47 protein-coding genes and 1 pseudogene (2 of these 48 cut by a window edge) are annotated in these 57,671 nt (G+C 71.7%); 18 read left to right on the forward strand and 30 right to left on the reverse strand.

Annotated features, from left to right (window positions below):
* Nucleotides 1-6, reverse strand: partial view of a class I adenylate-forming enzyme family protein gene (locus IEY98_RS23420; protein WP_189212768.1) — the beginning only. It extends 1,599 nt beyond the left edge of the window; only the first 6 of its 1,605 coding nucleotides appear in the window; the start codon lies at nt 4-6; its stop codon lies off the left edge, out of view.
* 117 nt (nt 7-123) lie between these two features.
* Here IEY98_RS23420 and IEY98_RS23425 point away from each other — a divergent pair, with 117 nt between their 5' ends.
* Entirely contained in the window at nt 124-1,722 is a 1,599-nt protein-coding gene (locus IEY98_RS23425) for an FAD-dependent oxidoreductase (protein ID WP_189212769.1), read from the forward strand.
* Complete coding sequence (locus tag IEY98_RS23430) at nt 1,722-2,492, forward strand: cyclase family protein (protein WP_189212770.1); 771 nt, start codon at nt 1,722-1,724, stop codon at nt 2,490-2,492. The genes IEY98_RS23425 and IEY98_RS23430 overlap by 1 nt, the downstream gene beginning before the upstream one ends.
* Nucleotide 2,493: 1 nt before the next feature.
* On the opposite strand, the gene IEY98_RS23435 is transcribed toward IEY98_RS23430, so the two are convergent.
* Nucleotides 2,494-2,943: a nuclear transport factor 2 family protein gene (locus tag IEY98_RS23435; RefSeq protein WP_189212771.1), complete on the reverse strand. Its 450-nt coding sequence runs from the start codon at nt 2,941-2,943 to the stop codon at nt 2,494-2,496.
* A gap of 124 nt (nt 2,944-3,067) precedes the next feature.
* Here IEY98_RS23435 and IEY98_RS23440 point away from each other — a divergent pair, with 124 nt between their 5' ends.
* From IEY98_RS23440 to IEY98_RS23465, 6 genes are read left to right on the forward strand one after another with little or no spacing between them, the layout of a single operon-like run.
* Nucleotides 3,068-4,012 carry an aromatase/cyclase gene (locus tag IEY98_RS23440; RefSeq protein ID WP_229787275.1) on the forward strand — a complete coding sequence of 315 codons (945 nt, stop codon included), beginning with the start codon at nt 3,068-3,070 and terminating at the stop codon, nt 4,010-4,012.
* A 28-nt stretch (nt 4,013-4,040) separates the two neighbouring features.
* On the forward strand, nt 4,041-5,303 hold the full coding sequence (locus tag IEY98_RS23445; protein ID WP_189212772.1) for a beta-ketoacyl-[acyl-carrier-protein] synthase family protein: 1,263 nt from the start codon (nt 4,041-4,043) through the stop codon (nt 5,301-5,303).
* A complete protein-coding gene (locus IEY98_RS23450) occupies nt 5,300-6,520 on the forward strand; it encodes a ketosynthase chain-length factor (RefSeq protein ID WP_189212773.1) in 1,221 nt (406 codons plus the stop codon). The genes IEY98_RS23445 and IEY98_RS23450 overlap by 4 nt, the downstream gene beginning before the upstream one ends.
* A complete protein-coding gene (locus tag IEY98_RS23455) occupies nt 6,517-6,774 on the forward strand; it encodes an acyl carrier protein (protein ID WP_189212774.1) in 258 nt (85 codons plus the stop codon). Before IEY98_RS23450 ends, IEY98_RS23455 begins: the two co-directional genes overlap by 4 nt.
* Nucleotides 6,774-8,591, forward strand: coding sequence for an asparagine synthase (glutamine-hydrolyzing) (gene asnB, locus IEY98_RS23460; RefSeq protein WP_189212775.1), 1,818 nt, complete (start codon nt 6,774-6,776; stop codon nt 8,589-8,591). Before IEY98_RS23455 ends, asnB begins: the two co-directional genes overlap by 1 nt.
* Before the next feature lie 16 nt (nt 8,592-8,607).
* Entirely contained in the window at nt 8,608-9,642 is a 1,035-nt protein-coding gene (locus IEY98_RS23465) for a methyltransferase (protein ID WP_189212776.1), read from the forward strand.
* 286 nt (nt 9,643-9,928) lie between these two features.
* Here the strand turns inward: IEY98_RS23465 and IEY98_RS23470 are convergent, their stop codons facing one another.
* Both IEY98_RS23470 and IEY98_RS23475 read right to left on the reverse strand, forming a co-directional pair.
* A complete protein-coding gene (locus IEY98_RS23470; RefSeq protein ID WP_189212777.1) occupies nt 9,929-10,729 on the reverse strand; it encodes an ABC transporter permease in 801 nt (266 codons plus the stop codon).
* Complete coding sequence (locus tag IEY98_RS23475; RefSeq protein ID WP_189212778.1) at nt 10,726-11,673, reverse strand: ATP-binding cassette domain-containing protein; 948 nt, start codon at nt 11,671-11,673, stop codon at nt 10,726-10,728. The genes IEY98_RS23470 and IEY98_RS23475 overlap by 4 nt, the downstream gene beginning before the upstream one ends.
* A gap of 99 nt (nt 11,674-11,772) precedes the next feature.
* Here IEY98_RS23475 and IEY98_RS23480 point away from each other — a divergent pair, with 99 nt between their 5' ends.
* Genes IEY98_RS23480 through IEY98_RS23495 form a run of 4 tightly spaced genes read left to right on the forward strand, consistent with a single transcriptional unit; the run spans nt 11,773 to nt 14,940 of the window.
* Nucleotides 11,773-12,441, forward strand: a complete 669-nt coding sequence (locus IEY98_RS23480) for a cyclase family protein (protein WP_229787278.1) — start codon at nt 11,773-11,775, stop codon at nt 12,439-12,441.
* Nucleotides 12,438-13,154, forward strand: coding sequence for a cyclase family protein (locus IEY98_RS23485; protein ID WP_189212779.1), 717 nt, complete (start codon nt 12,438-12,440; stop codon nt 13,152-13,154). Before IEY98_RS23480 ends, IEY98_RS23485 begins: the two co-directional genes overlap by 4 nt.
* The gene (locus IEY98_RS23490; protein WP_189212780.1) at nt 13,151-14,299 is read left to right on the forward strand and encodes a cytochrome P450 family protein; all 1,149 of its coding nucleotides are present in this window, start codon (nt 13,151-13,153) and stop codon (nt 14,297-14,299) included. Before IEY98_RS23485 ends, IEY98_RS23490 begins: the two co-directional genes overlap by 4 nt.
* Complete coding sequence (locus IEY98_RS23495) at nt 14,296-14,940, forward strand: class I SAM-dependent methyltransferase (protein WP_229787280.1); 645 nt, start codon at nt 14,296-14,298, stop codon at nt 14,938-14,940. The genes IEY98_RS23490 and IEY98_RS23495 overlap by 4 nt, the downstream gene beginning before the upstream one ends.
* A 61-nt stretch (nt 14,941-15,001) precedes the next feature.
* On the opposite strand, the gene IEY98_RS23500 is transcribed toward IEY98_RS23495, so the two are convergent.
* Complete coding sequence (locus tag IEY98_RS23500) at nt 15,002-16,981, reverse strand: KedN5 family methylcobalamin-dependent radical SAM C-methyltransferase (protein ID WP_229787282.1); 1,980 nt, start codon at nt 16,979-16,981, stop codon at nt 15,002-15,004.
* Nucleotides 16,982-17,219: 238 nt separating this feature from the next.
* Between IEY98_RS23500 and dapC the strand changes: the two genes are divergently transcribed.
* On the forward strand, nt 17,220-18,338 hold the full coding sequence (dapC, locus tag IEY98_RS23505; RefSeq protein ID WP_373292433.1) for a succinyldiaminopimelate transaminase: 1,119 nt from the start codon (nt 17,220-17,222) through the stop codon (nt 18,336-18,338).
* A 62-nt stretch (nt 18,339-18,400) separates the two neighbouring features.
* Nucleotides 18,401-18,634 (forward strand): hypothetical protein, encoded by a 234-nt coding sequence (locus IEY98_RS23510; RefSeq protein WP_189212781.1) that lies wholly within the window; start codon nt 18,401-18,403, stop codon nt 18,632-18,634.
* A gap of 51 nt (nt 18,635-18,685) precedes the next feature.
* On the opposite strand, the gene IEY98_RS32830 is transcribed toward IEY98_RS23510, so the two are convergent.
* The 13 genes and pseudogenes from IEY98_RS32830 to IEY98_RS23575 form a co-directional block, all read right to left on the reverse strand.
* A complete protein-coding gene (locus tag IEY98_RS32830) occupies nt 18,686-19,015 on the reverse strand; it encodes a DUF3140 domain-containing protein (protein WP_268244603.1) in 330 nt (109 codons plus the stop codon).
* Between the two features lie 101 nt (nt 19,016-19,116).
* Complete coding sequence (locus IEY98_RS23520) at nt 19,117-20,169, reverse strand: alpha/beta hydrolase (RefSeq protein ID WP_189212783.1); 1,053 nt, start codon at nt 20,167-20,169, stop codon at nt 19,117-19,119.
* Complete coding sequence (locus IEY98_RS23525; protein ID WP_229787284.1) at nt 20,166-21,275, reverse strand: serine hydrolase domain-containing protein; 1,110 nt, start codon at nt 21,273-21,275, stop codon at nt 20,166-20,168. The genes IEY98_RS23520 and IEY98_RS23525 overlap by 4 nt, the downstream gene beginning before the upstream one ends.
* Nucleotides 21,272-22,060, reverse strand: a complete 789-nt coding sequence (locus IEY98_RS23530; protein ID WP_189212784.1) for a WXG100 family type VII secretion target — start codon at nt 22,058-22,060, stop codon at nt 21,272-21,274. The genes IEY98_RS23525 and IEY98_RS23530 overlap by 4 nt, the downstream gene beginning before the upstream one ends.
* Before the next feature lie 626 nt (nt 22,061-22,686).
* Nucleotides 22,687-22,995, reverse strand: a complete 309-nt coding sequence (locus IEY98_RS23535; protein ID WP_189212785.1) for a type VII secretion target — start codon at nt 22,993-22,995, stop codon at nt 22,687-22,689.
* Nucleotides 22,992-23,333 carry a YbaB/EbfC family nucleoid-associated protein gene (locus IEY98_RS23540; RefSeq protein ID WP_189212786.1) on the reverse strand — a complete coding sequence of 114 codons (342 nt, stop codon included), beginning with the start codon at nt 23,331-23,333 and terminating at the stop codon, nt 22,992-22,994. The genes IEY98_RS23535 and IEY98_RS23540 overlap by 4 nt, the downstream gene beginning before the upstream one ends.
* A gap of 19 nt (nt 23,334-23,352) precedes the next feature.
* Nucleotides 23,353-24,123: an ESX secretion-associated protein EspG gene (locus IEY98_RS23545; RefSeq protein WP_229787286.1), complete on the reverse strand. Its 771-nt coding sequence runs from the start codon at nt 24,121-24,123 to the stop codon at nt 23,353-23,355.
* A complete protein-coding gene (locus IEY98_RS23550; RefSeq protein ID WP_189212787.1) occupies nt 24,120-24,437 on the reverse strand; it encodes a hypothetical protein in 318 nt (105 codons plus the stop codon). Before IEY98_RS23550 ends, IEY98_RS23545 begins: the two co-directional genes overlap by 4 nt.
* Nucleotides 24,434-25,714: a PPE domain-containing protein gene (locus IEY98_RS23555; RefSeq protein WP_189212788.1), complete on the reverse strand. Its 1,281-nt coding sequence runs from the start codon at nt 25,712-25,714 to the stop codon at nt 24,434-24,436. The genes IEY98_RS23550 and IEY98_RS23555 overlap by 4 nt, the downstream gene beginning before the upstream one ends.
* 134 nt (nt 25,715-25,848) lie before the next feature.
* On the reverse strand, nt 25,849-27,861 hold the full coding sequence (locus tag IEY98_RS23560; protein ID WP_229787346.1) for an NACHT domain-containing protein: 2,013 nt from the start codon (nt 27,859-27,861) through the stop codon (nt 25,849-25,851).
* Nucleotides 27,862-28,476: 615 nt separating this feature from the next.
* Nucleotides 28,477-28,665, reverse strand: a pseudogene (locus IEY98_RS32835) (helix-turn-helix transcriptional regulator); the annotation flags it as partial.
* 123 nt (nt 28,666-28,788) lie between these two features.
* Nucleotides 28,789-29,952, reverse strand: a complete 1,164-nt coding sequence (locus IEY98_RS23570; RefSeq protein ID WP_189212789.1) for a DUF8814 domain-containing protein — start codon at nt 29,950-29,952, stop codon at nt 28,789-28,791.
* Nucleotides 29,953-30,149: 197 nt separating this feature from the next.
* Nucleotides 30,150-30,479 (reverse strand): hypothetical protein, encoded by a 330-nt coding sequence (locus IEY98_RS23575; protein WP_189212790.1) that lies wholly within the window; start codon nt 30,477-30,479, stop codon nt 30,150-30,152.
* Between the two features lie 74 nt (nt 30,480-30,553).
* On the opposite strand from IEY98_RS23575, the gene IEY98_RS23580 reads away from it, so the two are divergent.
* On the forward strand, nt 30,554-31,486 hold the full coding sequence (locus IEY98_RS23580) for a 1-phosphofructokinase family hexose kinase (protein WP_229787288.1): 933 nt from the start codon (nt 30,554-30,556) through the stop codon (nt 31,484-31,486).
* A 3-nt stretch (nt 31,487-31,489) separates the two neighbouring features.
* On the opposite strand, the gene IEY98_RS23585 is transcribed toward IEY98_RS23580, so the two are convergent.
* A complete protein-coding gene (locus tag IEY98_RS23585; RefSeq protein WP_229787290.1) occupies nt 31,490-33,160 on the reverse strand; it encodes a BCCT family transporter in 1,671 nt (556 codons plus the stop codon).
* A gap of 145 nt (nt 33,161-33,305) precedes the next feature.
* Here IEY98_RS23585 and IEY98_RS23590 point away from each other — a divergent pair, with 145 nt between their 5' ends.
* The gene (locus tag IEY98_RS23590) at nt 33,306-33,635 is read left to right on the forward strand and encodes a PadR family transcriptional regulator (RefSeq protein WP_189212791.1); all 330 of its coding nucleotides are present in this window, start codon (nt 33,306-33,308) and stop codon (nt 33,633-33,635) included.
* Nucleotides 33,632-34,828: a DUF1700 domain-containing protein gene (locus IEY98_RS23595; RefSeq protein WP_189212792.1), complete on the forward strand. Its 1,197-nt coding sequence runs from the start codon at nt 33,632-33,634 to the stop codon at nt 34,826-34,828. Before IEY98_RS23590 ends, IEY98_RS23595 begins: the two co-directional genes overlap by 4 nt.
* A 43-nt stretch (nt 34,829-34,871) precedes the next feature.
* Here IEY98_RS23595 and IEY98_RS23600 read toward each other — a convergent pair whose 3' ends face one another.
* The 7 genes from IEY98_RS23600 to IEY98_RS23630 form a co-directional block, all read right to left on the reverse strand.
* A complete protein-coding gene (locus tag IEY98_RS23600; RefSeq protein ID WP_189212793.1) occupies nt 34,872-35,495 on the reverse strand; it encodes a YidC/Oxa1 family membrane protein insertase in 624 nt (207 codons plus the stop codon).
* Between the two features lie 31 nt (nt 35,496-35,526).
* Nucleotides 35,527-35,790, reverse strand: coding sequence for a DUF6412 domain-containing protein (locus IEY98_RS23605; RefSeq protein ID WP_189212794.1), 264 nt, complete (start codon nt 35,788-35,790; stop codon nt 35,527-35,529).
* A 36-nt stretch (nt 35,791-35,826) separates the two neighbouring features.
* Nucleotides 35,827-37,500, reverse strand: coding sequence for an APC family permease (locus tag IEY98_RS23610; RefSeq protein WP_189212795.1), 1,674 nt, complete (start codon nt 37,498-37,500; stop codon nt 35,827-35,829).
* Between the two features lie 93 nt (nt 37,501-37,593).
* Nucleotides 37,594-39,699 carry a hypothetical protein gene (locus tag IEY98_RS23615; protein ID WP_189212796.1) on the reverse strand — a complete coding sequence of 702 codons (2,106 nt, stop codon included), beginning with the start codon at nt 39,697-39,699 and terminating at the stop codon, nt 37,594-37,596.
* A 156-nt stretch (nt 39,700-39,855) separates the two neighbouring features.
* Nucleotides 39,856-41,517, reverse strand: coding sequence for a P-loop ATPase, Sll1717 family (locus IEY98_RS23620; protein ID WP_189212797.1), 1,662 nt, complete (start codon nt 41,515-41,517; stop codon nt 39,856-39,858).
* Between the two features lie 130 nt (nt 41,518-41,647).
* Nucleotides 41,648-41,968 carry a hypothetical protein gene (locus IEY98_RS23625; RefSeq protein WP_189212798.1) on the reverse strand — a complete coding sequence of 107 codons (321 nt, stop codon included), beginning with the start codon at nt 41,966-41,968 and terminating at the stop codon, nt 41,648-41,650.
* A gap of 10 nt (nt 41,969-41,978) precedes the next feature.
* Nucleotides 41,979-47,447 (reverse strand): DUF3320 domain-containing protein, encoded by a 5,469-nt coding sequence (locus IEY98_RS23630; RefSeq protein ID WP_189212799.1) that lies wholly within the window; start codon nt 47,445-47,447, stop codon nt 41,979-41,981.
* Nucleotides 47,448-48,097: 650 nt separating this feature from the next.
* Here IEY98_RS23630 and IEY98_RS23635 point away from each other — a divergent pair.
* Nucleotides 48,098-48,295, forward strand: coding sequence for a Scr1 family TA system antitoxin-like transcriptional regulator (locus IEY98_RS23635; protein WP_189212800.1), 198 nt, complete (start codon nt 48,098-48,100; stop codon nt 48,293-48,295).
* A 175-nt stretch (nt 48,296-48,470) separates the two neighbouring features.
* Here the strand turns inward: IEY98_RS23635 and IEY98_RS23645 are convergent, their stop codons facing one another.
* The 4 genes in view from IEY98_RS23645 to IEY98_RS23660 are tightly spaced (at most 2 nt apart) and all read right to left on the reverse strand, a layout consistent with a single transcriptional unit that may run on beyond the window.
* A complete protein-coding gene (locus IEY98_RS23645) occupies nt 48,471-49,685 on the reverse strand; it encodes an McrC family protein (protein ID WP_189212801.1) in 1,215 nt (404 codons plus the stop codon).
* Complete coding sequence (locus tag IEY98_RS23650) at nt 49,682-51,823, reverse strand: McrB family protein (protein ID WP_189212802.1); 2,142 nt, start codon at nt 51,821-51,823, stop codon at nt 49,682-49,684. Before IEY98_RS23650 ends, IEY98_RS23645 begins: the two co-directional genes overlap by 4 nt.
* 2 nt (nt 51,824-51,825) lie before the next feature.
* Nucleotides 51,826-55,854 carry an Eco57I restriction-modification methylase domain-containing protein gene (locus IEY98_RS23655; protein ID WP_189212803.1) on the reverse strand — a complete coding sequence of 1,343 codons (4,029 nt, stop codon included), beginning with the start codon at nt 55,852-55,854 and terminating at the stop codon, nt 51,826-51,828.
* Nucleotides 55,851-57,671: the 3' portion of a DUF8741 domain-containing protein gene (locus tag IEY98_RS23660; RefSeq protein ID WP_229787292.1), read on the reverse strand. 996 nt of this gene lie beyond the right edge of the window; only the last 1,821 of its 2,817 coding nucleotides appear in the window; the start codon falls outside the window, past its right edge; it ends in the stop codon at nt 55,851-55,853. The genes IEY98_RS23655 and IEY98_RS23660 overlap by 4 nt, the downstream gene beginning before the upstream one ends.

The raw sequence follows: 57,671 nt of genomic DNA on the forward strand, positions 1-57,671 counted from the left end.
GGTCATGGGCGTCCCTTCCGGTCCGGGTGGTGACGGGCCAGGCTGGCACCGGTCGGTCGACGGGCGGTCGAGCCCCAGTCCGGCTCCAGCCGGAATCGAGCGGGCCCGATGAGCCTGCCCGGCATGGTTGCTGTCCTCGTTGTCGGAGCCGGGCCGGTCGGGCTGACCGTCGCGCACGAGCTGGCCAGGCGCGGTGTCGCCGTCCGGGTGGTGGACCGGGCGGACGGCCCGGCGACGACCAGCAGGGCGACCGCGAACCACGCCCGCACGCTGGAGGTCTACCACCAGATGGGGGTGCTGGACGACATCGTGGCCCGCGGCCACCGGGTCGGGCGGTTCAGCGTGCACCGCGACGGGCGCAGGCTGCTGCGGCTGGGGACCGACTACCGCAGGCTGCCGACCCGGTTCCCGTTCACCCTGCAGGTGGAGCAGGTGGAGGTGGAGCGGGTCCTGCGCGAGCGGCTGCTGGCCCTCGGCGTGCCGGTCGAGTGGTCGACCGGGCTGGAGTCGCTCGACCAGCGCGGCGACCGCGTGCTCGCCCGGCTGCGCCTGCCCGACGGCACGGCCGACGAGCCGGTCGTCCCCTGGCTGGTCGGGGCGGACGGCGGCCGCAGCACCGTGCGCGCCCAGCTGGGCATCCGCCTGGTGGGCGAGTCGTCGCGGACCTGGATGGTCGCCGACGCGGCCATCGACGGCGACATCCCGAGGGACAGCCTGCACCTGCTGGTGACGCCCGAGGGCACGATCCTGCTGGTCCCGCTGCCCACCCCGGGCCGGTGGCGGCTGGTGGACATGACCGGGGCCGAGGGCAGGGACGCCCTCGCCGAGTGGTTCGGCAGGCGGATCTCGCAGGCCCTCGGCGCCGCCGTGCGGGTGGCCGAGCCGACCTGGGCCTCGGAGTTCCTGGTGCGCCAGCGCATGGTCGACCGGATGCGCGAGGGGCGGTGCTTCCTGGCGGGCGACGCCGCCCACGTGCACAGCCCGGCCTCCGGCCAGGGGATGTGCACGGGCGTGCAGGACGGCGTCAACCTGGCGTGGAAGCTCGCCGACGTGATCCGGGGGTACGCCGGGGAGGCCCTGCTCGACACCTACGACGCCGAGCGGGTCGAGATCGGGGCGCGGCTGCTGCGCTCGACCAAGACCGCGACCACGGTGCTGGCGCCCGGCGCCGACATCCCGATACCCAAGCCGCTGCTGCCGGTGGTGATCACCGCGGTGAACACCATCGGGCCGCTCCGGCGGGCGGTGGAGCGCAAGATCCTGCGCGCGATGTCCGGCCTCGCCCTCACCTACGCCGACAGCCCGCTGACCGAGCCCGCCGACGGCCGCGTCCGGCCGGGGGAGCGGGTGGCGTGCGCCGCGGAGACCGAGCGGCGCAGCGAGGGGTGGCAGGCGTTGTGCGCCGAGCTGACCGATCCGCGATGGACGCTGCTGGCCGTGCCCGGACCCGAGCTCGTCCCGGCGCTGCGCGAGGTCGCCCGGCGCTACGCCGCCGCCGTCTCGGTGCGCAGCGTCCTCGACGGCGGCCCGGACCCGCTGCCCGACCCCGACGGTCGCCTGCGCCGCGACCTGGGGCTGGGCGTCGGGGACTACCTGCTGATCCGCCCGGACGGCTATGTGGCAGGCCGGGGCGCGCTGGGCGACGCCGAGCGCGTCGACGCCGCCCTGCGCCGCTTCCACCTGCTGCCCGTCACCGACACCGGAATGGAACTGACCGCCTGATGCGCATCATCGACCTGTCCACCCCGATCGACGCCGAGGTGTGGGAGCCCAACCCCGTCGTGCACAAGGTCATGTCGTGCGCCGAAGGCGGCCGTCACATGGCGGACGGGATGAAGGAGCGGCACGGCATCGACTTCGACCCGTCCGTCCTGCCCGACGGCGAGCTGCTGTCGCTGGACACGATGACCCTCACCACCCACACCGGCACGCACGTCGACGCGCCGTCGCACTACGGCACCAGGGCCGCCTACGGGACACCGCGGCACATCGACCAGATGCCGCTGGAGTGGTTCATCGGCCCCGGCGTCGTCCTGGACATCAGCGACGCGCCCGTGGGCGCGGTGGGCGCCGACGTCCTGCGCCGCGAGTTCGACCGGATCGGCTACCTGCCCCGCCCGCGCGACATCGTGCTGCTGCGCACGGGCGCGGACCTGCTGTCGGGCACGCCCAAGTACTTCACCGACTTCGTGGGCCTCGACGCCGAGGCGACGCACCTGCTGCTGGACCTGGGGGTCCTGGTGATCGGCACGGACGCGTTCAGCCTCGACGCGCCGTTCCCGAACATGCTGGAGCGCTACCGCGCCACCGGCGACCGCTCGGTGCTCTGGCCCGCGCACTTCGTCGGCCGCGAGCGCGAGTACTGCCAGATCGAGCGGCTGGCGAACCTCGACCAGGTGCCGAGCACCGGGTTCACCGTGTCCTGCCTGCCGGTGAAGATCGCCCGGGCGGGCGCGGGCTGGGCCCGCGCCGTCGCCCTGCTCGACGACTGACTCAGCGCAGGTCGTCGCGGGTGACCCTGCGTGACCGCACAAGTAGTGCCACGCCCTCGCGCACCAGGACGTCCCGGCACACGCAGACCAGGTGGAGCCGGGGACCCGTGTCCGGGCGGGTGGCGAAGACCAGCGAGTAGCAGCGCACGTCGAGCGCGCCGTCCGGGCGGGGCTCGACGTCGACCATCCCGTGCCAGTGCCGGTGCGTCTCGCCCGCGTCGGCCGCCGCTGCCGCCGCCCGCGGCGGGATCAGCGCCAGCGCGCCGCGGCCCCGCACCGGCTCGGGCAGGTTGGGCAGCTCCATGGTCCCGTCCACTGTGAACGTCTCGGACCACTCCGGTCCGGCTCCCGTGTCGAACAGGTGCATCTGCCTGGCGTAGAACTGCTGCACGGCGGCATAGGTCTCGTGGAACGGGACGGCGACCGCGTCGGCGGCGAGCTGAGTGCTCATGGTGTGGCTCCCTTCGCTGCGCCGATCATCGCCCGGCGCGGTCGAAGCGGGCTCAAGCGGCGCTCCAGCGCGGCGAGCAGGCTGGGGCGTACCTGTATCCCAAGCCCCCGAACGAGGAGCCCAGGTGCTGACGAACAAGAAGCACGTCACCGAGTCCAGTGTGGTCGTCGCCGCGCCGCTGGAGACCACGCGCGCGGTGGCCATGGACTTCGCGAAGTGGCCGCGGTTCCACGGCCCCGCGGTGTACGCCGAGAGCGTCCCGTCCGACGGCGACGGCGAGCTGATCCGGTTCTGGTCGCTGACCGGCGAGGACTCCGTGCGCACGTGGACGGCCCGGCGCTTCCAGACCGACACCGGCACCGAGTTCCGCCACGAGCCCGCCGCCCCGCCGTTCGAGTCCGTCGGCGGCGGCTTCGACTTCGAGCCCCGCCCGGACGGGACCACGCACGTGCGGATGCGCCACGAGTTCTCGCTGCTGAGCGAGGACGACGACGTCGCGGCCGAGCGGCTGGCCTCGATGCGGCGCGGCGGCGCGGCCTACCTGGAGTCCCTGCGGTACGCCGCGGAGAACCTCGAGGACCTGCACCGGCGCACGATCGCCTTCGACGACTCCGTCTTCATCGCGGGCGACATAGCCGACATCTACGCCTACCTCTACGAGGCCGACAAGTGGCCGGAGCGGATCCCGCACGTGGCGCGGCTGGAGATGACCCAGCCCAGCCCGGAGGTCCAGTTCTTCGACATGGACACCGTCTCCCCCGACGGCTCGCGGCACACGACCCGGTCGGTGCGGATCTGCCTGGAGCCCCGGCTGATCGTCTACAAGCAGACCCAGCCGCCGAGGACCCTGGACGCGCACAGCGGGCACTGGCGCTTCGAGCAGACGCCCGAGGGCGTCATCGCGACCGCGCGGCACGTGGCCACGATCAAGGAATCGATGCTCCACCTGTTCGGCGAGGGCACCACGATGGAGCAGGCCCGCAAGCACCTCCGCCGGGTGCTGAGCGCGAACAGCACGAGCAACCTCCGATTGGCCAAGGAGTACGCCGAGAAGCGCGCGGGCTACTAGACGGCGGGCACACGGGCGAGGTGGCGACATGGACAGGCAGGCCGTGGTGACCGGGTTGGGCGTCGTGGCGCCGGGCGGGATCGGCGCCAAGCAGTTCTGGGAGCTGCTCACCGCCGGACGCACGGCGACCCGGACGATCTCGCTGTTCGACGCCACCGGGTTCCGCTCCAGGGTGGCCGCCGAGTGCGACTTCGACGCGCGCGTCGCCGGGCTGTCCCACCGACAGATCCGGATGTGGGACCGCACCACCCAGTTCGCCGTCGTCGCCGCGCGGGAGGCGCTGGCCGACAGCGGTGTCGCCGACGGCATCGTCCCCGAGCGGACCGGCGTGGCGATCGGGACCGCGTGCGGCATGACGCAGAGCCTCGACCACGAGTACGCCGTCGCCAGCGACGAGGGGCGGGCCTGGCTGGTCGACGACCGCCACGGCTCGCCCTACCTCTACGACTACTTCCTGCCGTCGTCCATGGCCGTCGAGGTCGCCTGGCTGGTCGGGGCGGAGGGGCCGGTGGCGATCGTGCCGACCGGCTGCACCTCCGGCATCGACGCCCTGGTGCACGCGGCCGAGCTGATCAGGGACGGCGTGGTCGACGTGGTGGTGGCGGGCGCGTCGGACGCGCCGATCTCGCCGATCACCGCGGCCTGCTTCGACGCCATCAAGGCGACCACCCCGCGCAACGACGAGCCGGAGACGGCCTCGCGCCCCTTCGACCGCACCCGCAACGGGTTCGCCCTCGCCGAGGGCGCGGCGGTGCTGGTGCTGGAGGAGGGGGAGCGGGCGCGGCGCCGGGGCGCGCACGTGTACGCCGAGCTGGCGGGCGCAGCGGGCCGCTGCAACGCCCACAGCATGACCGGCCTCCGCCCGGACGGCGCCGAGCTGGCCGAGGCGATCACCGCGGCGCTCGCCGCCGCCCGGCTCAATCCGTCCGATGTGGACTACATCAGCGGGCACGGGTCGTCCACGAAGCAGAACGACCTGCACGAGACCGCCGCGTACAAGGCCAGCCTCGGCGAGCACGCCCGCCGCACGCCGATCAGCTCGATCAAGTCGATGGTCGGGCACTCCCTCGGCGCGATCGGCGCGCTGGAGGCCGTCGCGTGCACCCTGGCCATCGAGCACTCGGTCGTGCCGCCCACGGCCAACCTGGTCGAGCCCGACCCCGAGTGCGATCTGGACTACGTGCCGGTGACCGCGCGCGAGCACCGCGTGGACGTCGCGCTCAACGTCGGCAGCGGGTTCGGCGGGTTCCAGAGCGCGATGGTGCTCACCGCGCCGGGACGGGCCCGGTGACCACCGCGCCGGTGGTCACCGGGCTGGGCGTGGTCGCGCCGAACGGCCTCGGCGTCGAGCGGTACTGGGCGGCGACGCTGGCCGGGCGCGCGGGCATCGGCCCGGTCACCCGCTTCGACGCCTCCGGCTACCGGGCCCGGGTCGCGGGCGAGGTCGAGATCGACGCCGCCGCGCTGCTGCCGGGCAGGCTGCTGCCGCAGACCGACCGGATGACCCGGCTGGCGCTGGTCGCGGCCGAGGAGGCGCTGACCGACGCCGGGCTGGACCCCTCGACCATGGACCGCTACGGCTGCGGCGTGCTGACCGCGGCGTCCGGCGGCGGCTTCGAGTTCGGCCAGCGCGAGCTGGAGGCGCTGTGGGGCAAGGACAGCACCCACGTCAGCGCCTACCAGTCCTTCGCCTGGTTCTACCCGGTCAACTCCGGGCAGATCTCCATCCGCCACGGCCTGCGCGGCCCGGGCGGGGCGGTCGTCACCGAGCAGGCGGGCGGGCTCGACGCGATCGCGATGGCCCGCCGCGACATCCGCTGCGGCACGCGGGCCATGGTCAGCGGCGGGGTGGACGGCTCGCTGTGCCCGTGGAGCTGGCTGTGCCAGACCCGCTCCGGGCGGCTGAGCCCGGACGTCGACGCCGACCGCGCGTACCTGCCCTTCGACGCCGACGCGTCCGGCTATGTGCCGGGGGAGGGCGGGGCGCTGCTGGTCATCGAGGACCCCGCGACCGCGGGTGAGCGCCGCTACGGCGAGATCGCGGGCTACGCGGCCACCTTCGACCCGCGCCCCGGCTCCGGCCGCCCGCCCGCGCTGCGCCGCGCCGTGGAGCTGGCGCTGGGCGACGCCGGGATGGACCCGGCCGAGGTGGACGTCGTCTTCGCCGACGCCAGCGGCGTCCCGGACCTGGACGCCCAGGAGGCGGCGGTGCTGGTGGAGCTGTTCGGGCCGCGCGCCGTCCCGGTGACCGCGCCCAAGACGATGACCGGCAGGCTGCTCGGCGGCGGCGCCGCGCTCGACGTGGCCACCGCCCTGCTGGCGCTGCGCGACGGTGTCATCCCGCCCACCGTCCACATCGGCCGACCGAGGTTCGCCGACGTGCTCGACCTGGTCCGCGACGAGCCGCGCCCTGCCCGCATGGACAGCGCGCTGGTGCTCGCCCGCGGCCACGGCGGGTTCAACTCCGCGCTGCTCGTGCGGCGCGGTCGAGGAAGGGACAGCACATGACCGAGATGACCTTGGCGGACCTGACGCGGCTGCTGCGCGAGTGCGCGGGCGTCGACGAGGCCGTCGACCTCGACGGCGACATCATCGACGTGCCGTTCGACGAGCTGGGCTACGACTCGCTGGCGTTGTTCAACACCGTGAGCCGCATCGAGCGCGACCACTCCGTGCGGCTGCCCGACGACCTGGTGGCCGAGGTGACCACGCCGCGCTGGCTGCTCGGCGTGGTCAACGAGCACCTCGGCCAACCCGCCTGATGTGCGGCATCGCCGGGTGGGTCGACTTCGGCCGCGACCTGTCGGCCGAGCGGGGGACCGTCCGGGCCATGACGGAGACGATGGCCTGCCGCGGGCCCGACGACTCGGGCCTGTGGATCGACGGCCCGGTGGCGCTGGGGCACCGCAGGCTCGCCGTCATCGACCCGGAGGGCGGGCGGCAGCCCATGGTCGACGCGGGGGTGGCGATCACCTTCTGCGGCGAGGTCTACAACTTCCGCGAGCTGCGGGCCCGGCTCATCGGGCACGGGCACCGCTTCACCACGCGCAGCGACACCGAGGTGGTGCTGCGGGCGTACCGGCAGTGGGGCGCGGCGATGGCCGCCCGGCTCAACGGGATGTACGCCATGGGGATCTGGGACGCGGGCAGGCGTGAACTGCTGCTCCTGCGCGACCGGATGGGCGTCAAGCCGCTCTACTACTACCCGCTGCCCGACGGCGTCCTGTTCGGCTCGGAGCCGAAGGCGATCCTGGCCAACCCGCGCGCGCGTCGGCGCCTGGACGCCGATGGGCTGTACGAGATCCTGGACATGGTCAAGACCCCGGAGCGGACGGTGTTCACCGGGATGGCCGAGGTGCGGCCGGGCCAGCTCGTCCGGGTCGGCAGGGCGGGGATCAGCAAGGACCGCTATTGGCGACTGACCGCGCGCGAGCACCACGACGACCTGCCGACCACGATCAGCACCGTCCGGGAGATCCTGGCGGACACCGTCGACCGGCAGCTGGTCGCCGACGTGCCGGTGTGCACGCTGCTCTCCGGCGGCCTGGACTCCTCGTCGGTGACCGCGCTGGCCGCCAGGGCGCTCGCCGGTCCGGTGCGCTCGTTCTCCGTGGACTTCGCGGGCGAGCGGTTCGAGGCCGACGCCGTACGCGGCGAGTCCGACGCGCCGTTCGTCCGGGACGTGGTCGACCACGTGGGGGCCGACCACACCGAGGTGCTGCTCGACAGCGACGGCCTGACCGACGAGCGCGTGCGCGCCGCGGTGCTGCGCGCCGCGGACATCCCGCCCGCCTACTGGGGCGACATGTGGCCGTCGCTGTACCTGCTGTTCCGCGCGGTCCGGGAACGGTCGACGGTGGCGCTGTCCGGGGAGGCGGCCGACGAGCTGTTCGGCGGATACCGCTGGTTCCGCAACCCCGCGGCCATCGCCGCGGCCACGTTCCCGTGGCTCACCTCCGGGTCGGCCCGGTACTTCGGGGGCGCGTCGCTGCTGGACCCGGGGCTGGTGGCCGGTCTGGACATCCCGGGCAGGCGGGCGGAGGCGTACCGGGCGGCCCTCGCCGAGGCGCCCGTGCTGCCGGGGGAGAGCGCCGACGAGCGGCGGATGCGGGAGATCACCTATCTCAACCTCACGCGGTTCCTGCAGACGCTGCTGGACCGCAAGGACCGGATGAGCATGGCGACCGGCCTGGAGGTGCGCGTCCCGTTCTGCGACCACCGGCTGGTGGAGTACGTGTTCAACGTGCCGTGGCGGATGAAGTCCTTCGACGGCAGGGAGAAGAGCCTGCTCCGCGCCGCCGTCGCCGACCTGCTGCCGCTGTCGGTGCGGGAGCGGCGGAAGACGCCGTACCCGGCCACCCAGTCCCCGGCCTACGAGCGCGCCCTGTGCGACGAGCTGGGGAAGCTGGTCGTGAACGGGGACGCCCCGGTGCTGCCGCTGCTGGACATGGCCAAGGCGCAGCAGGTGATCGACCGGCCGACGCGCGCCGTCAGCCTGCCGTACGACCGCGGCGGCCTGGAGCTGGCGCTGTGGCTCAACCGCTGGCTGGAGTCCTACCAGGTGACCATCGACCTCTGAGGAAAGGGAACGTTCGATGTCGGATCGGAACCCGGTGGCGCGCGCCCGCGCCATCATGGCCATCAACAACGGCTACTTCCGGTCGAAGGTGCTGCAGAGCGCCGTCGACCTCGGGGTGTTCGACCTGCTGGCGGCCGGGCCCGCCACCGCTGAGGAGATCAGGGACCGGCTGGACCTGCGCCACCGGCTGCTGCGGGAGTACCTGGACGCGATGGTCGACATGGGCCTGCTGGAGCGCGAGGGGGTGCTGTACCGCAACAGCGCCGACGCCGCGGAGTTCCTGGTGTCGACATCGCCGACGTACCTGGGCGGCACGGCGAGCCAGCACGCCCGCCTGCACTACCACGCGTGGGGCAGGCTGGCGGACTCCCTGCGCGACGGCCACGCCAAGTCCGACGTCCGGCCGGAGGGCGGCACGCAGGCGTTCGTCGAGTTCTACGAGGACGCGGAACGGGCCCGCAGGCTGATGCAGCACGTGGACGCCCACAACACGTTCATGGCCGACGAACTGGTCCGCCACTTCGACTGGAGCGGCCACCGGACGTTCACCGACATCGGCGGCGCCCGAGGCAACCTGGCGGCGCGCATCGTCATGGCGAACCCGCACCTGCGCGCGAACGTGGTGGACCTGCCCGCCCTGGAACCCCTTTTCGACGAGCTTATGGCCACCCTGGGCGTCGCCGACAAGGTCACCTTCCACGGCGGCGACTTCTTCGCCCGCCCCCTCCCGGTGACCGATGTCGTCGTCATCGGCCACGTCCTCCCCGACTGGCCGGAGGCCGAACGCACCGACATCGTCAAACGCTGCTACGACGCGGTTCGTCCGGGCGGCACCCTGATCGTCTACGACGCCCTGGTCGACGAGAACCTCAACGACCACGACACCCTCCTCCGCCGCCTCAACAGCACCATGATCCGAGACGACCACCAACCCTTCAGCGTCGAGGAGTGCCACGAACTACTCAAGGAACACGGCTTCCAACCCGAGCGCTGCTTCGTCTCCGACACGATTGCCCACGACCATGTCTTGATCGCCCACAAGCCCGAATAGAAGAAGCAACCGGACCACAACGAACCGCAACACGCCTCACCCGACTGTCCGATGGGGTGGATCCGCATTCGTGGGGAGCGAAGCGGTGCTACCCTCGCTCGGGCGTGGACGGCTCCGCCGCTCCGCCCTTTGTTCACGCCCGCGCCGCTTCGCTTAGGGGCCCCGCGAATGCGGATTCACCCCATCGGACACCAAGAAAGCAAATCGCGAACAAGCCAATCGTGCAGGCATGTTCGCGTTTGGTGGGTGGTCCAGCTGCGCTCGGCTCGTCAGCGTCGCCGACCCGTCAACGCCGCCCAGCCCGTTGGTACATCCACACCGCAATCGGCGCGATCACCACGATCATCACCACCGACGACAGCACCGAAACCTCCACCGGGTGCCGCAGCGGCAGCGCCGCTCCCTCCCCGGGCACGCCCGGGTTCCCCCACAACGTCCGGCAGGCCGCGCTCACGGCGCTCACCGGGTTCCAGTCGGCGATCACGCGCAGCCAGGGGGCCATCCCGTCCGTGGGGACGAACGTGTTCGCCACCATCGTCATCGGGAAGATGAACGGCACCATGTGGTCGGCCGCCTCCTCGCTGCGGAAGGCCAGGCCGAGGAGGACGCCCGCCCACGCCACCGCGTAGCGGAACAGGAACAGCAGGCCGAACCCGGCCGCCGTCGCCGCCAGTCCGTTGTGCGGGCGCCAGCCCACCACCAGCGCGCACGCCGTCACGCCCGCGAAGTTCACCAGCCCGGACACCAGCGAGTACGCCGTGTGCCCCACCGGCACCGCCGAGCGGGCCATGGGCATGGAGCGGAAGCGGTCCATGACCCCGCGCCCGACGTCCCGGGCGACGACGGTCGCCGTGGTGGCGATGCCGGACATCGCGACCATGGCGAACAGGCCGGGCATCAGGAATTCGCGGTAGTCGCCGCCGCCCGGCACCGAGATGGCGCTGCCGAACACGTAGCCGAACATGAGCACCAGCACCGCGGGCAGCAGCAGCTCGCTGGCCAGCTCGCCCGGGTGGCGCAGGAGTTTGCCGATCTCCCGCCGCACCAGGACGCCGCCGTCGCTGACGGTCCAGCGGATCGTGGTCATCGGGTCGCTCCGGCCAGGTCCTCGGTCATCTCCAGGAACACCTCGTCGAGGGTCGGCTTGCGCAGGGCCAGGTTCTCGACCCGAACACCCGCGTCGTCCAGTTCGCGCACGACCGCCGCGAGACCGCCGGGGCCGAGCTGCGCGCTCAGCGACCGCTCCTCGACGTCGACCACGGGCTCCATCCCGGTGGCCGCCCGCATCGCGGTCCGCGCCGCGGGAAGCGCGTCGAGGCTCGCCACCACCACGTCCACGTGTTCCGCGCCGACGCGGGCCTTCAGCTCGTCCGGCGTGCCCGTGGCCACGACGCGGCCCGCGTCGACGACGGCGATGGAGTCGGCGAGGCGGTCGGCCTCGTCCAGGTACTGGGTGGTGAGCACGACCGCCGTCCCGCCCGCCACCAGGTCGCGCACCGCCGCCCACACCTCCGAGCGGCCGCGCGGGTCCAGCCCGGTCGTGGGCTCGTCGAGGAACAGCACCGCGGGCGCGATGAGCAGCCCCGCGGCCAGGTCCAGCCGCCTGCGCATGCCGCCGGAGTACGTGCCCACCTCGCGGTCGGCAGCGTCGGCGAGGTCGAAGCGCTCCAGCAGGTCGTCGGCCCGGCGCCGGGCCTCGCGCGGCGAGAGGTGGTAGAGCCTGCCGAACATCCGCAGGTTCGCCCGGCCGGACATCGCCTCGTCCAGCGCCGCCGCCTGCCCCACCAACCCGAACCGGTACCGCGCCCGGGCGGCGTCGCGGACGACGTCGACGCCGTCGACGAACGCCGTGCCGGAGTCGGGCACCAGCAGGGTCGTGAGCACCCGCACCGCGGTCGTCTTGCCCGCGCCGTTGGGCCCGAGCAGGCCGCAGACGGTCCCCGCGGGCACGGCAAGGTCGAGTCCGCGCAGCGCCGGAGTGCTCCCGAACGATTTGGTGAGCCCTTCGGCGAACACGGCGAGATCTCTCATCATCACGGTCCACCGTTGCTCGAGGACGGTTCGAATCCCGCGGCCGAGACTATCCGGGTGCGGTTCCCGTGCGACACCCGAGAGCGAAGGGAAACCCAGTTGAGTGACAGCAGGCGACTACTCGACCTGAGCCACCCCATCGAACACGACATGATGACCAATCCCTGGATGCAGAAGCCGACCATCAGCGCGTTCCTGACCCGCGAGCAGTCGGCCGCATTCACCACCGACGGCGTCACCTTCCAGATGGAGGTGATCAGCCTGCCGGGCAGCACGGGGACCTATTTGGACTCCCCGTTCCAGTTCCACGTCGACGGCCCCGACGTCAGCGCGGTCCCGCTGGAGCGGCTGTTCGACGTCCCGATCGTCGTCGTGCGCGTGCCGGACACGATCTCCATCGGACGCGAGCCGTTCGTCGCGGCCGGTGAGCTGACCGGCGCCGCGGTGCTGGTGGAGACCGGCCACTCGCGGCACTGGGGCACCGGCGCGTTCTTCCAGAGCTCGCCGTACCTCACCCGCGACGCCGTCGAGTACCTGATCGAGGCGAACCCGGCCGTGGTGGGGATCGACTCGCAGAACATCGACAACGGCGCCGACAAGACGAAACCGGCCCAGCACAACCTGCTCGGCGCCGGGATCCTGATCCTGGAGTGCATGGCGAACCTGGCCGACGTGCCCGACCGCGGCGCCCGGCTGCGCGTGCTGCCGACGCCGATCCGCGAGGCGGGCAGCTTCCCGGTCCGACCGGTGGCGGTGGTGGGCGCATGAGCGCGCTGGCGAGCGAGCCGTCGACCCGGTGCGCGCTGGTCGACCTCAGCCACGACGTGTGGCAGGACATGCTGATCCACCACTGGATGCCGAAGCCGGTCATCCACGACTACATCAGCCGCGAGCAGTCCGCCAAGTTCCTCGAGGGCGGGGTCAGCTTCCAGCAGGTGCACGTCACCATCGCGGGCAGCACGGGGACGATCCTGCAGGTGCCGTTCCAGTTCCACGCCGACGGCCCGGACCTGGCGACCATGCCGCTGGAGAAGCTGGTCGACGTGCCGGTCGTGGTGATCGACGCGGTCGGCATGCCCGAGATCGGCCCCGAGGTCTTCGACGGCCAGGACGACCTCGCGGGCAAGGCGGTGCTGTTCCGCACCGGCCAGGACCGGCTGTGGCAGACCGAGGAGTACTACGAGAACACCTGCTACCTCGCCGGGGCGACGATCAAGCACCTGGCGAAGGCGGGGCCCGCGCTGATCGGCGTCGACTCCAAGAACACCGACTGCGGGACCGACCAGGGCAAGCCCGCCCAGCACGAGCTGCTCGGCGCGGGCATGGGCGTGCTGACGTCGCTGACCAGGCTGGACCAGCTGCCCAAGCGCGGCGCGCTGCTGACCGTGCTGCCCCCGCGCGTGGTGGGCATGAGCAGCTTCCCGGTCCGCGTCGTCGCCGTGGTGCCCGAGGGCGCCGACACCGAGGGGGCGGGCCGATGACCACCACGGCGCTCAAGCCCGCCCCGTTCAACCCGGTCTTCCAGGTCGACCCCTACCCGTCGCTGGCCGCGATCCGCGAGCAGGGCCCCGTCGGCCGCGCCGAGCACCCGGTGTTCGACGAGGTCTGGCTCGTCGTCTCCTACGACATCGTGCGCCAGGTACACAGCGACCCGCGGTGGGTGAAGCCGCCGGAGGACCCGCCCGACGACCGGGTGACCTTCGACTCCGCGCCGCCGGACCACACGCGGCTGCGCAAGCTGGTGCAGAAGGCGTTCACCGCGCGGCGCATCGAGCTGTTCCGCGCCGAGACCCAGCGCATCACCGACGAGATCCTCGACGGGCTCCCGGCGGACGAGCCGGTCGACCTGATCCCGGTGCTCGCCGACGCGATGCCCATCGAGGTCATCCGGCGCATGGCGGGCCTGCCCGAGGAGTTCGCAGCCGAGCTGACCGCGCTGATGGAGGCGTTCCTCGGCGAGGAGGACGCCACCGCCCGCCAGGACGTGTTCGTCCGCGCCGACGAGTACGTGGCCGAGGTGCTGCGCTGCAAGCGGGGCGCGCTTGGCGAGGACCTGATCAGCGACCTGATCGCCGCCCGCGACGGCGAGGACCGGCTCACCGAGGACGAGCTGGGCACCGTGGTGCTGACGCTGCTGGTCAACGGCGCGGCCACCAGCACCAACGTGATCGGCACCGGCCTGCACAGCCTGCTGGCCAACCCCGACCAGCACGCCCTGCTGCTCGCCCGCCCCGACCTGCTGGCGGGTGCGGTGGAGGAGATGCTGCGCTACGAGAACCCCGTCGGCGGCATCGGCTGGGTGTCGGACGAGGACGTCGAGCTGGCGGGCACGGTCATCCCGGCGGGCGAGGTGCTGGCCACCTCGCTGCAGGCGGCCAACCGCGACCCGGCGGTGTTCGCCGACCCGGACCGCTTCGACATCACCCGCCGCCCGAACCCGCACCTGACCTTCTCCCACGGCATCCACCGGTGCCTGGGGGCCGAACTGGCCAGGATGGAGCTGCAGGTCGCGATGGGAACGCTCATGCGCAGGTTCCCGGGCATGCGGGAGGCCGAGCCGCCGACCTGGCGGGTCAGCCACGCCGTGCGCGGGCTCACCCGGCTCCCGATCGTGCTGGCCCCGTGAGCGACCGCACCCGCGCCGCGGCCGGGTACACCAGGAACGTGCTCGCCTGGTACGACCTGTTCGTGCTCGGCGCCGTGTGCCCGCTCGTGTGGCGGTGCCACCGGCGCGAGATGCTGGCCGTCTACGACCGCAACGTCGGCGCCCGCCACCTCGACCTGGGGCCGGGCACCGGCTACTTCCTCGGCCGCTGCCGGTTCCCGGCGAACCCGAGGCTGGTGCTGGTGGACAACAGCGACACGGTGCTGCGCACCGCGTCGCGGCGGGCCGCCCGGCACCGGCCCGTCACCCGCCGCAGGGACGTGCTCGACCCGCTCGACCTCGGCGACGAGGTGTTCGACTCGGTGGGCATGAACTTCCTGCTGCACTGCCTGCCCGGCGGCATGGCGGGCAAGGCGGCGGTGTTCGACCGCGTCCTGCCCTACCTCGCGCCGGGGGCGCGGATCTTCGGCAGCACCGTGCTCGCCCACGGCGTCGACCACGGCCCGCTGGCCCCGCGCGCCCTGGCCTCGCTCAACGGGGACGGGACGATGGACAACCTCGACGACTCGCTCGACGGGCTCGACGCGGAGCTGTCCGCGCGGTTCACCCGCTACGAGCTGACCGTCCGAGGGTCGGTGTGCCTGTTCGAGATCGAGACCTGACGGGAACGGCGCGGACGGGGGCGGCGGGATCCCGCCGCCCCCGTCCGCCGACCCGACCGGGTCACCCGCACCCACCCTGCGGCGCGGCGACCGGGACCATGTCGGCCTCGGCGCGCACCGCCGCGTTCGCCATGACCTCCTCGGTGGTCATGCCCATGTAGTGGATGATCACCTCGTGGTTGGTCGACGTCACCGCGTTCTCCGACCCCGTGCGGTAGTAGAGGTCCACGATCGTCGGGTTGGACGACAGGTCCGGCCTGCGGTCGGCGCGCAGGTCGGCGAGGAGGGCGGGGATGTCGTAGGCCAGCGGCACGCCCGAGCGCACGTAGTACTCACCGCCGCGCACGGAGACCACCGGCAGATCGATCCCGGACCCGTCGCTGTCCATGCCCGGGTGGATGGGGTGGATCAGCAGGTCGAAGCGGAAGATCTCGTCCAGCACCGGGGCCACGTCCCTGGGCAGGGTGGGGTGGATGCTCTCCGCCCACCACCGCCGCAGCAGCTGGCGGGCGCGCGGGTCGGTGAAGAACAGCGCGACGCCGCCGCCGAGGTCGCCGGTGCCGCCGATCGCGCTGGCCATGTCCTCGCGCAGCATCTCGGCCACCGGGTCGTCGCTCTCCTCGATGTAGCCGCCGATGTCCTGCAGCACCCGGGACTGGCTGAACCCGGCCAGCTCGCGCAGGCCGACCCAGATGTGGCGGAAGACGCACATCTCGGCGAGCACCCTGGCCCAGTAGAGGAAGCGCTGCATGCGCTGGTTCTCCTGGAAGGTCACGGTGTTCGTGGCGAGCATGTACTCGAAGTCGTCGGTGTCGCCGCGCACCGAGATGATCCCGTACTCCGCCTTCTTCTCCGAGTAGTCGGTGTTCGGCAGCATCAGCATCGGGTAGCAGGCGATGCGCGATACCCGTTTCGTCAGCCGGTCATAGCCCTCCATGAAGGACTCGACGGTCTCGCCGGGCGCGCCCCAGATCAGCTCGGCGTAGCAGTCCATGCCCTCCTTGCTCAGCCACTCGGTCAGCTCCTCCCACTCGTTGACCTTCATGTTCCTGCGGTTCATGAAGCTGAGGGTGGCGTCGTCGAGGGTCTGCAGGGCCAGGGTGAACGAGCTGTGCATGCCCGCCTGCTTCATCTTGCGCACGATCTCGTAGAACGTCTTCGACTTGTTCTTCGCCCACGACGTCTCGATGGCCCTGGGGTAGCCGTAGGTCTCGCGCAGCTCGATCACGTCGTCGATGAACGCGATGTCCGCGGGCAGCAGGCCGAAGTTCGCGTCACACAGCACGATCGTGTGCACGCGCAGCTTCGCGAAGAGCTCCAGCTCGGCGCGCAGCCGCTCGCGGGAGAACGCGCGCACCTTCTGGCCGGTCGCCCCGCCCCAGTAGCAGAACGCGCACTTGTAGGGGCAACCGCGGTTGGTCTCCATGATGGCCACGTCGTAGCGGAACTGCCCGGCGTCGTCGGTCAGCTCCAGCGCCCCGGTGAGGAACGGCGACGGGATCTCGTCGAGGTTCTCGATGCGCGGGCGCGGCGCGGTCGTGGCGGGCGCGCCCCGGGCGTCCCGGTAGGTCAGGCCGGGGATGTGCGCGAGGTCGGTGCGCGGCACGCCGTCGAGGTAGGCGCGGAGGATGTCCGGGAACACCGGCTCGCCCTCGCCGTCGACGATGACGTCCACATCGGGGAACATCCGGAACACGCGCTCGCCCTGGTGCGCGACGTGCGTGCCGCCGAACACCACCCACCCCTTCGGGTTGAGCTGCTTGAAGGTCTCGGCCAGCGCGCCGAACGCGCGGTAGTTCCAGCCGAGCACCGAGAACGCCATGATGTCCGGGACGCCGCCGGAGAACTGCCGGTTGGCCATCTCGGACAGGGCGAGCCCGCCCCGGTAGTTGTGGATCTGGATGTCCATCGACCGCCGGATGCGCTCGTCGGCGAGCGCGGCGGCCTTCATGTAGCCCTGGGCGAGCGGCATGGACTCCAGTGGGGTGTTCCAGATGCCCTGCTGCACCAGGTGTACGACTGTCTGCTTGCTGTTCGGCACTTTCGCCCTCCATCGGTCCGGGCACCGGGAACCCCGCCGCGGCAAGGCCTACCGGTCGGCGCTTCCCGAGCGGGGCGCCGCTGTCCCGCTTCGCCCCGACGCTAGGGCCGCGCTTTCGAGACGGTCTCAAGGCGGCGTCGTGTCCGCCCGGGCCGCGACGGCTGCTCGACCGGGCCTCGAGACCCGGTCCCTAGCGTCTGCGGTCGCGCACCCTAGTTGGCGGGAAAGGACCGTGGCCGTGATCAGGGACCTACCCGAATTCCCGTGGCACCGGCTCGCGGCGCCCCGGCGGCTGGCCGAGCGGCACCCGGGCGGGATCGTCGACCTGGCGATGGGGACACCCGTCGACGACACGCCCGACGTGGTGCGCGAGGCGCTGGCCTGCGCGGCGAACGCGCCGGGTCACCCGCCGGTCGAGGCGACCCCCCGGCTGCGGGAGGCGGCCGCGGACTGGCTGCGCCGCCGCTTCGGCGTGGCCGCCGACCCCGACGCCGTGCTGCCCACCCTGGGCACCAAGGAGTTCATCGCCTGGCTGCCCGCGATGCTGGGCGCCGGGCCGGGCGACGTGGTCGGCGTCCCGCGCCTGGGGTTCCCCACGTTCCGGGTCGGCGCGCTGCTCGCGGGCGCGACGCCGGTCCCGTTCGCCGATCCGCGCGAACTGGCCGGGGCGCGAATGGTCTGGCTGAACTCGCCGTCCAATCCGGACGGTGTGGTGCTGTCCGCCGCCGTGCTGCGCGCCATCGTGGACTGGGCGCGCGCACACGGTGTGCTCGTGGTGAACGACGAGTGCTACGCGGACTTCGGGTGGGACGGCGATCCCGTCTCCATCCTGCACCCGAGCGTGTGCGGCGACAGCCACGATGGCGTGCTCGCGGTGCGCTCGCTGTCGAAGCGGTCGAACATGACCGGGTACCGCGCTGGCCTGGTGACGGGCGACCGTCGGGTGGTGGCGGAGTTGACGGCCGTCCGTCGCCAGGCCGGGATGGCGGTGCCCGCGCCGGTCGCCGCGGCGATGGCCGCCGCGCTCGGCGACGAGACGCACGTCGTCGCCCAGCGCGTGCGCTACGCCCGTCGCGCGACCGTGCTGCGGTCCGCACTGACGGAGGCGGGTTTCCGGATCGACGGCTCCACGGCGGGGCTGTTCCTCTGGGCCACGCGCGACGAGCCGTGCATGCGGACCGTCGAGCACCTGGCGGCGCTCGGCATCCTGGTCTCGCCCGGCGACATGTACGGCGCGCCCGGGGCCCGTCACGTCCGGGTCGCGCTGACCGCGACGGACGCCCGCGTCGGCGCGGCGGCCGCGCGCCTGGCCGCCCGCTCGGAAAGCGTGCCCGTCCTGGCCGCCGTCGAGCGGTGATCCCCCCACGACCCCCGAGTGGGAACTTCCCCCGGGAATCAACGGAGAAAGGGACGAACACAATGCGAAAGATCCTCGGCGCCGCCGCCTTCGCGGTGGCGGCGGCCTTCTGCTCGGCAGTGCCTGCCGCGGCGGACGACGGCAGTTTCCACGCCCTCTACTACCTCGACCAGGACCACGGCTGGGAGTCGTTCGCGTACTTCCACGGCGAGGACGACTGCAAGGCGGTCGGCGAGGTCGGCCAGGAGTACGAGTGGTGGAACAACTACTACTGCCAGGAGCACCCGGTGGAGTGATCGCCTGAGCGGCCCGGGCGGGGCGCACCACCCGCCCGGGCCGTCCGGGGGCTAGACGGGCTTGAGCGGGTCGTGCCCGATGGACATCAGGCGGTGGCGCCAGGCGTCCTGGCCCGCGGTCGGCTCGAGGTCGTCGCGGCGCTCGCGGTGGACGCGCTCGACCACCTTGCGCATCACGCGCTCGTCCTCGCCGGTCAGGTCGACCCGGCGCTTGGCCAGCACGTGCAGGACCTCCTGGCCCGTGGGGGTGCCTGCCTGGTCGGGGAGGGGCTCGGTGTCCTGGGTCGCCGACGCGGTGCGCAGCCAGTCGGACAGTTCGCGCGAGGTCATGTTCACCACGCGGTGGAACTCGGTCCACAGGTCGTCCTGGGGTGCGGTCACGATGTCCTCCTCTCGCGGCGGTTCCCCGCCGGGTACCCGGCGCGGGCGCGGCCGATGCACGCGGCGAGGGGCGCGCCCGCTGCGGGCGCGCCCCTGCTGCGTCAGGCCTGCTGGAGGCCGGTCATGATGAATCGGACGAAATGGTCCATATCGGCCTGCAGACAGGGTGCCTGGTTGTGCTTGCCGGTGCATCCGGGCGCCCATCCGGCGCCGTCCCCGTAGTCGATGAACTGGTGGGGGATGCCCGCGGCGGTCAGGTAGTCGCTGGTCACCCGCGCGGTCTGGTGGGCGCGGTTCTCCACGGCCGCCTGGATCGGGTCGACCGTGAGGTCGCCGCCGTTGCCGGAGTACAGCGCGATGCCCATTCCGCGCAGGGGAGCGACGTGCTGGGCCGGGCTCTGCGCGTTCCACACCCCGTCCAGCGGCCAGATCGGCGGGCCGAAGATGGCGTCGACGGGCACCGTCGGCGTGCCGTAGGAGGCCAGCAGCGTGGTGCCCACGACGGCGGCGCGCATCTCCTGGCTCAGCAGGTCGAGCCCGCCGGAGAAGCTGCCGACGTGGCTGAACAGGTCCGGCCGGTGCTCGGCGTAGTGGAAGGCGCCGAAGCCGCCCATCGAGTGGCCCGAGAGCGCGCGGCCCGCCCTGGTCGGGACGGTCGCCAGGTTGGCGTCGATGAACGGGACCAGCTGGTCGAGGTGGAAGGTCTCCCAGTTCTGCCTGCCCAGCGCGCCGGGGCTCACCCAGTTCGTGTACCAGCCGCGGCCGCCGCCGTTGGGCGTGACCGTGATCAGCGGGACGTCCTCGGTGGCGCGCTCCACGATGTCCTTGGCGCGGCTGGAGTTCGGGTAGTCGCCGCCGCCGTGCAGCGTGTAGTGGACCGGGTAGCGCGTCACGCCGTCGTAGCCCTCGGGCAGGGTGACCATGACGACGTGCTCGCCGGAGACCTGGCCGGGCAGCACGGTGTACTCCGGCACCTCGGCCGTGCGCACGGTGAAGGTGAACGTGCGGCGGTTGTCGTCCGCCCATTCGGGCTGGCTGACCACGGTGATGCCGAAGCCGTCGGCCAGGGTCGGCGGGGCGGTGTCGGCCTGCGCGGGGGCCGCCAGACCCGCCGTCAGCGCGAAGCAGCCCAGGACGCTCGCGACGCGCCTCATGCCGCGCTCCCCTCGCACAGCGCCGCGTCGATGACGTCGAAGCGGGTGGGCGCGGTGGCGTTGCCGACCATGGTGTTGGTGACGAGCGAGGCGAAGCGGCCGTCGTCGGTCACCATGGTGAGAGAGGTGTGGCCGGTCGTGAGGTCGCCCGCGTGGCCCCACGCCTGGCCGCCGCAGGAGAGGGTGAGGCGCATGAGGCCGAGGCCGTAGGTCACGGTCTCCGAGCCCGGGAACGGCACGGTCTCCCGCATCTCGGCCAGGGTCGCGGGGGAGACCAGGTCGCCCTCGGCGAGCGCCGACTGGAACTCGGCGAGGTCGGTCTGGGTGGAGGTGATCGCGCCCGCGGGGCCGACGGCGGTCATCTCCATGTTGCCGGTGGTGTCGTACCAGAAGAAGAACGGGCCCAGACGGCCTCCGGTGTACCCCGGGATGAAGGGGGACGGCAGGGTCCGGACGGTGGGCGCAGGGAAGGCGGTGGCGGTCAGGCCGAGCGGGGTGGTGATCCGCTCGGCGATGGCGGCGGCGAAGGTCTGGCCGGTGACGCGCTCGACCAGCATGGCGGCGACGTAGTAGCCGACGTTGGAGTAGCCCCATCCGGTCCCGGGCGCGAACTGCGGCGGGTTGGCCAGTCCGGCGCGGACCAGCTCGGCGAGGGAGTAGCTGCCGTCGGCGTTGGCGCGCGGGTTGGTCGCGTCGCGGGCGATGCCGCTGGTGTGCTGCAGGAGCTGGCGCACGGTGATGGCGTTGCCGTCGTAGTGTCCGGTGACGACGCCGGGCAGGTACCGCTCGATCGGCGCGTCCAGCTCGACGCGGCCCTCGTCGACCAGCTGGGCCACGACGGTCGCGATGAACGTCTTGGTCTGGCTGGCGGCCCGGAAGTGGTCCGTGGGCGCGATCGGCCTGGTCGTCGAGATCGTCGCCGACCCGCTGCTCACCTGCCACGCGCCCGTGTCGTCACCGGCGTAGACCGCCGCGCCCGGACCGGCGTGCGAGCGGTACTGGTCGAGCACGGCCTGGACGCCTGCGTGGGTGTCCTCGGCCTGCGCCTGCGCGGGCACGACCAGCGCGGCGACGGCGGCGACCGCCGTGATCATGACTCTCTTCACTGTTCCCCCTTGGTGCTCTGGCTGCTGATCTGCGACAGGACCTGCTTGACGAGGTCCATGACGGCGAGGGCGCCGTCGATGAGCTTGAGCAGGTTCTCCCCGCTCGACAGCAACGCCGCCAACTTCCCGGCGATGCGCTGCCCGTAGTCCACGGCGATCTGCACGCACTGCGGGATCGCCGCGACGATGCTCTGCCCGAACGTCACCGGCGCGGCGGCCACCGCCTGGCTCATGATGGGCGCCATCCGCCCGACGGCCTCGACCACCAGCCCGCTGACGATGCCCACCACCTGCGCGACGACCTCGGCGGCCCCGGAGATGGCGCTCGCGACCGTGCCGCTGCCCTCCCCGAGCGCCCCCACCCCGTCGGCGAACCGCGCCCCCGCCTCCCGGTATCCGGAGGCGGCCTGGCCGGACCAGTCCTCGGTGTCCTGTGTGGTGGATTGACGGTAGGTGTCCGCGGCGGCTGTTATCTCGGTGCCCGCGCCCTCGAATCCCTGCGCGCCGGAGGAGAGGGAGTCGGGGTTGCCGCGCAGGTGGTGGAGGGGTTCTTCGAGGAAGGAGACGAAGGAGGTCAACCACCCGAGGCCCGCGCTGTCCAGGCCGGAGAGGGGGCTGGCCGACGATCTCAGCGCCTCCAAGGAGCCGTCACCGCTGATCTCCCCGTCGAGCCAGTCTTTGCCGCGCACGGAACCGGCGATGGAGGCCAGTTCGGTGAGGGCGGATTGGAGGGGGTGGTCGGCCGCAGCGGTTGACGTGTGGTTGGTGTAGGGCGACATTGCCATGGCGGGGTGGGTTGGTGCGCTGTGGTCTGTCGTGGTGCTCGAGAGTTGATGTGGTGCTGCGGAGGGTGGGTAGGGGCTCGGGGCATAGGTGCTTGGCGCGCCTGGGCCTAGCGCCTCGTGGGTTGGTGGCGCGGGAGTTGCGTGGGTGGTTGATGGACTGTGGCTGGGCGGGGTGTGGTGCGGTGGCATGGGGATTGAGTGGGGGCTTGGGGAATGGGTGCTGTGGTCGGGTGAGGGATGGTGTGGTGGTGTGACGGCCGTGCTTGGTGCGCCGTGGTTGGGCGGGGTGGGGTGTGGTGGCGTGGGGGTTGAGTAGGCGCTCGGGGAGTGGGTGCCTGGTGCGTTGTGGTCGGGTGAGGCGTCGTGTGGTGGCGTGGGAAGTGCCTGGGTGGTTGAGGAACTGTGGTGCGGTGCGAGGGATGAGTAGGGGCTCGGGGAGTGGGTGCTTGGTGTGTTGTGGTCGTGAGAGTGGTGTGGTGGTGTGAGGGCCGCTTGGGTGGTTGGTGCGCTGTGGTTGGGCAGGGTGTGCTGTGGTGGCGTGGGGGTTATGGGGGCTGGAGGACTGTGAGGTTGCTGGACGCCGGGGGTGGAGGGCCAGGCTGGTGTGCCTGGGGTGGTCGGGGCGGTCACGGGTGGCCCTCTCGGGTGAAGGCGGCGGCGTTCTCGTCCTCTGCGCGGCGGTAGTCGGCCGCTGTGCCTGCCATACCGGTGGCCAGGTCGTCCGAAGTGGATGCGGCGTGGGCGATCGCGGTCGTCGTCGCGGACATTGCGCCCTGTAGGCCCGTCGTGAGGAACTGGGCGAAGGCGCCCAGGGGCTGGTTGCCCAGGGTGTCGGGGGCGCGGGTCGCGGCGGTGGAGAGGTGGTCGGAGAGGGTGCGGAGGTGGGTGGCGTGGCGGTCGAGGTGGTCCGGGTCGGTGCGGTAGTGGGTGGTCACCGGGGGGCCTCCGCGTGGGACCTGATCAGGTCCAGTGCCGGGCCGTCGCCGAAGTGGTGGGTCAGGATGGCGGTGGCGTGGGCGCTTGCCGCGTGGCGCGCCTGGCGGGCGGTGGTGACGATGAGCTGGGCGAGGGCGTCGACCTCCAGCCTGCGGGCGGCGGGCGTCAGCGCGAGGTCTTCGAGCGCGCCCGCCGCGTTGACCGTCACCGTCACCTCGCCGCGTGGTGAGGTCGCGCGGGCGCCTGCCGTTCGCAGGCCCTCCGCCGCAGCTTTCGCGCCCGCCGCCGCCTCGGCGAGGCGGTTGTTGTAGTCCGCGAGCCATTGTGCGGGATCCACTGTGTCCCCTTCCTGTGGTTTACCGCTGTCCGCGGGCGAACTGGACGGCTTCGGCGGCCGCCAGCCGGAACTCCGCGGGACGCAGCGGGTTGACGCTCGTCCAGCCGTCTGTCGTCTGATCGATGCGGACCCGCCCGGACGGGCTGTCCAGCCAGGAGAGCTCCGCGCCCGCGCGCTCGCCGGCCCGGGTCGCGCCCACCTGGCCGCGGCCGGTCACGGCCGGGAGCAGGCCGGTGAGCCGGGTGATCGCGTCCGGGTCGCCGCCCCGGTCGCGGATGAGGCCGCGCACCACCGCCCGGGTGTGGTCGTTGTCGCCCTCGCGGTGGATGAGCCAAACGGCGTCGTCGACCACGCCGGGCGGGAGGGCGATCGGCAGCGTGGACGCGCCCGGGACGTCCGCCACCGCCCCGGTCAGCTCGTCGGTCAGCGCGGTCTGCGGCACCCGGCGGACCGTCACCGGCCCCGGCTCGCCGGTGAACGACTGGCGGCAGACCAGCGCCGACGTCCTGTACACCAGCGCGACGACCGCCGTGGCCGTGTCGGTGCCGACGACCACGAGGTCCACCGTGCCCCGATGCCCGCGCAACGCGGTGACCAGGTCGGCGGCGAGTCCGCGCGGGCCGTGGTCGTCGGCAAGGCCGCGGGCGGCCAGCGCGCGTCCGGCGGCGGCGAGCCCGTCCGCCCGCTCCTCGGCCGAGCGGCCGAACGACGGCACGCGCAGCGGGAACGGGACGGGCACGCCCGCGTGGGTGGCGAGCAGGTCCAGTTCGACGAGCGCGAAGCCGGTCACGAGGCGGAGTCCCGCAGCGTCCAGCGGATGTCGGACTCGCCGTCGTCGTACGCGGTCAGCGTCGCCGACAGGGCCTCGTGGAAGCTCTGCAACTCGACCTCCGCGGCCAGCACCTCGCCGGTCAGCCCGGACCGGCCCGCCGCGTCGCGCAGCTGCTCGGCCAGGTGCACGGCGGGCGGCGCGGTGCCCAGCGCGGGCAGGCGCTCGGCCAGCCTGCTCGCCGACGCGACCAGCTCGCCGGTCTCCTCGGCCAGCCCGATCAGCTCGGTGACGCAGGTCCTGAGCCGGTCGGGTTCGAGCCGGAAGCCCTTCATCGCTCACCGCCGATGACCGCTGCGCACGTGGGGAACTCGACGGTGAACAGGCCGTGGTCGAGCACGGGCATGCGGTTCTCGTGCGTCTCGTCCTCGGCCCCCGCGCCGCGCTGGCCCGCCGACGGCGCCATGCCGCCGGGAGCGCCCGCGGGTCGGGCGGCCGCCGCTTCGGGCGACATGGGCGCGCCGCCGAACGAGACGGGCATCGCCGTGCCGACCCGGGCGCCCGCGCCGAGCGGGACCCGGCCCGGCTCCTTGACCGGCTGACCGCCGACCAGCCGCTCCCAGGGCACACCACCGCTCCGCGGCTCGTTCACCGAGCCCGTGGGGGGAGCGGTCGTGGACCCGGCCACCCCGTAGGTCCGTCCGCCGACGGAGCCGGGCACCGCCACCGTCGACCCGCGCAGGCTCGCCTCGTAGACGCGCATGGCGTGGACGGCCTGCGCCTTGGCCTGGTTGGCGGCGAGGTCGCCGAAGTACATGCTGGACCCGCCGGTGCCGACGGCGTTGAACGCCGTCCCCATCCCACCCCCGGACGGCGCGACCGCGGGCGCCCCGAACACCAGGAACCACCCCGACCCACCCGACGACGGCGCGGGCGAGAACCCCGAGACCTGCGTAGACGACGGCGCGAACGCCGCCGAATCAGGCGTGAACGCGGAGGGATCAGGCGCGAACGTCGCCGGATCGAAGGCGAACGCCGAAGGGGCGGGCGCGAAGCCCGATGAGGCCTGCGGCGCGAAGGCCGCCGCGTCCGGTGCGAAGACCATCGGGTCGGGCGCGAAGGCCGACGAGGCCTGCGGTGAGAACGCCGACGGGGCAGGTATGGAGCCCATCGGAGCTTGCGGTGCGTACGCCGGTTGGGTGCTCGGCGGGGGCGGTGCGGGTAGCGCGCCTGGGCCGGGTGTGCCTGCCGCCGAGGGGGGTGGCGGCACCATCGCCCTCGCCAGGGCGAGGGCCTCGCCCGCCTGGTGGGCGGTCTGCTGGTTCGCCGCCGCCCTGGCGCTGATGCCGTCGAGGCGGTCGGCGAGTTCGGAGAGGCGGGTGGCGGCCAGGTCGGCGGCCTCGCCCTGCCAGTGGTCGCGCAGCGCGGACTGGTGGTCGCGCAGGCGGACGGCCTGGTCGGCCAGTTCGACGCTGTGCCGCCGCCACTCCTCGGCGATGGCGGCCACCTCGGCGACGTCGGCCTGGTCCCAGACCATCCGGTACAGCTCTTCGTGGGTGTACGCGTCCCAGTTCACGCCGTCCGGCGTGGCCGCGGGCACGGTGAGGCTCACCCCTGGACTCCTTCCCCCGACGCCGGTCGGCGACCGGCGTTCCTGACGCCGCCGATCCTGCGCGGAGCGCGACCCGACCAGCCAGGCCAGCCACCGGCCATGTCTGGCCGCAGGGGACTACCAGGGGAAACGGGTCACTTCGGCCGTTTGGCCGGATCGACGCCCGCCAGATGGTCCTGCAGCCGCGCGTGCCGGAACTGGTACACCGCGCCCGCCCGCCGCAGGACGCCGCGGCGGTAGGCGTCGTCGAGGAAGGCGCGGACCGACCAGGGCAGCCTGCCGGTCAGCGGCAGGCAGAGCCGGGCGAACACCAGCCACTGCCCCCACGCCGTCATGGTCAGCGCGTAGCCGAGCCCGCCGGTCAGCCCGGCGACCAGGCCGAGGATGACGCCGAACAGCGGCGTCCAGCGGAACTCGATCGACTCCAGCGGGAGCTGCTGCAGCAGCGCGACCGCCGACCAGCTGATCAGCGGCACGATGAGCGCGAACGCGGGCCCGAACACCAGCAGCTGGATCAGCACGGTCCTGCGGTTGGCGTTCAGCAGGTCGATCGGGCTGCCCGCCGACCTGATGTCCAGCGGCGCCTCGCAGCGCGCGATCAGACCGGCCATCAGCGCGGCGGCCAGCCCGAACACCGGGCCGAACACCGCGCCGTCGACCAGCGCGAACACCGCGGCGTGGCCGTCGTCGAGCACCAGGCCGCGCACCACGCCGCGCGAGACGCCGAAGGCGAGTCCGAGCAGCAGGCCTGCCGCGAACCCGATCCGCGCCCGGGAGACGACGATGCCGCGCCGCCTCGGGTCCGCCCCGGCGCGGACGCGCAGCCGCACCCGCGACGGTTCCAGGCCCGCCTGGTTCACCAGCGCGTGCGCCAGGCCGAACGCGGCGCCCGCCACCGCGCCGAGCGTGAGCCCCATCGTGACCTGGTAGGCGTCGATGGAGCCGCTGATCAGCGCCTCCAGGACGATGTCCGCGGGTCCGATGACCGCCGCCACGACGGCGGTGACCACGAGCACGCGGACCGGGAGGCGCACGGACGTGCCCAGCTGCCACCAGGCGAGGTCATGGGTGCCGAGCCGGTTCAGGTGCCGGGCGAGGTGGCCCAGCCAGCGCCGCGCCTGGTCGGGCGGGTACGGCGCGGTCTCCGGCTGGTGCCGGTAGACGGTGGGGACGAGGTTGCCGAGCAGGTGCTCCTCGATGGCCTCCGACGTGGGGAACCGCGTGGTGTCGAGCAGGTCGGCGGGGTCGTGGTCGGGGGTGTCGCTGTAGATGGCGCGGGCCAGGCCGACCATGAGCGGGGTGGTCAGGACGGCGGCGAGGTTGACGCTGGCCGGGTCGTCCGGACGCTCGCGCAGCGCGGTGAGCACCGGCTGCCACGCGGGTCCGCCGCCACCGGTCTTGCGGGTGGTGCGCGGCAGGTAGGCGGCGAGGTCGGCCGGGGTGAGCCCGGTCAGCTCGACGCCGCCCGCCGCGGTCAGCACGTCGGTCCCGGCGACCGCGGCGGCGTACTCGCCGGGGCGGCTGGTCAGCAGGAGCGGCAGGCGGGTGGCGTTGAGCGCCTCCAGCGCGGGCCGGTGCAGCCCGTCGGCGATCTCGTCGAACCCGTCGAGGACGGGCACCACGCGATCGGTCTCGACCAGCGCGGCGGCGAGCGTCGACCCGTCGGGGCCGGGGGCGTTCAGCCCCGGGTGGTCCCGGCGCAGCTGCGCGGCGAGCCAGTCCCGCAGCCCGGTCGTGGTCGGATTCCAGGACGCGAGGTTGAACACCACCGGCACGGCCTCCCCGGCGGCGCGCGTCCGCAGGAGGTCGAGGACGAACCGCAGGGTGAGGATCGTCTTGCCGGACCCGGCCTGCCCGAGCACGACCAGCCTGCCCGACGGAATCCGCCGGTAGACCTCCACGATCTGGTCCAACCGCCCACTCAAGTCCAGCGGCTCCTGCCCTCCAGCGGCCCCAGCGCGGCGGATGTCGGCCCAGGAGTCGGTCAACTCCTCAGCCACCGTCCGCCAGCGCACGGGCAGGGGGAACGGGTCGTGGATCTGCCGCTGCTCCTCCTCCCGCTGCCACCGAGCCCGCACGGCATGCGCCAACTCATCGGCGGCGTGCCAGAGCCGGTCGTCTACCGACGACCGCGGCCAGGGCGGCACGGGCGCGGCGCCCGGATGCGGGAGATGGGCAGCTGGCCCTGCACCAGCGGGCGGCACGGGGTAAGCGGCTTCGGTGAGTGGGGCTGGTCCAGGTTGTGGGGCGGAGGTGGTCGCGTATGCCGGGTCGGCGGGTGCGGTCGGCCCAGGTTGAGCCGGGGACGCGGTGGCTCGCGCGGAGGCGGTGGGTGAGGTCGGCTCACGGAGAGGAGGCGTGGCCTCGTAGACCGAGGTAAGGGGTTGTGGTGACCCACATTGGGCGGCGGAGTCGGCCGCGGCGGCGGGGGTGGCTGGTCCACATGGCGGGGCGGCGGTGGGACCGCTCGGCCCGGGCTGCGCGGTGGAGGTGGGGGTGGCGGGTGCAGCCGGGCCAGCGGCTGTTTGAGCTGGGGGTGCAGGTAGGGGCGGTTCAGGGTGGAGAGCAGCGGGTGCGGTAGGTGTGCTGGCGGGGGCCGCTGCTGGGGCCTGCTCGGGTCGGGTGGGGTCGGTGGACACTGGTGCGGCCAGCTCGGATCTGGTGGTGCCGGTGACCGCGTCTGCGGCTGGCTCGGGTCGGGTGGTGGGGAGGGGAGGGGAGGGGGACCTGGCGAAGCCCGCGGCGGCGAAGAGGGTGGCTCTGTCGGGTTCGTTGAGGGCGAAGGCGTCGGCCAGGCGGCGGACGGTGGCCATTCGGGGGTCGGCTCGTTCGCCGGTTTCCAGGCCGCGGATGGTTCGGACGCCGAGGCCTGCGCGGTCGGCCAGGTCCTCCTGGGTCAGCTCCGCGCGGAGGCGCAGGTGTCGCAGCAGCGCGCCGAACTGGCTGGTCACATCCGCCCCCCGGTCGTCAAGATCCAGACTCAGGGGAGCCTACCGGCCAGTAGTGGCCGGTTGCCTGCCGGTTCTGGGAAGAGGAAACGGCCGCCCAGGGCGGCCGTGGCCCGCCCACCCCGGTCAGCACAGGGGCGCGACGGGCTCCTCCGAGTCGGTCATCAGGTAGGTGTCGGAGACGTAGTGGTCGGGTCCGATGCGGTCCCAGATGTCGCTGGTGCCGAGCGGCCCGGTGACCGTCTCGCCCACCACATGGCACTCCACGATGACCTTGGCCTTGTTGGCGGCAAGACCCTTCAGCGGCGCGCTGGTGCTCGCCGACTCGCGCACGTTCAGCGGTTCGCCCGCGGTGCTCACCACGCCCGTCGGGCCCGAGCCGGTCCACAGGTAGGAGACCGTCACCCAGTCGTTGTCGGACATGCCCAGCCCGTCCCAGAAGGTCCCGTCGGCGAGGTCGATGCCCGCCGGGTTGGCCACCGTGCGGTCGAACTCGTCGCGGCCGTCGTTGTAGCCGTCCAGGTACGCCGCCTGCGCCTCGGGCGTGCCCTGCGGCAGGTCCTGCCACATCTCGCGCTCGGACGAGGGGTTCCAGTAGTCGTCCTTGGTGTTCCACGGGCCGACGTCCCACACCGGCGCGTACTCGCAGCGGCTGTCGTCCGTGCGGCACACGCGGACGGTGTAATCGCCGGTGTCCCTCGGCGCCAGGCCGCGGCGCGAGGGCAGCGCGACGAAGTGGTCGCGGCTCTTGATCACGTGCCCGTTGGCGGTCGTGCCGCCGACGAGCCCTTCCCGCGTGGCGAACACGCGGTAGGTCAGCGGCCCCGTCGCGGCCCGCGTGCGCGCGACCGAGTCGGCGACGAGGTCGACCCGCGACACCCGCGCGCCCTTCCCGGTGAGCGTGACCCGCACCTGGACGGTGGTCACCGCCTGGGGCAGCACGTCCCCGGCGGGTGTCCACTCCGTCCAGTCGAGGTCGGACACCTTGCCGCGCACGTCGACCTCGGCCGCGCCGTCGGTGCTCGCGCTCACCCGGTTGACGGGCCTGCCCAGCACGCGCTCGGCCAGCAGCAGGTAGCCGTGGCTTCCCCCTTCGACCCGCACGTCCGGGTCCCGCAGCGTGAGCGCGCCGCCGTGGTGCACGACGTTGACGTCATCGCCGTCCACAACGGACAGATCCGCGCGCCAGGCGGTGTCGCCGGGCGTGGCCTGCACCGGAGCCGCGATCAGCGCGACGGGTACCGCCAAAGCGGCCACGGCCAGCGCCGCTGTCGTCCTTGCCCTGGTCATGCCGGAGCTCCCTTCCACACGACACGGTGTTCCGCGTCCGGGGGGAGCTTGCGGGAGTCGCCTCCATGATCCGTACCAGGATCATGCTTATCGTAGAACTCGCCGAGCGGTTCGGCGACCAGGAGCACGTCTGGGCAGTGGGCACGGACGGCCCGCACCACTGGTGGTGGACCAGCCGATGCTGGCGCGCCAACCCCTCACGGCCGCCACTGGGCGAGCGCGATCAGCAGCACGACCACCGCGGCGAAGGCGGCCACCAAGCCGAGCAGGCCCGCCCTGACCATGCCCGCGCCCACGGACCGCCACGGCTGCGGCGCGGTGGCCTTGAGCAGGACACCCGCGACGAGCGAGACGACCGCGACGGCGACGAACGCGGTCGCGTACTCACCACCACGCCAGCCCCGGTCGGCGAACACGTCCTCGACGAAGGCGAGCACGGTGGCGACCAGCAACGCGAACGGCGCCAGGAAGCCCGCGAACACCGCTCCCGGCCGCTTCCGCTCCTCGATCTCCATGCGTCCCCCCATAGCCCGCGATCCTACGGTCCAGCGCGCGAGCGGTCTCGCGTTTCCCGCGCCGCCGCCGGGGGTAGTTCCGGCGCGTGACCGAGAACCAGCCCAGCGTGGTCGTCTTCGCGCCGTCGCCGCAGCTCACCGTGACCGTCGAGGAGGTCGACGGCGCGCCCGACATGCACATCCACGCCGGTGGGCAGGGCGTGTGGCAGGCCAGGATGGTGGCCGTCCTCGGCCTGCCGGTGACCCTGTGCGGCGCGTTCGGCGGCGAGACCGGGTCGGTGCTGCGGCACCTCGTCGACGACGGCGACATCACGGTCTGCGCCCGCGAGGTGAGCGCCCGCAACGGCGCGTACGTGCACGACCGCCGCAAGGGCGAGCGCGACGCCGTGGTGGAGATGGCCGCCGACCCGCTGAGCAGGCACGAGCTGGACGACCTCTACGCCGTCACGTTGCGCGAGGCGCTGGCCGCGGGGACGGCGATCCTGGCGGGCGTGCAGGACCCGGGCGTCGCGCCGCCGTCGCTGTACCGCAGGCTGGTCGCCGATCTCGGCCAGCTCGGCTGCCGGGTCGTGGTCGACCTGGCGGGGGAGTACCTGCTCGCCGCGCGCGAGGGCGGCCCGTCGGTGATCAAGGTCAGCCACCAGGAGCTGCTCGACGCCGGGATGACCGACGACGACTCCGCGCCCGCCCTCGTGCGGGCCGCCGACCACCTGGCCGAGACCGGCGCCGAGCTGGTGCTGGTCTCCCGCGCCGGGGAGCCCGCCATCGCCCGCACCCGCGACGGCGTGTGCGCGATCGAGGTGCCCACCCTGCACAAGGTGGACACCCGCGGCGCGGGCGACTCCATGACCGCAGCCGTGGCCGTCGCGCTGGCCCTCGGCGAGCCGATGGACGACGCGCTGCGCCTGGGCGGGGCCGCGGGCGCGCTGAACATCACCCGGCACGGCCTCGGCACCGGCGAGGGGGCGACGATCAGGGCCATCGCCCGGCAGGTGCGGCTGACCCCGGTCGAGCGGTGAGCCCTACCGCTGCGCGCCCTTCTCCGGCTCGACCAGCCCCTCGTCGACCAGGCTCTGCGTCACGTGCTCGGTCAGCTCCTGGCGCTGGAGCCTGCGCTGGATGCGCACCATCGCCCTGCGCTCCCGGGAGAACACCCGGAAGATGGCCACGCACATCCCGATCATCACCAGGCTGAACGGCAGCGCGATGGCGATCGCCACGCCCTGCAGCGCGCTCAGCCCGCCCGCCAGCACCAGCGCGATGGCCACCGCGCCCTCGGCCGACGCCCAGAACACCCGGCTCCACTTGGGCGGGTTCACGTCCCCGCCGGAGGCCAGCATGTCGACCACCAGCGAGCCGGAGTCCGACGACGTGACGAAGAAGAGCACGATCAGGATGATCGCGCCGAAGACCACGACCGCGCCGCCGGGCAGGTCGGAGAGCAGGGTGAACAGCGCGCCCTCGGTGTCCACGGTGGCCGCCCCCGAAGCGTCGGCGCCGACCAGGCCGCCGTCGCCGAACAGCTGGCGGAACAGGCCCGCCCCGCCGAAGACCGAGAACCACAGGAAGCTCAGCAGCGTGGGCACCAGCAGCACGCCCGCCACGAACTCGCGCACGGTCCGTCCCCGGGAGATCCGCGCGATGAACACGCCGACGAACGGCGCCCACGAGATCCACCAGCCCCAGTAGAAGGCGGTCCAGTAGCCCTGCCACGCCTCGCCCTCCGCGCCCTGGAACGCGGTTGTGCTGAAGCTCAACCGCACGAGGTTCTGCAGGTACAGCCCGATCGACTGGATGAAGTCGCGCAGGATGAACAGCGTCGGGCCGGTCACCAGCACGAAGACGAGCATGATGCCCGCCAGGCCCATGTTCGCGTTGGACAGCCACTTGATGCCCTTCGCCACGCCCGTGACGACGGAGAAGATCGCGATCAGCGTGATGGCGCCGATCAGGACCACCTTGGCCAGGTTGCCGGGGTCGTCGAGGATGCCGACGAAGTCCAGTCCGGCCGCGATCTGGGTCACGCCGAGGCCCAGCGAGGTGGCGACGCCGAACAGGGTGCCCACGACGGCGGCGATGTCGATCGCGTCGCCGATCCAGCCGTTCACCCGGTCGCCCAGCACCGGTTCCAGCGCCCAGCGGATCGACACGGGCCGCTTCTTGCGGTGGATCGCGTAGGCGACGGCGAGGCCGACCACGACGTAGATCGCCCAGGGGTGCAGCCCCCAGTGCAGGAAGGTCTGGACCAGGGCGGCCTGCGCGCCGGGCTCGTCGGCAGCGGCGATGCCCGAGGCCCGGTTGGGGATGCCCGCGAGGTGGTTCAGCGGCTCGGCCACACCCCAGAACACCAGGCCGATGCCCATGCCCGCGGCGAACAGCATGGCGAACCACGACCGGCGCCCGAACTCCGGCTCCTCGTCGTCGGCGCCGAGCTTGATGTCCCCGAAGTGTCCTACCCCGACCCAGATCGCGAACACGACGAACAGGCTGACGATCAGCGTGTAGTACCAGCCGAAGTGGGCGACGATCCAGGACGACACCGTGCCGACGGCGCTCTCCATCGTCGCGGGCGACGCGACGGTGGCGACGACGAACGCCAGCGCGATCGCCGCCGACGGCCAGAACACCCGCGCGTGCACGGATTTCCCGCGCCGTCTGTCCTGGTGTCCTGTGTGGTGGTCGGCCGTGGCCACGATGAGTCCTCCTGGGAGCGTCCGGTCCGTCGTGATTCGGACGCAGACTAGCCCGGACAGTTTGCGATTTCGTGTCGACAGGTGCGCCTTGCGCACTACCGCGCTATGCGTAATAGTGTCCGTAGCGCCATACCAGGAGGGTGATGTGGATACGAGCCAGCTGCTCAAGGGGGTGCTGGACCTGGCCGTGCTGGCCGTGCTCAGGAACGAGGACGGGTACGGCTACGACGTGCTGCGCAGGCTGCGCACCGGGGGGATGGACGAGGTGGGGGACGCCTCCGTCTACGGGACGCTGCGCAGGCTGTACCGGGCCGGGTACCTGACCTCCTACGTGGTCCCCAGCGACGAGGGGCCGCACCGGAAGTACTACGGGGTCAACGAGGCGGGCCGGACGAAGCTGGCCGAGTCGGAGGAGGCGTGGCGGGCGTTCGCCGCGACGCTCGACGGGATCTTGCGGAAGGGGGCAGCGGCGTGAACGACATCGTCACCCGCCCTGAGGTCGCCGAGTACCTGCGGCGCGTGCGCGCGGGCCTGACCGGCCTGCCGGACGAGGAGGTCGCCGAGGTCATGGAGGACCTGGCGCCGCACGTGGACGAGGTGTACGCCGAGGCGGGCTCGCTGGAGGCGGTCGTCGACCGGCTCGGCACGCCCGAGGAGTACGCCGCCGAGCTGCGGCGCGCGGGCGGCTACCCGGTGGCGCAGGACACCCAGGCCGAGCGGCCCAGGACGTGGCGCGCGCGGTACGTGGTGTGGGCGGCGGCGGGGGCCACCGTGGCGGCGGGCCTGTCGGGGGTGCTCTCCGAGCGGTACGACGAGGAGGCGCTGGCGGTGGCGCTGCTCTGCGGGCTGGCGCTGCTCCCGGCGCTGTGGCTGGTGTTCGCCGGGATGGTGCGGCGCGTCGACGTCGAGTCGGTGCCCGAGTACCGGCTCGCCCGCGACCAGGCGCGGCGGGCGGTGCGGCGACTGCCGTCCCCCGAGCGGGTCCGCGCCCTGGCGCCCGGCTGGCGGGTGGCCCGGCTGCTGCTGGTCGCCCTGGGGTGCGCCGCCGCCGTCCGGGCCGACGCCGGGCTGTGGATGGTGGCCCTCCTCGGCGCGGCCGGTGTCCTGCTGTGGGCGGGCAGGCGGGTGGCCGTCGACCGGCGGCTCCTGCTGGTCGTCGTGCCCGCCAACGCGCTGGCGATCGGGCTGGGCCTGTCGCTGGCGGTGCAGGCGGTCGACGCGAGCGGACGGGACAACGGCTACTACTACCCGGTGTCCGTCTCAACGGGCCTGTCCTACAACGGTGAGCCGTTGGGGAACCTGTACGCCGTGGACGGCGAGGGCAAGGAGATCCCCGAGTTCTACCTCTACGACGAGCACGGCATACCGCTCAACGTCTACCAGTACGGCTGCTCGCCCACGAACGGAGAGCTGTTCGACAACCGCTTCCCCGCCCCCAACACGGTCTACGGCCCCGACGGCTGCGTGGAGCAGCCGGGCATGCCGTTCATCCCGCTGCCCCCGAACGGCACGACCACGGCGCCCACGACGACGGCGCCCACGACAACGGCTCCGACGAGCACAGGGCCGACGACCACAGTGCCGACGACCACAGGGCCCACGAGCGCCGCGCCGACCAGCACGGCGTCGGTCACGACCACGCCGAGCCCGACCACCACGAAGGGGTAGGCGCGGGTGGGAGCGGTCGTCGGGGGCCGCTCCCACCCGTGCGTCACAGCAGGCGGTACAGCAAGGCGCGCTCCACCAGCGTCCACGTCGTCGTGGTGAGCAGGTAGACCCCGGCGGCCAGCGGCAGGACGGCGGCGACGGGCACCGTGCCGAACGGCAGCAGGCGCAGCCACCGGGCCATCGGCGGCTCGGGCGCCCCCGAGCGCAGCGCCTGCGCGGCCTGCCATCGAGCTGTGGCATAGGCCACGGCGGTCAGCGCGGCGAACAGTCCGACGAAGACCGGTGTGAAGGCGAACACGCCCAGCCAGTGCGTGCCGAGCGGCGCGCCGAACAGGGCGCCGTCCAGCAGCGGGCTGTCCGTGGTCACCAGGCGGTACATCACCATGAAGAACGGGATCTGGACCAGCGCGGGCAGGCAGCCGGTGAACAGCGACGTGCCCGACTCCCGGTACAGCTCCAGCGTCTTGCGCTGGAGGGTGCGGGGGTCGTTGCCATAGCGGGTTTTCAGCGCCCCCACCTGCGGGGCGAGGGCGGCGCGGGCTTTCTCGCCGCGCACGGCGGCGCGGGCGAGCGGGTGCATGAGCAGGCGGACGAGCGCGGTGAAGGCGACGATGGCCAGGACGGGCGTGGCGAGCCCGGCCAGGGCCGCGCCCAGGTCGTGGAACACGGTACTCCGGATGTCGAGCGGGCAGGACGGATCAGGCAGCGCGGAGGCTGCGTCCTGGGGCTCGAGGACGGGGACGACCCGCGGCGTCGGGATCGCGCAGGCGCAGGAACGCCGTGCGCTGGGACCGCTCGCGCAGGGAGAGGGACCGCGCCCACGACGGGCAGGCCGTCGGGAGCGGCGCCACGCTGACCAGCAGCACGATCAGGGCGACGGCCGCGACCGCGGCGACCAGCTCGGTGGGCTGGTGGACGAGGAGGAGCGCGAACAGCGCCAGCAGCGACCGCCAACCGGGCATCCGCGTCACCTCCTCCTCGTCCGTCGACTGTACCCGTCAGATCGCGGCGGGCTCGTCGGTCGGCGCCTGGCTGATGTTCCGCGCGGCCCGCTCGGGCGGCAGCCGCACGGCGATGGCGTAGGCGTACACCAGCGCGCTGAACACCGCCAGGATGACGAAGCCCCACACCAGCGAGATCGGCCCGTCGCCGCCGTTGAGGATCAGGCCCGGGTCGGCGGGCTGGTCGGGGTCGACGTCGCCGAGGTAGCTGATGATGCCGAGGCCGACGAGCCAGATCGGGAACCAGGACCCGGCCTTGAACTCCAGCGGCGGCATGACCGCCCGGTTGCGGGCGTGGTAGATCGCGAACACCACGTACCCGACGAGCAGCGCGATGATCATCTTCTCGTTGATCGCCCACCCGGCCCAGAACACCAGCAGGCTGGAGAACAGGAACGCCAGGTAGGGCAGCACGTCACCGCCGGGCACCCGGAACGGCCGCTCCTGGTCGGGCAGCTGCCTGCGCAGCGCGCCCAGCACGAGCGGGCCCGCGCCGAAGGAGATGGCGAACGCCGAGGTGATGAAGCCGATGAACTGCTGCCAGCCCGGGAAGGGCAGGAAGAAGAAGCAGCCCACGATGAACATCACGAGCACCGACACCCAGGGGATCCCGCGCTTGTTCAGCTTCGTCAGGGCCTGCGGGGCGTTGCCGTTGCGGGCGTTGGCGTACGACAGGCGCGCGGTGACGCCCGCGTAGATCAGGCCGGTGTCGGCGGGGGAGATGACGGCGTCCACACGCAGCAGCACGGCCAGCCAGACCGCGCCCAGCACCAGTGAGAGCCCGGCCAGCGGCCCGGCGGCGTCCTCGAAGGCCAGGTTCGCCCAGCCGTCGGTGAGCAGGTGCCCCGGGACGGCGGTGATGAACGCCAGCTGCAGCAGCACGTAGATGATCCCGGCGATCAGGATCGAGCCGATGATGGCGAACGGCACGTTCTTCTGCGGGTTGTCGGTCTCGCCCGCGAACTCGATGCCGTTGCGGAATCCCAGGTACGCGAAGGCGACCCCGGCCGCGGGGATCGCGGTCAGCACCGATCCCCAGCCCTCGGGGGCGAATCCCGCGACCGAGCTGAGGTTCTCCGGGTTGAACGCCAGGACGAAGAACGCGACCACGACCAGCGCGATCACCGCGAGCTTCCACCACACCAGCGCGTTGTTGAGGCGGGCGAACAGCTTCACGCCGAGGATGTTGACCAGGCTGTAGAGGAACATCAGCGCGACCGCGATCGCGAGGCCGGGCCCGGTCAGCACGAACACGCCGTCGCTCTGGTTCATCAGCCACGGGATGTACGGGTCGGCGTACTGGATCGTGGCGAGCACCTCGATGGGCGTGACCGCGGCGGCGGCCAGCCAGCTCGTCCAGCCGGAGCTGAAGCTGGCGAAGGAGCCGAACGAGTAGTGCGGGAAGCGAATGATCCCGCCGGAGACGGGGAACATCACTCCCAGCTCCGCGTAGACCAGACCGATCACCATGACCATGACCCCGCCGATCGCCCAGGACAGGATGGCCGCCGGTCCGGCGATCTGGGAGGCGTACAGGGCGCCGAACAGCCAGCCGGACCCGATGATCGCGCCGACCCCGGTGAACAGCAGGCTCAGCTTGTTCACGTCGCGTTTGAGCCCGGTGTCCAGCCGGACGTCCACCCGGCGCGGTGGTCCCACGGATGTGGTCATGGCGGATCGCTCCCATCTGTGCGCGGCCCTGACGCCGGCCACGTACCCAGGTGAACTCGCGCCTATACCCCAGTGAAGCCGGTTTGTTATTCCCTACACCCGACCGTTGCCGTGCGCCACCGCCTGTGCGCGCCGTCGTGCGGGAATGTTCAGCAGAGTGACCGCTTTCTCACCCGCCTCGTGGCCCAGCGTCCGGTATGCCTCAAACTGCTCGTCGGTGAACATCTGCTGGCTGGTGGAGTGGTTGGGGAAACGCGGCTCGCGGTGCTTGAACGCGTGCAGGTCCCAGCTCGCCTCCTCGGTGAGCACCGCCTTGGCGTACACCAGCTGCGCCTGCTGGTTGCCGGGCGGCGGATAGCTCATCACGCCCGCGACGGCCATGGAAGCGCTCAACCCGGCCGAGTCCGGCAGCACCGGCCGGGGGTCGAGATCGATGTCGACGCCGAGTTCGCTGCGCGCCAGCGCGATCGCCCTGCCGATGTCCAGGCCCTCGCCGTCGCGGTCGCAGCTGGCGTCGAAGCACAGCACGTGGGTGCAGCGGCGGCGCAGCAGCTCGACCACGCCCAGGTTCTCCCAGTGCCCGCCGTCGGTGAGATAGATGTAGCGGTGCGTCGACTTCGCCGCGCCCAGCGCCTCCCGCAGGACGTACCACGCGCCCGGCTCGAACCAGCCGTCGCGCATCCGGCGGGCCGCGCGCCGCAGCCGCGACCGGCAGTCCTCCTCGACCCGCTTGGCCGCCGCGTGGTTGGGGTTCTTGATCCAGACGCCCAGCCGCACGTTGGTCAGCGCCATCAGGAACCGCAGCGGCGGGTAGGTGAACCGGCCCATCAGCGGCGAGAGCGCCGCGCCGGACACCGCCATCATCGACGGCAGCGTCAACTCCGTTCCCGCGACGCCGTTGCGCTGTTCGAGGCGCTTGGTGTCGTGGTAGCCGAACAGCGGGCCGCCGCTGCGCCCGCGCTCGAAGGTGAACGACTCGGCGAAGCGCCCGACCGGCACGTCGTCGGTGGTGACGTTCACCGCGCAGCAGACGACCAGCTTCGGCAGGTCGGTCGCGGGCTTGAGGTCGGAGAAGTACAGCTTCTCCCGATAGCTGATGGGCGCGGCCACGATGCAGCCGCGCTCGTCGCGTTCCCGCTGGAGGGCGAAGGCGCTGTTGAGCCGTTCGCGGTAGAACAGGTGCATCGAGTAGCGGCGGTTGTGCACGAAGACGGCCATGCCGAGCACGACGACCACGAACGCGGCGAGGACGATGACGTCCACTGTGGAAGGCCGGGGCTGGCGGTTGGCCAGCTCGAGCGCCGAGAGCAGCGGCACGAGCAGCAGGCCCGCCGCCGCGAGCGAGGCCAGCAACAGCATCAGCCTGCGCGCCCGCAGCCGCCTGCTGAGCATGAGCGCCGCCGCGGCGGCGAGCAGCGCGGCCACCAGCCACACCAGCCCGGCGGCGATACGGCCCACCGTGCTCTGGAACGTCTCCGGCGGCTCCTGGAACAGCCACGCCAGCGCCTTGGTGGACGCCAGCGCGTACAGCCGCGTCAGCACGGGCAGCAGGAGCACGACCACGATCGCGCCCGCCACCAGCAGCACCCGCGCCCCGAACCGCTCCCACGCCGATTCCCCGTAGTCGCCGGGGTTGTCGCTCATCCGCCGGTAGCAGACGGCGCCGAGGGCGAGCAGCACGCACACGGCGCCGACCGCCAGCAGCGCCGTCAGCACGGCGGACTCGGGCAGGTGCAGGCCGTTGAGCCGCAGGTCGGTGAGCCGCACGCCCAGCGCGGCCAGCACCCAGCCGGTGAGCCTGCCCGCGATCACCGCGGTCAGCGCGAACGGCAGGTAGTTCACGATGAACCCGTAGACGACGCTGGCGGCCATCCACAGCTTGCCCTCGTGCCCGGGCGCGAGGTAGTCGCTGTTGAGCCGCAGCCGCCGCTCCTCCGGCGATCCGCGCCCCCACAGCGGCTTGCCGTTCTCCAGTTCGGCGGACGTGTGCGCCGCGGAGATCATCAGCGCGCTGGCGATGTAGTTGCCGCCCGACACCGCCGCCAGGTACGCCGAGTCCCGCAGCACGCCGCGCTCCTGCAACGCCTGCAGCGCCCCCAGGTTGAACGCCGCCGACCGGATCCCGCCCCCGGACAACGCGATCCCGATCCGCGGCCCGTCCGGCTGCTCATCGAGATACTCCGCCGCCACCCCAGGCAACGCCTTAGTAGTACGCGGACTAAGCGGCATCTCTCCCCCTTGCCCTTCACAGTCTCTTCCTGCGTGGCCCCCAACCGCACCCAAGGGGACCGGAACCCAACCCAGCCACCGACCCCCACCCGCCGCAACTGTCCCCACCCACCGCAACCACCATGGTTAATTCCGGGGAGGCGGAACCGTGTAGCCGAAGGCGGTGCGGTAGTCCTCGCCTTGGGGGTCGCAGCCGTAGGGGTAGGTCGCGTGCGCCTGCGCCTTGCGCAGCTGGGGCAGCGACCGTTCCAGGAGGTAGCGGGTGAACAGCGGGTGCACGCACAGGTGGTCGTGCTCCTCCTGGGCGCCCAGCTCGTAGTCGAAGGTGTACTGGAAGTGCGCCTTGTTGTACCGGCCGGTCTGGCCGAACCGGATGCCCAGCACGCCCAGCGAGAACAGCATCGACAGGAACTCGTCGAAGTCCATGCCGGAGACCTTGCGGATGCCCTGCCGGTTGTAGACCTTGTGCAGCTCGCACGCGGGGAAGCAGATGTCGAGCCGCCCGGTGAGCCTGCGCAGCGCCTCGCCCGCCAGGGGGTACGACGCCTGGTACGCCGCCAGGATGCTGGTCACCAGCAGGTGCTCGGCGTGCCGGGTGCCCGCCAGGATGGCCGCCGGGGTCACCTGCCAGGGCGTCGAGCCGCGGTCGTGCCTGCTGAAGACGCTGTTGAGGATGTGGATCAGGTGCCGGGGCAGCAGCTGGGTGTGCCGCAGCAGGTAGGCGACCGGGTCCTCGGGGATGCCGAGGCCGCTGCGGAAGTTCGTCGGCAGCGCGGCCCGCAGCAGCGCGATGTCCGGCTCCGGCTCGTCGACGCGGTCGGCGGCGCGGGCCAGGCGGTCGTACTCGTCGGGGTGGCGGGTGCGCAGGAACAGGTGCAGCCGGGTGCCCGCCAGCCGCAGCAGCTCGCGCGCGCTCCAGTAGATCTTCAGGTACCCGCCCTGCATGTCCTTGTCCGCCGCGGCCGCGATGCGGTGGATCTGGTCGAACAGCTCCGAGGGCAGGCAGATCTGCACCCCGTACGGCCGGTCGGACGGGCTGCGCGCCATGATGCCGCCGACCGCGCGGAACAGCCCGGCCAGCACCGGGGTCAGCTCGCGCAGCCGCAGGTGCAGCTCCTCCAGGTTGTCCATCACGATGACCAGCGGCTGGCCCCGGTCGGTGAGCAGGTCGCGCATGGCCGCCCTGGCGTCGGCGAAGCGGGCCTTGTCCTGGCCCATCCCCTCCAGGATCTCCGTCGGCCCGGTGCCCGGCCGCTCGTGCACGCGCTCGCGCACCTGCCGCAGGAACCGCTCGGCGACCTGCGAGGCGTCGGCCGCCGGGTCCGCGGCCCGCCCCAGGTAGGTGCCCAGCACGTTCAGCTTCCCCTCGGGGTCGTGCCCGTCGAAGAACCGCCACGCGTGGAACATCGCCACGTGGTCGAACAGCGCGGTCCAGATCTCCGCCCGCTGCCCGACGAACAGCCCGTCCCCCCGATAGGCGTTCAGCACGTTGAGCATCTCGTGGTACACCTTCTCGGTGTCGATGGCCGCCCGCCACACCTCCCGGTCGGTGTCCGAACTGATCAGGAACGCGGTCTTGCCCGCCCCTTTCCTCCCGATGATGTACGCGGGGAACAGATCGCTGACCGCCTGCGAATAGATCCGGTTGTTGCGGTCGAAGAGCTGGTCGACGGTGGAGCGCCCGATCCCGGCGACGTCCTCGGTGGCGATCGGCCCGAACGGCCGAGCCGGGGTCAACACCCGACCCAGCTCGTCCCGGGCGGCGAGACGCTCGTGTGCGCGGTGCACGGCGACCTCCCTGGCCGTGTTCTGCTCGTGATTCCAGGCTCGGTGCCACCAGCCCTTCCGTGACGAAGCACGACCCGTTCGGACCGCGTATTCACCCGAGTGGGTTACGTGCGGAAATGTGATCGGCGAATCACCAGCGATCCTCGACTAACCCTCGATGCCGAGCCGCCTCCCACGCCGCCATGTCGGGGTATCGGTCGCCGCAGTACCGGGCCACGAGGTGCGCGACGAACGCCTTGCGCGCGGACTCGTTCCCGAGCACCAGCTCCCGGTCGCGGCCCGCGGTCAGCCGGTAGCCACCGCCCGGCAGCACCTCCCCGCATGCCTCGCCTGCGATCCGGCGGCCCGAGTGCGCGCCCATGTAGGCGTAGTAGACGGCCCGGTAGGCGTACTCGTCCTCGTCATCGTGTACCTGGGCTAACCAGGCGTCGAAGGAGTCGATCACGAGCAAGCGAACCACGCTAGTGCCCTGGCCCAGAACCTTCACCAAGCACCAACTCTCCGTCGACGGTCACCGCGCCCGCGTCATCCAGTTCCTCGATCGCCTGGTAGAGGGCGGCCGACACCGCCGGACCACGTCGTCCCCACCCGAACAGCCTGGCCACCCGCTCGGTCAGCTCGTCACGGTCGATGGCGTGGCAGTCGCGGACGAGGTTGACGACGGCGAGCTTGAGTTCGTCCATCGGCACGTACTTCACGTCGCGCTTCGTGTCCGGGTCGTCCGTGGGAACGCGGACCGCGGTGACCGGCGCGGAGCGCGGCCGGAGGAAGCCGTCGCCGTCCCGGTCGATCCTGGCGCGCAGGTCGCGGACGGCGGACTCGAACGCCGCCTTGATCCGGGGCCCCGAGCGATCGCCGCCCCATGCTTTGCGGATCGTGGTCAACGCCCGGTCCTGGTGGATCGGCCCCTCCGCGCGCACGGTCTCCTCAATCAGTTTCCGCAGGTGTGGGCGCGCGGCGGGACTGTGCATCTCGTCGTAGGGGATGAGCGACGAGCTCAACCTGGCGAGCCGGTAGGGCTCGGTCCAGGCGGGCGGTGCCTCCAGGTCGACGATGTGCTGGTCGACCAGCACATCGTCGACGGGTGCCACGTCCCTGACTGCGCTCGGCCTGCCCGAGATCGCTGCATCGATGGCCTGACGCAGCCTGGCCTCTTGCTCTGCCCGGTTGCGGTACCAGGACGGACCCCAGATGCGGTGGATCGTCCAGCCGAGTCCCTCCAGGACCTGCTGACGCAGCCGATCGCGATCCCGGGCCACCTTGGACGAGTGGTACATCGCGCCGTCGCACTCTACGCCGAGGACGAACCGACCCGGCTTCTCCGGGTGCCTGATTCCGATGTCGACCCGGTAGCCAGCCACGCCCACCTGCGGCACCGCGTCGAATCCCCAGCCGTGCAGCGTGCGGACCACCTCCGCCTCGAACGGGCTCTCCACGTCGCCTGACGATTCGTCGTCGGCGAGCGCGAGTGCGGCGATCCCCCGGTCGGCGAAGTCCAGGTAGCGGGGGAGGTGCTTCATGGCCCCGGCCTTGGCGGTACCGGGGAAGTCCTCGGCGCGCACCGAGGTCACGATCTCGACTCGCCGCTTCGCGCGGGTGATAGCCACGTTGAGCCTGCGCTCGCTGCCCTGGCGGTTGAGGTGGGCCACCTGCATCGAGAACTTGCCGCTCTCGTCCTTGCCGTAGCCGACGCTGAAGATGATGATGTCGCGTTCGTCGCCCTGCACGTTCTCCAGGTTCTTGACGAAGAAGCCGTCCAGCCGGTCGTCGGTGCGCAGGCCCGCGAGTTCGGGGTACCGCTGGGCCTGGTGTTCCACCTCGCGCTCGATGGCGTCCTGCTGCGCGCCGGAGAACGTCACGACGCCGATGGTCAGGTCCGGGTGGTGACGCCGGTGGTAGAGCACTCGCTCGACGACCGTCCGCGCCTCGATCGGGTTGTCCCGGGCCCCGCCCCGCCGGTACACGCCGTCGACCTTGATCAGTTCGATGCCGATGTCGTCGGCCTTGTGCGTCGCTCCCGGGAAGGTCGCCAGCTTGCCGCCGTAGAACCGGTAGTTGGAGTAGGTGATCAGGTCCTCGTGCTGGCTGCGGTAATGCCAGGACAGCGGCAGCGACTCCAGCGCCCCCGCGCCCTTGCAGAGGTCCAGCACCGACTCGAACTCGTGGACCTCGTCCTCGTCGTCGTACGTGTCGTCGTCGGACTGCCCGCCGCCGAAGAACCGCGTCGGCGGGAGCTGCATCTTGTCGCCCGCCACGATCAGCTGATCCCCGCGGTAGACGCAGTTGATGGCGTCGGCGGGCAGGACCTGGGACGCCTCGTCGAAGATCACCACGTCGAACCGCAGTGTCGGCGGCAGGAACTGCGACACCGACAGCGGGCTCATCATGAAGCAGGGCTTGAGCCGCTGCGCGGTCTCGCCCGCCTCGGTCAGCAGGGTTCGGATCGGCTTGTGCTTGCGGGAGATCTCGGCCTGCCGCTTGATAACCCCCGCCTGCCCGGCCATACTGGATGGCCGCCGCTGCGCGCAGGCGTTGATGACCCGCGCCGCCGCCAACGCCACCTGTTGGGTGTCCAGCTTGCGGAACTCGTCCACCAGGGCGTCGCGCTCGACCGAGCGCAGCGGTCCAAGCCGGTTGCGGTCGGTCTCGAACACCGCGTCGGCCCAGGCTTCCAAGACCGCGCGCTCGACGATCGCCCGCACGTCCGACTGGGGCACCCGCTGCTCGCGGCAGAACGTGACCACCGGCTCCAGCCCGAGGTGCTCGAGCTCCGACTTCGCCGAGGCGTAGGACGCCCACGTCTCGATGTCGCCGACCGAGTCGCGCAACTCCTCCAGGAGCGCCTCCGCCACATCGAAGTCCGAGTCGCGCAGTTCGGCCCGGACCTCCTCCGCGCGCTGCCCGTCGAACTGCCCGATGACCCGCTTGCTCGTCTTGGCCCACGCCGCGTGCCACGCTTCAAGTTCGGCCGAGGTGGCTGTGCAGGTCAGCAGCGCCTCCGCGATGGGCATGCGCACCGGTCCGCCGAGCGCCCGGCGCACGTTCTCGGCCCAGTCGAGCGCGCCCGCGACCGCCACCCAGTCGGTCTCGACGCCGCGATAGTGACTGCCCAGCAGTTCCTGGTCAGCGGGCATCGTGGCGGCGACCAGTTCCCGCTTCTCGTTGACGATGCCTGCCCGTGTCAGCGCCGACCGGGTCGACTCGATCGTCAGCGCCCTGCCCGTCAGCGTCGACAGCCTGGTCATGGTGTCGACCACCACCTGGAGCGGCGCCACGGCATCGGCGGCCCACGCACGAAGCCGGGCGAGGGGCACGGTGTGCAGCCGCTCCGGGTCGATTCCCAGGACCTGCCCCGCCGAGCGCAGCCAGGAGTCGACGCCCGCGCGCACGTTCTCGGCGAGGAAGTGGATCGCGGGATCGGGGGCTCCACCACGGGCGAGCTGGTCGGTGAAGGAGTCGCCGATGCGCTCGTCCCTGGCCAGGTGGATCGCTCTCCTGGCCACGCTGATCGCCTGGTGGATCTTGGCGAAGTCGGCCTCGGCCCGGCTGTAGTAGTGGTCGCCCAGTAGGTCGGCGTGGCGGGACTCGGCCGCCGACAGCTGGTTGGCCCGCTCCTGCCATGCGACGCCCTCGGGCAGTCGCTCCAGCACCTGCCGGTCGACCCGCCCGGTCACCGTGCAGGCCGCGAGTGCCTTCTTGTCATCGCGGTAGGCGCGGCGCAGCTTGCCGAAACCGCGGTGCACCTCGGCGAACCGCCGCTGGAGGGCGAAGAGGTCGAGGTTCAGCGCGTCGTCGGTGAAGACCGAGCGCAGCGCCTGGTGGCGGGCGCGGAAGTCGCTGACGAGCCCGCTCAGCACCCCGAGGGCCTCGTCGAGCGCGGTTTGCGCGGTTCGGTCGAACCATCCCGGCTCCGGCCGCGCGGGTGCGGTGACCAGCGCGCCCAGTTCGGCGAGCTCCACGGCGCGCTGCGGTGTGATGTCCGCCGTGGCGAGTCCGAACGACGACGCGATCTTAGCGGCGTCGGCCTCGATCTGGTCGAGCGTCGTCGTGCTTTCGACCAGGAACGCCCGCTGGGTCGCGACGAGTTCGGCCGTCGCGGTGTCCTCCGGTCGCCAGGCCAGTGCGGCCCGGACGGGAGCACTGGCGGTGTGCAGAGCCGCCTCGGCGTCGGCGAACGGCCCCAGGAGGGCGGGCTCGACGAACTCCGCGGCGTCGCCGACGATCTCGCGCAACTCGACGAGTGCCAGGTCGTAGACCGCGGTTGCCTGGTGCAGCGTGCCGACGCGCGCCTGCACGTCGTTCAGGGTGGCCGAGGTCAGCCACCGCGCCGGGATGGGCTGACGGTCGTCGAGCAGTGCCAGCAGCGGCAGCAGGCGGTCGACGTCGGCGGGCCGCTCGTACCAGCCGAGTCCGAGCTGGTCCTGTAGCAGGTCGATGTGCGTGCGCAGGGCGTCCAGCGCGCCCGCCGCCCGGTCGAGGTCGGCCTCGACCTCGTGCCGACGCGACGCGGACAGGGACGTGTTCTGGAGATCCCGCCACAGGAAGGCGTCGCCCCGCTCCACCGGCGCCCAGGCCCGGCCCAGTTGCTCGGCGGTGTCGCGGATGTGGGTGAGCGTCTCCGGCGTGAGGTCCAGGCCGAACGTGCTGGGCACCGGGGCCTGCGGAAGCGCGTGCAGCGCGGTGATCTCGCCGAGGACCTGGTGCAGCGACCGGCCGAGGGGCTGGCGCACCTCGTTGAGGGCCAGCGCGTAGGTGGAGAGCGCCTTGCGCCGCTTGACCAGGTCGGCCTTCGCCGAGGGGGTGAACGTGACCGGCGCGTTCGGGCGCTTGGTCAGGGCGGTGCCCAGTTCGGCGGCGACCGCCTTGCGGGTGGCCTTGTGGCTGTGCAGTTGGAGGACGAAGTCGTCCAGCTTGGCCGCCTTGAGCCGGTTGTGGACGACGTCGAGCGCCGCGGCCTTCTCGCTGACGAACAACACCGTCTTGTCGGTGTGCAGCAGCTCGGCGATCATGTTGGTGATCGTCTGGCTCTTGCCGCTGCCGGGCGGTCCGTCCATGACGAAGCTGCGCCCGTCGCGGGCGGCGAGGATGCAGCGCCGCTGCGTCGCGTCGGCGTCGCGGACGTTGACCAGGTCTTCCGGCGGCGCGACCCGGTCGAGATCGTCCTCCGGGACGGGGTCGAACCCGAAGGCTCCCGCGCGGGGCGCGTCGGTGCCGAGCGCGAGCACCTCGATCAGCGGGTGGTTGATGATCTGGTCCGCGTTGTCGAGCAGGTCGCGGTGCATCGCCTCCTTCTGAAAGGAGAAGGTGGTGAGCACGGCTCGCCGGGTAACCCGCCAGCCCTCGTAGCCCCGGATGGCCAGCCGGAACGCGGCGAGCACGCCGTTGAGGTCGTGGTCGGCGAGGTCGTCGGCCGCGAGCTGGATGCCGAAGTCGGTCTCCAGCTTCACCAGGAGCGCGGGGTTGACGACGGTGTCGTCATCGGTGCGGACGAGCCGGAAGGGCTCGCGCAGGCTGGCCCGGGTCAGCGACACCGGGACCAGCAGGATCGGGCTGCTGACCGTGGCCGTGCCCTCGGCCTCGACCCAGTCCAGGGTCCCGAGTCCGAGGTAGAGCGTCCACAGGCCCCGGTCGACGAACTCCTGGTTGGACTTGCGCTCCAGCAGCCCGAGGGCCTTGGTGATCTCGGGGCCGTCCTTGCCCTTGACGACGATGTCGGTCGGCAGCGGCGGCGGGACGACGACCGGCTCGCCGCTCTCGTCCGGCCGAGGGGGCAGGTGGAAGGTGAAGAACCCGTTGGCCCGGTCGAGAGTGGCGTAGAGGTCGCCTGCCAGGGGCTGCTCGATCTCCAGGGACGCGGTCTTGGTGTGCTTGAAGTAGAGCAGCCGGTTGCGCCGGTCGACATTGATCAGCTGGTCGCGGTGGTCCTTCAACCAACGGTGTAGCCGGTCCGCCAGGTCCGGTGTCAAGCCGCCCCCGGTGCGTCCGGCGCGGCCCTGGTGTGATGCGTGATCGCCCTGCACGTGATCGACCCTCTCCTGGTGGACCGTCCGGCCACTGGTGTCCACCTACCGACTTCGGGCGCGCTGTGTCGGGTGTTACCGAATTAGGGGATTACAGCTTTGTGTCGGCTTCGCCCATGCGTCCACGGCGGCCGCGCGCAGGGAGTCGTCGACCGGCGTCGGTGGCTGGTTCGAGCAAGCGGCTGACGGTGTGGGCGGCCTCCGCGCAGGCGGCGGCGAAGCGAGTGGCGATCGCCCGGGTGAGCTGGTCGGTGGGGATCGCGGCGGGAAGGCGGCCGGGACGAACCCCAGCGCGCACTCCGGGCAGACGGGCGTGCCCTGGGGGCGGTCGATGTAGCAGGCTTGCGCGGGCATCTGGCACAGGGCGCGGGCGGTGTCCGGCGGGACGATATGTGCGTACGTTCTCCTTGATGAGGCTGCCATCCTGCGTGAAGTCGGCGGTATGGCTGTCACGCGCAAGTAGTTGGCGCACCTGCTCGCGGCAGCGGACCGGCCGAACAGCACAATTTAGGTGGTTCCGCTCGCTGCCGGTGCCTACGGCTCAGTGAGCGGCTCCTGGCGTGATCGTCGACGATCCGCAGGAGGGTGAGGCGCCGGGCGTGGTCCTTGAGTACCCGGCTGGCACTGCGTGGGGGGACAATACTGAGGAAGTGAAACGCTTCACCACCATTTTCGACGAGGTGACCAAGCTGGCCATGTCGTCAGCGAAGTCGACCGACTTGATCGCCAAACGCAGGAAGGTACTGGAGAGCTTATGATCATCAGCAGGCGGCGCAAGAGCAGTTTCTCGGGCGGCGGGAACACGGGCTGAGTTGAACTCGCGTTGACGACCCGGGGCGGCGCCATCCGCGATAGCAAAACCCGCACGGCCCGGTCCTCGAGGTTCCCACCGAGGCGTGGTCGGACTTGCTCAAGTCAGCGAAGAATGCCTGATCATCCGGCCCACCGGTTACCGATGGTCGGTTCCATGTCCGCGTCCGCCGCGATGGCGTCGGTGAGTCGGTTGACGCTGTCCAGTAGCTGCGGGGGCGGCAGCGTGAGGTCGAGGGCGTGACAGTGGATCCGCACCCCGGCCGAGCCGATCCGGTGCACCGCGGCCTCGGCCGCGCCCTTCGCGTAGACCAGGTGGCCGCGGGCCAGGCCCAGCGTCGTGCAGTAGGCGAGCAGTTGGTAGAGGTCGGCGTTGGGATAGCCCGACGGCGACTCGCGCTTGTACTTCGCGTCGAGCACGGCCGCGGGCCGACCGCCGGAGAACCAGACCAGGTCTGGCTTCATGCGCACCGTGCGCGCCTCATCCAAGTGGCAGGGGAACTGCGGCTCCGCCCGGCCGCCGTGGGCGGCGTGCAGGCGTTCGCCCATGGCGACCGTCACGAACGCCTCGAAGACCTTCGGCAGGTCGAACAGGAACCCGCTGGCCGGGACGTGCCCCAGGGCGTGTTCCGGCGAGGTCGCCCGCCAGACCACCTCGGCCAGCCGCAGGGCGGGCACATACCGCTGGTTGAGCCTGCTCGGCCGCCACGCGGGCAGGCGACCGCCGCTGACCAGGGACGTCACCTCAGCCAGCCGCATCCGCAGCCCGCCGATCCGCCTGCGCGACTCGGCGTCGACCCGGGGAACGGTGAGCATCCGGGTGAGCGCGGCGAGCAGGATCCGGTTCTCCGGGATGTCGACGGTGAAATCGTCGTGGCGCAGCTCCATCGGGATCACCCGGCCGTGGTGGCGGCGGAGCTGGTCGGCCTCGCGCAGCCGCCCGCGCATAACGTAGGAGGTCTCCTCGACCGTCTTGTAGCCCTGGAGAAGCCCTTGCCGCAGCGCCCGCTCGGTCTGCCGCCACAACGCCTGCCCGATCGCTGGGATCAGCCCGTCGCGGGCGTCGAGGTGCACGGTGTCGTCGCGCCACGCGGTCGGGTCGGCGGCGTAGCCGACCAGGAACAGCAGCCGGTCGATCGGCAGCTTCGGCGTGATCCAGACGTCCAGGTCGCCCACCCGCGCCACCCCGACCTTGCCGGTGGCGGCCACCTCCCACAGGCCCGGCGTGAGGGCCGACGGCGTCGCCGTGACCACGCCCGACCGTGCCAGCGCCCGGCCCTGCGCGTCGGTCAGCGCGTGCTGGCTGCGGCCCAGTTCGCCGACCTCGATGTGGGTCACGGCGTCGACTCGCCCTGAGCGCCGCCGATGGCCTTGTAGAGGGCGTCTAGCCGGTACTGGTCCAGCACCTCGGGCGGGCTGCCGTAGTGGTGCTCGGCCAGCAGCGGCAGGATGTCGGACTCCCACACCCGCCGCAGCCCGTCCGCGCGCTGGTAGATCGGCTCTTTCATCAGGAACGACGGTCCGATCGCCAGGTCGCGGTCGGGAATCCGCTCGTTGAGCACGTCGAGCAGGTCGGCGGCGTCGCGGTGGTGGGCCAGCTTGCCCTCGTCGTCCAGCCGCGCGAGCCAGGCCCGCAGCAGGCCCGCGGTGGGTGGCTGGGCCGGGTGCAACTCCACGAACGCGAACCGGCGGCGCATGGCCGCGTCGACGAGTGCGATGGACCGGTCAGTGGTGTTCATCGTGCCGATGATGAACACGTTGTCGGGCAGCCGGAAGGTGTCCTCGTCCTGCGCGGAGTAGAGCAGGCTGACCGGCTGCTCGCGGTACTCCAGCAGGAAGTACAGCTCGCCGAACACCTTGGCCAGGTTCGCCCGGTTGATCTCGTCGATGATCAGGAAGTACGGGTCGGACGGGTGCTGCTGAGCGGCGGTGACCAACCGGCTGAACGGTCCGTGGTGCAGGTCGAACCGCAGTTGCCCGTCCTTGCCCTGCACGGGACGGAAGCCCTGGAAGAAGTCCTCATAGGTATAGGACGGGTGAAACTGCACCAGCTTGACCTGGCTCGGGTCCGCCGCCAGATACCCGGCGAGTTCGCGGGCCAGGTAGGTCTTGCCGGTGCCGGGCGGGCCGTAGAAGATCATCTGACGGCGTTCGCGCAGCAGGTCGGCCAGTTCCCGCAACCAGTCCCGGCTCATCATGACCTGCTCGGCGAGGTCGTCCTCGATGGCGCGGAACTCGACGGCGGCGTGATCGGCAGGCGCGGTCTCGTCGATGTCGATGTCCAGGTCGACGAGCAGCCGCTCGATCGTGGCCAGGTCGGCGGTCAGGTCCACCACATCGGCGGTGCTGGCCAGCCGGACCGGGAGCGGGTTGGGCAGCTTGGTGTAGGGGACGGGCTGGTCGGCGTTGAACCACTGGACCTGCCTGCGCAGGTTCGACCGCTTGTCCTCGGACTCGACGTGGTCGGCCGCCGAGGTGATCCGCCCGAGGTAGGTGGACCCCTGCGACAGGGTGAGCACGTAGTCACCCTCCCGCATCCGGTTGCAGAAGGCGTCGAACTCGGCGAGCTTGCCCGCGCGGGTCGCGTGCGGCAGGCCCTGGTAGTCCTCGTCGACGATGGTCTTGAGGTCGTCGAGCGGGACCGGGGGAGCGATCGGCCGTAGCTTGGTGCCCGCCAGCGAGGCGAATCCGCCGGTAAGCCAGCCTGGCACCAGATTCCGGCCGTCCACGGAAGAGCCACGGATCACCCAGGCCCGGGTGGTCGCCGATTGCTCGCTGTCGCCGCCGACCTCGATCAGCCGCTCGGCCAGTTCGTCGGTGCTGATCCGCTGGGCCTCGGAGGCGCGCCCGTCGTCGTCGAACTCGATGCCCTCGGCGGCCAGTCTGCGCTGCATGTCCCCACCCCGGAAGGTGAAGCTGAGCAGGCGGTCGGGCGGGACGGTGCCGTCGTTGGTGAGCACCCGCTGCGAGCCCGGCAGCGCGGGACTGGCCTGGGCCAGGAAGTGCGGGACGTGCTGGGCGGGCAGGTTGGTGAGGGTGGCGAGGTCGTGGTAGGTCAGCCAGGAGCCCGCATCGACCACGGCGAGCACCCGCGCCAGCTTCCGGGCGTCCTCACCGAGTTGGTCGACGGCGGTCTTGCGGTGCCGGAGGATGTCCTTGTAGCGGCGGTTCATCTCGACCAGGAACTGCTCTGCGTCGTGGCTCTCCATCGCGGCCACTCCCGCCTCGGTGATCGACCACCGACCGTCCCGTTTGGTCATCCACCCGATGGTGGTCGCCTCACCGGTCCGCCACCGCAGATTGCTGACCCAACGCTTGAGCCCGGCCTGGTTGATAACGGTCAGCTCGTGTGGGGAGAGCGTGACCCGCTGCGCGATCCGTCGTGTCACCTCCTTCCCGGGAAGCGGCTCCTCGGCCTCGCGCAACACCTCGAAGCACTCCCGCAGCAGCATGGCGGTGCGGACGTTTTCAGCCACCCTCAGCCCCTCTCGGACTCGGCAGGATGCCGGGGACCGTACCCGGGCGGCGGATCAAGGCGGGTCTGATACGGCTCGCCGGTCTCAATCGCCTTGGCCATGCCGTCGTAGATGCCGAGAATCTCGCCCTTGGTTTTGGCGAAGCGCTCGGGTTCGTTGTTCTTAAAGGCCCGGAAGGTGTCCATGATGTACTCGACGTCGTCCTTGGGAACGCCGTAGAGATGGAAGTAGGCCGCGTCGAGTTCGGCCCGCAGCAGGAACCGCCGCTCCTCATCCCACCGAAAGGGCGGCCCGTCGTCCCCGTGGTCCCGAGCGAACCCGGCCATGTCGTAGGTGGTGTAGGACAACTCCAACACCCGAGCCGTCACCCACTCCTCCCGACTGACGGCTGTCTCCCACTCACACGGCAGGTCGTACGCCTCGGGCGGGAGGACGGGGAGTTGAGTGATAGAGCTGTAGGTAAGGTGGGTGCCCGCCATCTTCTGTCGAGCCACGTAGTCGGCGACGAATGAGCAAAGGTTTGCGTACAGACCGGCCACGCGAGCGACGCCAGGCATGGCCAACGGGAAGGTGTGGCCGATCGCGGTGACCGGAAAGACACCCGCGATCATCGTGCGCGCGTCGGAGCTGCGGCAGATATCGCGCCAGCCCAGCAGCCAGTCCTTGGCCCAGCCCTTCCGCTTGAGCCGCTCGTCTACCTCGGACTCCGGCACCCAGTATCTGGGCAGCGTCTTGAACGAAGGATCGTCCTTCTGGGCCTGGCCGGGGCGGGGAAGGGTGCCCATCTTGGCCTGCGCCTCGGTCTGCCCGTCGTAGGTGCCGAGGCGGTGATCAAAGTGGTGCACCATCTTCGCTTCATAGAGCGGAAGCATGCGTTGGTCTTCCAGGTGGAAGACGTTGCCCTCCAGTGACCAGCCTTTCGCTTCGAGGCTGTCCCTGTCGCGGAAGAGGCTGGAGTCATTTGCCATGTCAAGCATGCGAAGGAAGGTGATGTTCCAGCGGTTGTCCTCGGGTTCCTCTTGCCACAGGACCCGGTTGACGTGCCGGTACATCGACAGGGTGCTGTCTGCGTTGCGCTTGTAATCGAAGACCGGGCACGTTCCCGTGTTCGGGTTGAGCAGGGTGATGTCGTCTGGGGTGAGGACGAACCGGCGCTCCTGAATCTCCCTCGGCTGACGCAGGCGGAACGCCAGGTTGATGCGGTTCTGTCGACACCGCTTGCCCGAAGCGGTCCACAGGCAGAAGCGGAACGAGTGGTGCACGTCGTCGAACAGCTTCTCCTCGTTCTCGAAGTCGTAGATCGAGGCGAGGGTGCGGGTGGTGACGAGGTCCTTGAAGAAGTACTGGGTCGTGGCGTCCGTGGCGATGCCGGTCGGCAGGACCATCCCCACCCGAGCCCGCGAAGCCAGGATCGTGCGGCCCGTCTCGGCGAACACCGCGTAGGTGTTGATATCGCCGCGCCCGGTCAGGGGGTACCTGCCGCTGTCCCGGAGCAGACGACTCCACCCTTCGGCGAACCGCAGCTCCGCCTGGAAGTCCTTGAACAGGTCCCGGTCCACCTCGCTCTCGCTGTGCTCCAGTGCCGCGATGAGCTTCTTGCGGGCCGCCGCGTTCTTGGCGTTGGCGATCTCCGGCTTCCGGCTGGCGAAGAACTCCTGTTCCTGGAGCTTCACCCGTTCCCACGGCGGATTGCCGAGCACGCACGAGAATCCCCCGCGCCAGCCGGTCTCGTTGTTCACCCCGCCCTCAGGCACCTCGAACACGTGCGGGAACTCCACATGCCAGTGGAAGAACCGGTAGTCCCGGGTCAGCCGCTCCACCGTGGCCATTGTCTGGGCCTGCAGGAGGTTCTCGGGACCGTCGACGATCCACTCCAGGGTGCCCTCGGTGATCGGGTACATCAGATGTGCCGAGTCCATCGGCTGCACGAACGCCGCGCACCAGGCGTCCGCCTTGCGTTTGTGCGGCAGTCGCTGCTCATCGATCTGTCGGAGTCGGCGCCGTTGGATGTAGGTGTCCGTCAGCTTCCCCGGCAGTGACGCCACCAGCCTGGCCGTCTCCGTCGCGATCGCCGCGTTCGTCAGCTCCGCGCCGCCGAAGGTGAACAGGCCGACCTCGCCGACCGCGTCGTTGGCGTTGATCTTCTTGATCGCCTTCACCGCGTCCGGGTCGTCCCCGATCAACGGCTTGAACGCCTCTTTGGGAATCCCCGCCGCCACCAGCGCGGGCGTCGTGCCCAGCAGCGCGTTGCCGACGCGGATGTTGGCGTCCAGGAACGCCAGCGGCTTGCCCGGCTCCACGGACTCCAGCCACAGCGACACCTTCGCCAGCTCGGCCGCCGTCTCGTTGATGTCCACGCCGTAGATGCACCGGGACACCACTTCCCGCATCGCGCCGCGCACCAGGGTCGGTGACGGCTCGTCCTCGCCGCTGCGCAGCTGCGCCACCCGCCGGGCGATTCGTCGGGCCGCCGCGACCAGGAAGTGCCCCGACCCACAGGCCGGGTCGCACACCGTCACGTTCAACAGCGCCGCGATCCGCCCCGCGTCGTCGGACGCCCCGAAGACGGCGTCGTCCAGCACCGGATCGAGGGCGCTGTCCAGCAGCGCCTCGGTCAGCGACGACGGCGTGTAGTACGACCCCGTCGTCTTGCGCTCGTTGCCCGCCGCCGCCTCCAGCGTGAACGTCTGCTCCGCCGGGTCGTAGACCGGGTCCAGCTCCAGCAGCGACTCGTAGACGCTGCCCAGCTCCTCCGAATCCAGGTTCTGGAAGTCCACCGGCCGCCGGTTGCCGTCCGACTCCACGACCGCCAGGTGTCGCACCGCCTCCACCACGGCCGCGTTCGACAGCCGCAGCCCCTCCAGCGGCGCGTCCAACTCGTCCGGCTCGCTCCGGTCGAGCCTGGCTCCCCGCTCATCGTGGGTCTTGCGCTCGAACAGGCCGCCGATACCCGGAAGCGCCAGCGCGGGCTGCCCCTCCGGCTCGCCGAGGGCGTCGAAGACGATCCGCACGGCGTCCCACAGATCCTCGTGGTGATCCGCGCCGCCGCGCCGGGCCCGCTCCCGCAGCCGCCGCGCCGAGAAGTACCTGGCGTACTTGTCCCGCGCGCTCTGCGGAGCGCCCTCGGTGTCGAGCAGGACCTCCCGATCCTCCGCCACGAACCAGAACAACAGCCGGTACACCAACCGCAGCACTGACCGCTTGTAGTCGTACCGGTCGAGCTCCCCCGACCCCAGCGCCGCCCGGAGCCTGCCGTTCGCCGGGTTCCGGACGAATCCGGTGCCCAGCGTGGTGATCGCCTTCTCGACGCCGACGCGCAGCCGGTCCAGTGCCCGCTCGCCCTGCTCGATCGCCGCGCCGCGCCAGCGCTCCAACCAACAGTCCTTCGGCAGCTGCTCGGCGTCCACCATGAACCGCGTCGCGTGCACCAGCCGGTACAGCACCATGAAATCGCTGAACAGACCCTCGCTGAAGATCAGCTCAAGGTCGAACTCGACGTAGGCCGAGCCTGGCAGCATGCGCGAATCCCGCAGCAACCGCAGCTTCTGTCCATTGGAGATGATCGCCCACAGGTGCGCGTCGGAGTTGTTCAGCAGCTCCTGCACCATCGACTGCGGCGCGGCCTCGGCCGCGCCCTTCACGCCCTTGGTCTTGCGGTCGAGATCCACCGCCCACGGCAGAAGGTGGATCGGCACGTGCTGCCACAGGTGGGAGACCCGATACGTCTTGTCGCCGACCGGGATGCCGCCGCTCTCGGCCAGCAGGCCGAAGTCCAGCGCCTTGAACAGCCTGCGCAGCCAATCCCGCACCATGGGCTTGCCGCGCTCCAGACCGCGTTGGAGCGCCTGCCACTCGGCGGTGAGATCGTCGAACGCGCGCGAGGACGCCTCGCGGACCGTGACGCGCTGGCCCAGGCCGTATTCCTCGGCCGAACGGCCGGGGAACTTCGGGTCGTCCAACACCCGGCGGAACAGGTCGGCGGGCAGCAGACTGCCCGCCACACGCAGTGAGGGGAACGGCGACCGGCTCATCGGGCACCTCCGGCCACCGCGGGCAGGTAGACGTAGACGCCCAGCACGTCCACCGGGGTGTTCGCCCGCACGTCGATCTTCGACACCCCCGCCTGCCTGGTCGCGCGCCGGACGCGCACATGGGAATCGTGGAGCCGCGACGCCGTCGCCTCGGCCTCGGCGTTCAGGTGCGGCATCACCGCGTCGAGTTGAGCGATCGCCCGCTCCACGTCATCGCGGGCCAGGTCCGGCGCGACATTGCCGGACGGCCTGCCCGCCAGCACCCGCTCGACCTCGTCGGCGTCGAGCCAGACCGGGTCGGCCGGTTTGCCCTGGAACGCCAGCACCCGCGCTTCCTCGGCCACCATCGGCCGCTTGCCCGTCCGCGCCGGAAGCGTCAGGTGCAGCCGGAAGCGTACGAGCAGCAGCGTGGTGCGCTTGGCCACCGCGTCGGTGCGCATGACGCCGCACCGCCGCGCCGGACGCGGGCCGGGGACCTTCGGGTCCAACGCGCTGTCGAGCACATACCGGGCCACCGCCGCCACGCTCGCGTCGGTGCGGTCCAGGTGGGCGTGCCGGTGGGGGACCGGGAGGTCCCGGTGGAACGGCAGCACGGTCGGCCCGCCGGGCGGCAGGGCGTCGCGCAGGCCCGCGGGCAGGGTGGGGGTGACCGCGTCGAACCCGTAGAGCTGGTCCGACGGCGAGCCGCCCAGGATCTCCAGCGACTCCCGGGTGAACGCCTCGACATCGCCCGCCGAGCCCATCGCCGCGCGCACCTCCGCCAGTTCGCGCGCCACCTCGTCGGGCTTGATGCCGGTCTGGGCGAACTTCGTCAGCGCCGCGTTCTCCCTGGCCGCGTAGCTGTCCCACTCGCTGTGGAGGTCCGTCTGGCTATCCAGGGCGAACAGCGGGGCCTGCTCGGCCCGCGGCTGGGCGGCCAGCAGTTCCTCCATGACCACCTCGACGACGGTGTTGGCCGAGTCGGGCACGGGCACGCTGATGCCCAGTTGCTTGCGGATCTGGTTGTGCTTGCGGATCAGCACCCGCATCACGATCTCGTCGATCTGGTTGTCGCCACCGCTGATCGTGACGGCCCGGACGTGGTCGCGCGCCTGGCCGAACCGGTCGACCCTGCCCTCCCGCTGCTCGTGGCGGGTCGGGTTCCAGGCGAGGTCGTAGTGCACGACGGCCTGGAAGTGCTCCTGCAGGTTCACGCCCTCGGACAGGCAGTCGGTGGCGACGAGCACGTGGCGTCCCGGGGCCGAGGTCAGCTCCGCGATCCGCGCCTCGCGGTCCGACGGCGGCAGCGCGCCCGTCACGCACCCGACCGTCGCCGTCGCGCCCATGACCTCGCGAAGGTGCCCGGCCACGTACTCGGCGGTGTCGATGAACCGGCAGAAGACCACCGGGTCGTAGCTGTCGCCCAGCTGCGTCTGGACGACCTCGACCAGCTTCGCCAGCTTCGTGTCGCCCTCGGGCCCGATCGCCTCCGCCGCGCGGGCGAACCTCAGCAGGCGGTCGCGCTCCGGGTTCTTCCCCTCGGGCGTGTCGTCGGCGCCCGCGACGCTGTCGACCGACTCCGCGGCCTCGTCCTCGGCCAGGTCGAGCACCGACGCCCGGCCCACCCGGTCGGCCTCCTCCGGCGTCTCGGCCGAGACCGTCCGCGCCCGCGTGCGCAGGGTCGCGGCGGCGGCCTTCGGCGAGGACGCCAGCGCGCGCAGCAGCGCCAGCACCGACCAGTAGCGCACCCGCTGGCGCAGCTTCCCGCCCGAGCCGTCCCGCACGGTCTCGCGCGCGTAGGCGAGCACGGACCGGAACAGCTTCGCGTACTCCTCGCC

The organism is Actinokineospora fastidiosa (assembly GCF_014648415.1).
Lineage (GTDB): Bacteria > Actinomycetota > Actinomycetes > Mycobacteriales > Pseudonocardiaceae > Actinokineospora > Actinokineospora fastidiosa.

Excerpts from the sequence above, each read along its gene's own strand:
- IEY98_RS23425 (WP_189212769.1), top strand. The coding sequence starts at position 124 with ATGGTTGCTGTCCTCGTTGTCGGAGCCGGGCCGGTCGGGCTGACCGTC.
- IEY98_RS23430 (WP_189212770.1), top strand. The coding sequence starts at position 1,722 with ATGCGCATCATCGACCTGTCCACCCCGATCGACGCCGAGGTGTGGGAG.
- IEY98_RS23435 (WP_189212771.1), bottom strand. The coding sequence starts at position 2,943 with ATGAGCACTCAGCTCGCCGCCGACGCGGTCGCCGTCCCGTTCCACGAG.
- IEY98_RS23445 (WP_189212772.1), top strand. The coding sequence starts at position 4,041 with ATGGACAGGCAGGCCGTGGTGACCGGGTTGGGCGTCGTGGCGCCGGGC.
- IEY98_RS23455 (WP_189212774.1), top strand. The coding sequence starts at position 6,517 with ATGACCGAGATGACCTTGGCGGACCTGACGCGGCTGCTGCGCGAGTGC.
- asnB (WP_189212775.1), top strand. The coding sequence starts at position 6,774 with ATGTGCGGCATCGCCGGGTGGGTCGACTTCGGCCGCGACCTGTCGGCC.
- IEY98_RS23465 (WP_189212776.1), top strand. The coding sequence starts at position 8,608 with ATGTCGGATCGGAACCCGGTGGCGCGCGCCCGCGCCATCATGGCCATC.
- IEY98_RS23470 (WP_189212777.1), bottom strand. The coding sequence starts at position 10,729 with ATGACCACGATCCGCTGGACCGTCAGCGACGGCGGCGTCCTGGTGCGG.
- IEY98_RS23475 (WP_189212778.1), bottom strand. The coding sequence starts at position 11,673 with ATGAGAGATCTCGCCGTGTTCGCCGAAGGGCTCACCAAATCGTTCGGG.
- IEY98_RS23485 (WP_189212779.1), top strand. The coding sequence starts at position 12,438 with ATGAGCGCGCTGGCGAGCGAGCCGTCGACCCGGTGCGCGCTGGTCGAC.
- IEY98_RS23490 (WP_189212780.1), top strand. The coding sequence starts at position 13,151 with ATGACCACCACGGCGCTCAAGCCCGCCCCGTTCAACCCGGTCTTCCAG.
- IEY98_RS23510 (WP_189212781.1), top strand. The coding sequence starts at position 18,401 with ATGCGAAAGATCCTCGGCGCCGCCGCCTTCGCGGTGGCGGCGGCCTTC.
- IEY98_RS23520 (WP_189212783.1), bottom strand. The coding sequence starts at position 20,169 with ATGAGGCGCGTCGCGAGCGTCCTGGGCTGCTTCGCGCTGACGGCGGGT.
- IEY98_RS23530 (WP_189212784.1), bottom strand. The coding sequence starts at position 22,060 with ATGGCAATGTCGCCCTACACCAACCACACGTCAACCGCTGCGGCCGAC.
- IEY98_RS23550 (WP_189212787.1), bottom strand. The coding sequence starts at position 24,437 with ATGAAGGGCTTCCGGCTCGAACCCGACCGGCTCAGGACCTGCGTCACC.
- IEY98_RS23570 (WP_189212789.1), bottom strand. The coding sequence starts at position 29,952 with ATGACCAGGGCAAGGACGACAGCGGCGCTGGCCGTGGCCGCTTTGGCG.
- IEY98_RS23575 (WP_189212790.1), bottom strand. The coding sequence starts at position 30,479 with ATGGGGGGACGCATGGAGATCGAGGAGCGGAAGCGGCCGGGAGCGGTG.
- IEY98_RS23605 (WP_189212794.1), bottom strand. The coding sequence starts at position 35,790 with ATGCCCGGTTGGCGGTCGCTGCTGGCGCTGTTCGCGCTCCTCCTCGTC.
- IEY98_RS23610 (WP_189212795.1), bottom strand. The coding sequence starts at position 37,500 with ATGACCACATCCGTGGGACCACCGCGCCGGGTGGACGTCCGGCTGGAC.
- IEY98_RS23655 (WP_189212803.1), bottom strand. The coding sequence starts at position 55,854 with ATGAGCCGGTCGCCGTTCCCCTCACTGCGTGTGGCGGGCAGTCTGCTG.